The following is a 57671-nucleotide window of genomic DNA, read 5'->3' as shown; positions in this document are numbered from 1 at the left end:
TCTAAAAATATAATTAAATTCAAATGTTAGATAAAAAATACTACGTAAACGGACAAATTGCCCATGAGTTAGTTGGGGACCAATTGACTTATTTTTTCAAAAATGGAAAAGTAAAAGCAAAAGGCACTTTTATCAATGGACTGATGGAAGGAGAGTGGCTGTTTTATCGGGAGACCGGGCAACTTTGGCAAATTGGAAATTTCAAAAATAGCAAGAAAAACGGTTCTTTTATTCGGTATGACAGAAACGACGAAGTAGAATATCAAGAGACTTTTGAAAACGATAAAATCATTAAAAACAAAAAATGAACACCATAATCCTCAAAACGGAACGATTAATTCTAAGGCCAATTACACTATTGGATTTAGATTATATTCACGAATTGCATTCTTTGAAAGAAACGGATGAATTCAATACGTTAGGAATTCCGGCAACTATCGAAGAAACAAAACTACTTTTAGAAAAGTGGATTTTTGAAAATAACAAAACACTTACGACCCATTTTACTTTTGCGGTCGAATTGAATACTGGAAATCAAATTATTGGATTAATTGGAATCAATTTGGGGAAAGTAAAATATAAAAATGCCGAAGTTTGGTTTAAACTCCATAAAGACCATTGGAACAAAGGCTACGCAACGGAATCTTTGAAAGAAATACTTCGTTTTGGTTTCAATGAACTTAATCTTCATCGGATTGAAGCGGGTTGTGCGTTGGGAAACATTGGTTCTATCAATGTTTTGGAAAAAACGGGAATGACAAGAGAAGCCCACTCCCGAAAATTATTGCCCTTATCATCCGGCTGGTCCGATAATTACGGTTACGCTATTTTAGCAACCGATTAATCATTCGCTCATGCTAAAAAAAGTAACTTTTATATGATTCCAAGAATTGAAACGCTACCTGAGAAAAAGTTTGTTGGTAGACGAATAACACTTTCGTTATCCAATAATAGAACAGCGGAACTTTGGAAAAGCTTTATGCCAAGGCGAAAGGAAATCCAAAATAGTATTGGTACAGATTTGTATTCCATGCAAAAATACGATGCTTCGTATTTTAATACTTTTAATCCAAATGCTGAATTCGAAAAATGTGCAGCCGTTGTTGTTACTGATTTCAATGAAATTCCAGAGGCAATGGAACCGATTACTTTGACTGGAGGATTGTATGCCGTTTTTATTCATAAAGGAGATGCATCGACAGCTTCAAAAACATTTCAGTATATTTTTGAAACTTGGTTACCCAACTCTGAATATATTTTGGATGATAGAATGCATTTTGAATTATTGGGAGAAAAATACAAGAATAACGATCCCAGTTCTGAAGAGGAAATTTGGATTCCAATCCAACTCAAAAAATAAAACATCTATTTTCGCCACGTCCCGAGGATTCGGTATCACTAATTAGCATGAATTTTTTTAATTTCTAAATAAAATTCGTGTGAATTGATTTTGTTAGTTCTGTTATTTGTGTGGATTCATGGTTAATTTTTATTATGATGTGTTTGTGCTGCAGTTTTGGTCACAAAATCAAGGATGAACCCAATACATTTTGAACCATTGCCCTTACTTTATAAAAAAAAACATTATTAAATAATTGGTTTTCAGACAGTAACAATACTATTTCCAGCAAAATTCATAAATTTATTTACTAACTTTATATCTTGTTTCATTAATTAAATTTAAAAAAATGGAAAAAGACATCAAAGGTTATGCCTACGGGCAAGTAGGGCAATCACCTGTAAGCATTGCCGATTTAGAGCTCCTTAAAAAAACGGTATTATTTACAGAAGAAGATGAAAAAAATCTACGTCTTGCAGGCGAAGTATTAAAAGACCAAACAAATGAGATACTTGACCTTTGGTATGGTTTTGTTGGCGGTAACGAACACCTGGTTCATTATTTTTCTAAAAACGGACAGCCCAATATGGACTATCTCACAGCTGTTAGAGCTAGGTTTGAACAATGGATTATGGACTTATGCAACAAACCATATGACCAAACTTGGCTGAACTATCAACACGAAATTGCTTTGAGGCATCACAGTAGTAAGAAAAACAAAACGGACAATGTGGACACCGTTCCTATTATCCACTACCGTTATATGGTAGCATTTATTTTTCCAATTACTGCAACTATCAAAGGATTTTTAACTAAAAAGGGACACAATGTCGAAACTGTGGAAGCAATGTATTCCGCTTGGTTTAAAGCCGTAACGCTTACTGTAATTCTTTGGACGTATCCTTACATCAACAAAAATGAATTCTGATTGAAATCCTATCTCAAAAAAATGGAATAGCCGGATTTTATTTTTTCTCATCAAAAGATTAATCGGGTTATTCTTTTTCACCTAATACAAAATAAAGACAAAATCTCCCGATTTTAAGCTCCTAATAAGTTAGATTAAATAATCTTTTAGAAGTGAAAAGCAAAAAACATTTATATGAATCCCAGAATTGAAACGCTACTGGAGAAAAAATTGATTGGCAAACGAATAACACTTTCGTTATCCAATAATAAAACAGTAGAACTTTGGAAAAGTTTTATGCCAAGGCGAAAGGAAATCCAAAATAGTATTGGTACAGATTTGTACTCCATGCAAAAATATGAAGCTTCGTATTTTAATACTTTTAATCCCAATACTGAATTCGAAAAATGGGCAGCCGTTGCTGTAACTGATTTTAATGAAATTCCAGAAGCAATGGAACCGATTATTTTGGATGGAGGATTGTATGCAGTTTTTGTTCACAAAGGCGATGTATCGACAGCTTCAAAAACATTTCAGCATATTTTTGAAACTTGGTTGCCCAACTCGGAATACGTTTTGGATGATAGAATGCATTTTGAATTATTGGGAGAAAAATACAAGAATAACGATCCCAGTTCCGAAGAGGAAATTTGGATTCCAATCCAACTGAAATAAGATTCCTGATTATTTATCAAAAACACAATAGTAATAAATGACAAAACCACTGCCGGTACAATAAGCAGTGGTTTTGAACAAACAGGAATCAATAATAATTAGTCAAGCAATCTCACTATTGCCAGCCACCGCCAAGGGCTCTGTACAATTGAATAATGGCTTTATATTGTTGGAATTTATTGTCTATAAAGCTTAGTTCTGCATTCAAAGCATTGTCTTTTACAGTCAGAACTTCTAAATAATTGGCCAAACCGTACGTCAACAATTCATCCGAATAATCAGTGGCTTTATTCAACGCATCCACTTGTTTTTCTCTAACGGTGAGTTTATACGTTTCATTATTGTACTGAGCCAAAGCATCCGAAACTTCTTTTCCGGCGGTCAATAACGACTGCTCAAACTGAAGATAAGCTTTTTCCTGATTGGCTTTTGCAATTTCAAACTTCGTTTTAATTTGTCTTTGATTAAAAATAGGCTGAGTCAATCCCGTAATCACGTTTGCAAAAATCGAATTGACACTAAACCATTCTTTCAAATCAATACTTTGAAGTCCACCGGTAGCAGTAAGTTTTAATGTTGGATAAAAATTACTTTTGGCCACATTAGTCTGTTCAAAATTTGAAATCAAGTTGTATTCCGCTGCGATTACGTCAGGTCTGTTTCGTAACAAAGTTGCAGGAACACCAAGCGTAATTGTAGGTTGCATGGATTGTGACTCAAAAGTGTTTCTTTCAATTTTTGCAGAACCTTCACCCATGAGAATACTCATGGTATTTTCAAGAATGATGATGCTATTTTTTAAATCGGCAATGATAATTTCGGTACCATATTTTTGAGCTTCGGTTTGCTTCACGCCAACTTCGGTTACATTACCGGCATCTTTTAATGCAATAATAGTTTCGATACTTTGGTTTCTGTTAACCAACGTTTTCTCTGCTAGTTTTATTTGCGCATCAACCGAAAGCAATTGATAATACGTTGCTGCAATGTTAGCAATCAATTGCGTTTTTACCGCTTGCTTTGCAGCTGTTGTTTGCAGATAAGCGGCATTTGCAGCACGCTTGTTGCTTCTTATTTTTCCCCAAATATCAGCTTCCCACGAAAGACTTCCAGTCAACTGATATTGATTGGTGCTTCTGTCTTGCAACAGAGCACCAAACTGACTGTTTTTAGAAAGCTGTTGATGTGTCCAATCGGCACCTGCAGAAAGAGTGGGGAAGTACCCCGCTTTTCCTTGTTTCATAGTTGCTTCTGCCGCTGCAATATTTTGCATGGCAATTTTGATATCAAGGTTATTTTCTAACCCTTTTTTGATATAACCCTGTAAAAGCGGATCCGTGAAAACGTTTTCCCAAGCTACATTGGCAAGTGAAATGGTATCAGTTGAAATGATTTCATTTCGGTATGAATTTTCCGTTTTTAATTCCGGTCGTTTATAATCTTTGGCTACAAAACAGGATTGCATTACCATTGCTGTTACAACAAGTACTGCTATTTTATTTAACTTATTCTTCATTTTCTTCGTTTAAAAGTATAACATCAGATTCTTTTTCTCCGAATGGTTTTCCAGTAATTCTTTCCTGTAATCCTTGGAAGATGATGAACAAAATAGGGATTACAAATACCCCTAAAATTGTTCCAACTAACATTCCGCCAACTGCTCCCATACCGATAGAACGATTACCAACAGCTCCAACACCAGTAGCCAAAGCCAAAGGTAATAGACCAAATATGAAGGCCAATGAGGTCATTAAAATAGGACGTAAACGTGCTTTTGCTCCTTCAATAGCGGCTTGTGTAATATCCATTCCTTGTCGTCGTCGCTGGATAGCAAACTCAACTATCAGAATGGCATTTTTCGCTAGTAGTCCTATAAGCATTATCAGTGCAACCTGGAAATAAATATTGTTTTCCAATCCTGCCAATTTCACAAAACCAATCGCTCCGGCAATACCCACAGGTAGTGAAAGCAATACTGATAATGGAACTAAATAACTTTCATACTGGGCACTTAATAAGAAATAAACAAATATTAAACTTAGTAAAAACACCCAAATTGCTTGAGTTCCAGCCAAAATTTCTTCACGGGTCATCCCCGAGAATTCATAACTATACGTCTTTGGTAAATGCTTTTCGGCAACTTCCTGAATGGCTTTAATGGCATCTCCAGTACTGTAACCCGGATTTGCTTTTCCGTTCACGTTTACCGCTTTCAACATATTAAATCGGGCAACAGCTTCAGGTCCGTAGATTCTTTTTAAATCTATAAATTGGCTAATTGCAACTTGTTGTCCGGCAGCATTTTTTACATAAATATTATTGATTGAAGCTTCGGTCGCTCTATCAGACGGTTTTGCCTGAATCATGACACGGTATTGTTTCCCAAATTTGTTGAAATCCGTGGTATACAATCCTCCATAATAGCCTTGCATCGTATTGAAAATATCCGAAATAGATACTCCAGCATCTTTGGCTCTTTCCACATTAATATCCATTTGGAATTGTGGGAACGTTGGATTAAAATTGGTCTGCGCATATTGAATTTCGGGTCTTTTCATTAATTCTCCCAAAAATTCATTACTCACTTTACTCACCGTAGCCCAATCATCATCTCCTTTATCTTGAATCTTCAATTCGAAACCATCAGCTGAACCAAAACCCTGAACACTTGGAGGTGTAAAAAACAAGGCTCTTGCATCTTTAAAGTGAGCTGTTTTTCCAAACAGTTCTTTCACCACTGCATCTACTGATTGATTGGCTTCCTTACGGTATTTCCAGTCTTTCAATTTGATTACTGTAAAGGCATAAGAACCTCCATTTACACTATTCAATAAACTGAAACCTACAACACTCATTCTGGCTTCAACGATATCCATTGAACCTAAAATAGTATCCAATTCTTTTACTGCTTTTTGAGTTTTCTCCAATGTCGTTCCTGGAGGAAGTGTTAAATCGGCCATAATAATTCCACGGTCTTCATTTGGAATAAATCCAGATGGCGTAGTTTGGAATAATATAAAAGTGATTCCAGAAAATACGATTAAAGCAACCACTGTAATCCATTTTTTTCTGGCCAAAAATCCCAGAGACTTAACATATCTATTATTCATTCGATCAAAACTAGTATTGAAAGCCAAGAAAAATCGATCTTTCAAATTTGCATTATGATGATCAGAATCGGCATGTGGTTTTAAGAATAAGGCACACAATGCAGGGCTCAGCGTCAAAGCATTAATTGCAGAAATTAAAATCGCAATTGCCAATGTAATAGCAAACTGCTGGTAAAATACTCCCGAAGGTCCACTCAAGAACGACACCGGGATAAATACTGCGGCCATTACCATTGTGATGGAAATAATCGCACCTGTGATTTCACTCATTGCTGAGATGGTTGCTTCTTTTCCTGATTTTGCTCCTTCATCCAGTTTGGCGTGCACCGCCTCGACGACGACAATCGCATCATCGACGACAATCCCAATGGCGAGAATCATAGCGAACAAAGTCAACATATTGATAGAGAATCCAAATAATTGCAGGAAGAAAAATGTACCTACAATAGCCACCGGAACTGCAATCGCAGGAATTAAAGTAGAACGAAAATCTTGCAAGAAGATGTATACTACAATAAATACCAGAATAAAAGCTTCAATTAATGTTGTGATTACTTTATCGATAGAAGCATCCAGAAATGTTTTGGTATTAAATGGAATTACATAGTCAACTCCTTTTGGGAAGTCTGGTTTTGTATCTTCCAAGATGGTCATTACTTCTTCAATAATATCTTGTGCGTTTGAACCTGAAGTTTGAAATACTCCAACAGCAACACCTTGTTTACCCATTGCGATATTCTTGGTTCCATAATTGAAACCTCCCAATTCTACAGTGGCAACATCTTTCAGGTGAAGGAAATTTCCATTTCCGGTAGATTTTATAACAATGTTTTCGTAATCTTTTATTTCAGAAAGTCGTCCTTTATATTTGATTACATATTCATAAACACCTTCGGCATTTTCACCAAATTTCCCTGGAGCAGCTTCTACATTTTGTTCTTGTAAAGCAGCTTGAATTTCTTTTGGAGAAACATTATACGTAGCCATTTTTGCAGGATCTATCCAAATTCGCATCGAGTAATCTTTGGCACCAAAAACATTAACTTGTCCAACACCTTTTACACGTTGTAATTTTGGTACTAGATTTATTTTGGCGTAATTCTGGATATAAGTCTCGTCAAAGTCTTTGTTATTGGAATATAAAGCAAAGAACATCAAGGCACTAGTCTGGCTTTTCAGGGTTGTAACTCCTGTCTGTACCACTGCTTGAGGCAATTTACTGATAGCACGGGCAACTTTGTTTTGAACGTTTACCGCAGCAATATCCGGGTCAACACCAAGTTCAAAATAAACGGAGATTTTAGCAGAACCATCATTTGCTGCAGAGGAAGTCATGTATGTTATTCCTTCCACACCATTGATTTCTTCTTCCAATGGAATCACGACACTATTCAATACAGTTTCTGCATTTGCTCCGGTATACGTAGCACTGACTTGAACTGTTGGAGGTGCGATTTCGGGGTATTGTTCAATAGGTAATGACATCAATCCCAAAACCCCCAAAATGGTTATTAGAATCGAAATTACAGTCGAAAGAACAGGTCTTTCAATAAAAGTTTTTAGCATCTTGTGAATTATTATTTAGCTGGAGTTGATGTTGCTGTTAGTTGAATTTCATTTTTTGTTTGTTGAGGAACAATTACGATATCATCTTTTAATTTTGATGCGCCTTCAATTACCACAACATCGCCTTCCACAAGACCTTCTGTTACAATGAAATTCAAATCAGATGTTCCGTTTGTAGTAACAATTCTGGATTTTACCTTATTTTCTTGACCTACAACATAAATCAGTTGTTTTCCTTGTACTTCAAAAACGGCATTTTGGGGAACCAGAATTACTTCTTTTTGAATAATTGGTAAACGGATAATCCCGCTGCTACCGCTTCTTAGTACTCCTTCAGGATTTTTAAATTCTGCTCTGAACTGCGTAGTTCCTGTTGTTGGATTTACCAGACCGTTGATTGTTGCGATTTTTCCTTTTTGATCGTATTCGGAATTGTCAACTAAAAGCATGGAAACTTCTGGAGCCGCCTTTAATTTTTGTGCAGTTGTTGCCCCTTTGAAAGTCTTATTAAAAAGCAGCAATTGTTTTTCATTCATCGAAAAATAAGCACGAACAATTTTTGTGTCAGAAACCGTGGTCAGCGGCATTTCGCTGGTTGAACTCACTAAACTTCCTTCGCGGAAAGGCAAACTTCCGATAACTCCATTTACGGGAGAAACGATAGTTCCAAAACCAATGTTTGCAGCAATACTACCATATGCACTTCTGGCCTGAGCTAATTTTGCTTTAGCAGTTTCTAGCTGAACATTACTGATTATTTTTCTGTCTACTAAAGGTTTTAATCGGTCAACTTCAACCTGAGCTGCTTTCACCATTGCTTTTGCAGCTGAGGCATCTTGGTTTAAAGTTTGTGTTTCTAATTTGAAAAGCAATTGTCCTTTTCTCACAAGCTGACCTTCATCAACATAGATTTTTTGGATAAATCCATTTACTTTTGGACGGATTTCTACATTTTGCTGCCCTTCAAGGTTGGCGGTATATTCTTGATAAACAATTGCATCTTGTAAGGTAACAGTTTGAACTGGAAAAGGAGCAGCCACTATAGAAGGCATTTGCTGTTCTTCTTTTTTGCCACATGATGCTAAAATTAGCAAAACAAATATTGAAAATATTGAAAGTTTTCTCATTTTTATAATTGGGTTTTTGGATTTATATTTAGGTGTTATTTCTTTCTATTTCTTTGAATTTTTCGATCGTTTTCATCAAAAGTTCTTCCACTTCGCAAACATGGGATTTATAGGCTTTGACATTTTCCATATTGCATTGTTCTTCAGCACACGAGACTGTTTTCTCTCTGTAAATGATTAATTTGTCTATTATTTTTTTTTCAAAATCAAGTATTTTGATATAATTTGTCAATCTTTCACTGAATGGAGAAGGCTTGAAATATTTTTTTCGGTCACCGGATAAAGTGTAGTAATTTATTTTATCCATTTTTAGAAGCAGATTCAAGTTGGTTGAAATAGAGCTTTTACTGGCACCCAGTTTTTCGACTATTTGTTCAAAAGTTAATCCGGTCTTGCAGCCATCAATTATAAGTAATGCAAGAATTCTGGAACATAATGGCGGTATATTGTATAGTAACTCAAAATGAATTCCGAACATTTCGATAAGTTCTTCTCTCTCTTTTTGTATTGCAGCCATGATTTTTTTTGCAAAATTACAGTTAGTTCGCAATTTACCGAACTAAACGAACTTAAATTTGTGTTAATTTTTTCAACAAACTGTTTCTCTAGGTTTTACTATTTGGTTTTTGTTTAAAATCTAAAGTTTAGCCATCAATTAGTTCTATTTAAATTAAAAGTTAGTTCGTGATAAAAAAATGCTTAATATTGAAAAGTCAATAATTACCATCTGTTTATATCTTATCAAACCAAATTAATTTAATTATGAAATCTAAAAACTTGAAGAATTCTTTTTTAATAATTGCCTTATTTTCTGCTACGGTAGCTATGGCGCAACACAAATATGTGAACACTCCACCGGAGGTTTCTCCAATGCCAATGAAACCCGAAATGACGGAAATTTGGGAACCGGAAGTAAAAGCAATCACGCCTGCTAAAACCCTTGGAAACGCACCTTCAGATGCCATTATTTTATTTGACGGTAAAAACTTAGAGCAATGGGTAAGTCAAAAAGATGTAAATAAGCCTGCAGGATGGAAAATTGTTGATAAAGACTATATGGAAGTTGTTCCAGGTTCTGGAGCCATTCAAACCAAAATGACCTTTGGTGATTGTCAGTTACATCTGGAATGGAGTGCACCGGATGTCGTTTTAGATGGTGGACAGGCAAGAGGAAACAGTGGTGTATTTTTCCAAAACAGATACGAATTGCAAATATTGGATTCCTACAATAACAGAACGTATAACAATGGTCAGGCAGGAAGTATTTATAAAGATCATCCGCCATTGGTAAACGCTGTAAAGACTCCATTAGAATGGAATACTTATGATGCGATTTATACTGCTCCTCGATTCAAAGCTGATGGCAGAATTGATGCTCCGGCCAGAATCACTGTGTTTTTGAATGGTGTTTTAGTGCAAAATAATACTACCATAAATGGGTTGACACTTTACATTGGTTTGCATAATTACCCTACGTCTCATGGCGATGATGTTATTTCGCTTCAAGATCATGATTCAAAAAACCAATTCAGGAATATTTGGATAAGAAAACTTTAACAAAGCATAGAAACGGAGCGCTAAAAACGCTCCGTTTTTTTTTGGCTCCAAATCACAATCAGGAACGTTTCTGTTTTGGAATCTAATTTACTTATATTTGTTGACCTAAAAAAAAAACTTAATAGTGAGTCAAATCAATAAGCTAAAAATATTCAATGATCCCATTTATGGGTTTATTACGATTCCAAATGCCTTAATTTACGATTTAGTTCAGCATCCTTATTTTCAACGTTTGCGTCGAATTTCCCAAATGGGATTGTCGTATTTAGTATATCCTGGCGCAAATCACACCCGTTTTCATCATGCCTTAGGTTGTATGCATTTGATGCAAAAAGCAGTCGATGTATTGCGTTTCAAAGGGGTTTTAATATCTCCTGAGGAAGAAAATGCCTTGTACATTGCTATTTTATTGCATGATATAGGTCATGGGCCTTTTTCACATGCTATGGAAAAAAGTATTGTTGAAGATGTGCATCATGAAGAAATATCTCTATTATTTATGAACCAATTGAATTTAGAATTTAACGGTCAGTTAAGTTTAGCAATTCAGGTTTTTAAAGGAGAATACAATAGAAAATTCATGCTGCAATTGATTTCCAGTCAATTGGATATGGATCGAATGGATTATTTGAAACGTGACAGTTTTTACTCGGGAGTGGCAGAAGGGAATGTCAACTCAGAACGACTGATTCAAATGATGAATGTGGTAGACGATTATTTAGTAATTGAAGAAAAAGGGATTTATTCCGTAGAAAAGTTTTTGATGTCCAGACGATTGATGTATTGGCAGGCATATTTACACAAAACGAGTTTAGTGGCAGAGTTAATTTTGATGAAAATCTTAAAACGCGCCAAAGAATTAACGCTAAAAGGAGTGCAGTTGCCTTGTAGTGAACCATTATTGTTTTTCATGCAAAACAAAGTCACCATAGATACATTTGACGCAGAAACGTTGGATTTATTTGCTCAATTAGATGATTTTGATATTATTGGAGCATTAAAATCGTGGCAAAAACATGATGATTTTATATTGTCCTCATTGAGTAAAATGATTGTAAACCGAGATTTATTAAAAATTAAATTAACCAGTGAAAAAGTAGCGATTGAGGAATTACAGCCACTAAAAGAACGTTTTGCATTGGAAAATAATATTTCATTATTAGAAACCAATTATTTTATTTTTAAAGGCAAAATAAAAAATCAAGCTTACAGTAAAGAGGCAGAACCCATACGGATTTTGAAAAAAGACTGTACCATTGAGGACGTAATTGAATCTTCTGATCAGCTGAATTTAAAATCATTATCTAAATTGGTTACCAAGTATTACATCTGTTTCCCAAAACAACTACTATAAAAACACCATTTAAAATCTATTTTTTTATATTTTTGTCGCGATGAAATTTACAGCAGAACAAATAGCAGGGATTTTAGAAGGAGAAGTTGTTGGGAATCCCATGACAGAAGTTTTTAGATTGTCAAAAATCGAAGAAGGCACTGAGGGATCGCTTACTTTTTTATCAAATCCTAAATATCTTAATTATATATATTCCACAAAAGCTTCAGTAACAATTGTTAATGAGACTTTTGTACCGGAATCACCTTTAACTACCACATTAATAAAAGTGCAAGATGCGTATGCGGCATTTTCTAAATTATTAGAGTTTTATAATCAGGTGAAATTGAATAAAAGTGGAATAGAGCAACCTTCTTTCCTGTCACAAAGTGTAAAATACGGAGATAATTTATATCTTGGTAGCTTTAGTTATGTCGGACAGAATGTAGTTTTGGGTGAAAATGTAAAAATATATCCTAATTGTTTTGTTGGAGATAATGTCATAATAGGGGATAATGTAATATTATTCGCTGGCGCAAAAATCTATTCGGAGACCGTAATCGGGAATAATTGCACCATTCATTCTGGAGCTATAATAGGTGCGGATGGCTTTGGTTTTGCACCAAATCCTGACGGGACGTATACTAAAATTCCACAAATAGGGAATGTAATTATTGAAGATAATGTAGATATAGGCTCTTGTACAACTATTGATAGGGCTACAATGGGTTCTACCATTATCAGAAAAGGAGTGAAGCTTGACAATCAAATTCAGATTGGGCATAATGTTGAAATTGGTGAGAACACCGTAATTGCCGCTCAAACGGGTGTTGCAGGTTCTACAAAAATTGGAAAAAGTGGCATGATTGGCGGACAAGTTGGAATCTCAGGACATTTAACTATTGGTAATAATGTTCGAATCCAAGCGCAATCAGGTGTGGGACGAAATATAAAAGATAATGAAATCTTGCAAGGAAGCCCTACATTTGGATACAATGATTTCAGTAAATCGTATGTTCATTTCAAGAATTTGCCTAAAATTGTTGCAGAAATAGAAGAATTAAAAAAACAAATATTAAACCAAAAAAATGGAAACAATGGTTAAACAGAAGACCATCAAAACAGAAATTTCGCTAACTGGAGTTGGATTACACACAGGAAAAGAAGTAAAAATGACTTTTAAACCTGCTCCAGTCAATAATGGTTTTACTTTTGTTCGAGTAGATCTGGAAGGACAACCTATTATTGAAGCAGATGCGAATTATGTTGTAAACACGCAAAGAGGAACCAATTTAGAAAAATTAGGCGTAAAAATTCAAACGCCTGAACATGTTTTAGCAGCACTAATTGGTTGTGATTTAGATAATGTAATCATTGAATTGAATGCTTCTGAACTTCCTATTATGGATGGTTCTTCAAAATATTTTGTTGAAGCGCTTGAAAAAGCAGAAATAGAAGAACAGAACGCTAAAAGAAATGTATATGTAGTAAAAGAAGTTATTTCTTTTACAGATGAAGCTTCTGGCAGTGAAATATTGGTAATGCCAAACGATTATTATTCAGTTACTGCAATGGTGGATTTTGGTACTAAAATACTAGGTACTCAAAATGCTACAATGAAAAGTATTGCTGACTTTAAAACTGAAATATCTGAGTCAAGAACCTTCAGTTTTTTACATGAACTAGAATCGTTGTTAGAAAACGGTTTGATAAAAGGAGGCGATTTAAATAATGCCATTGTTTATGTAGACAAAGAAATTTCTGCATCAACCATGGAGAGTTTAAAAGTAGCTTTTGGAAAAGACGAAATAACCGTTAAACCAAATGGTATTTTAGATAACCTTACGTTGCATTACCCAAATGAAGCGGCAAGACACAAACTGCTTGATGTGGTGGGTGATTTAGCTTTAATTGGAACAAGAATTCAAGGGAAGGTAATTGCCAATAAACCAGGTCATTTTGTGAATACACAGTTTGCCAAAAAAATGGCTAAAATCATAAAAATAGAACAAAGAAATCATGTTCCTGCTTATGATTTGCATCAAGAGCCTTTAATGGATATTCATAAAATTATGGCGGTTCTTCCTCATAGACCACCGTTTTTATTGATTGACAGAATCATCGAAATGTCAGAAACTCATGTTGTGGGGATGAAAAATGTAACAATGAATGAAAATTTCTTTGTTGGTCATTTTCCTGAAGCTCCGGTTATGCCAGGTGTTTTAATTGTAGAAGCCATGGCACAAACAGGAGGGATTCTGGTATTAAGTACCGTTCCTGATCCAGAAAATTATTTGACTTATTTTATGAAAATAGACAATGTCAAATTCAAACATAAAGTATTACCTGGTGATACTTTAATTTTTAAGTGTGATTTAATTACTCCTATCAGAAGAGGAATTTGTCACATGCAAGCAAATGCTTACGCAAATGGAAAACTAGTTGCTGAAGCAGAATTAATGGCTCAAATTGCCAAAAAACAATAGATTTAGATTAAAACTAAAATCCTCCATTTGAAAAAATGAGATTGACGTTTGTATTCTGATAAATAAAAAAATAAAAAATAGCTGATGAATCAACCACTAGCCTATGTTCATCCAGGCGCCAAAATCGCCAAAAATGTTGTCATAGAACCATTTACAACCATTCACAATAATGTAGTTATTGGGGACGGAACTTGGATAGGTTCGAATGTTACCATTATGGAAGGCGCGAGAATTGGAAAAAATTGTAATATATTCCCTGGTGCAGTTATTTCGGCGGTTCCACAGGATTTAAAATTTGGAGGAGAAGATTCTTTGGCAATAATTGGAGACAATTGTACGATTAGAGAATGTGTAACGATCAATAGAGGGACAATTGCATCCGGACAAACTACTTTAGGTAATAATTGTTTGGTAATGGCAACAGCACATATAGCTCACGATTGTCACATTGGCGATAATGCTATTATTGTAAACGGAGTAGCTTTGGCTGGTCACGTTACCGTAGGTAAATTTGCGGTTATTGGCGGATTGGCAGCAATTCATCAATTTATCCACATTGGAGATCACGCCATGATATCAGGCGGATCTTTGGTAAGAAAAGATGTTCCGCCTTTCACAAAAGCAGCAAAAGAGCCTTTGTCGTATGTTGGTATTAACTCTGTTGGATTAAGAAGACGCGGTTTTACAACTGAAAAGATCAAAGAAATTCAAGATATTTATAGAATTTTGTATCAAAAAAATTACAATACAACCCAAGCTTTGGGTATTATTGAAGCAGAGATGGAAGCGACACCGGAAAGAGATGAAATCATTGATTTTATTCGAAATTCATCAAGAGGAGTAATGAAAGGATATTCTGGAAATTATTAAGAATAAGTCGTTAATCAAATTAGCAAATAAACGAATCAACAAATAAACAAAAAAATGGCATCTACATCAGATATTAAAAACGGATTGTGTATTAAATACAACAACGATATTTACAAAATTATTGAATTTCTTCACGTAAAACCAGGAAAAGGTCCTGCTTTTGTTAGAACTAAATTGAGAAGTTTGACTAACGGAAAAGTATTGGACAACACTTTTTCAGCTGGTCATAAAATTGAAGAAGTTAGAGTGGAAAACCATAAATTTCAGTTTTTATATCCAGAAGGAGATGATTTTCATTTTATGAATACAGAAACTTTCGAACAAATTACTTTAAATAAAAATATTTTAGATTCACCAGATTTATTGAAAGAAGGAGAAAATGTAATGGTAAGTATCAATACAGAGACTGATTTACCTCTTTCTGTAGATATGCCAGCATCTGTTATTCTTGAAGTGACTTACGCAGAACCAGGAATTAAAGGAAATACTGCTACAAATGCAACAAAATCAGCAACTGTTGAAACGGGTGCAACTGTAAATGTCCCTTTGTTTATTAATGAAGGTGATAAAATTAAAATTGATACTGCATCAGGTTCTTATATGGAACGAGTTAAGGAATAGCTGACAGTAATCAGTGCTCAGTAATGAGATATACTGGACATTGATTGCTAAACACTGAACACAAAATAAATGAAATTCCAAAAAACACATAGCTTAGAAGAAATTGCAAGTATCATCGACTGTGAATATGTTGGTGATAAAAAATTTCCAGTGACTGGAATGAATGAAATTCATGTTGTTGAATCAGGCGATATTGTTTTTGTAGATCATCCTAAGTATTATGACAAAGCATTAAATTCAGCAGCAACTATTGTTTTAATTAACAAAAATGTAGCTTGTCCGGATGGAAAAGCGTTGTTGATTTCAGATGATCCTTTTAGAGATTTTAATAAATTAACAAACTATTTCAAGCCATTTCAATTTTCGAATGTTTCAATAGCTACTTCAGCTTCTATAGGTGAAGGAACTGTAATACAGCCAAATACATTTATCGGTAATCATGTTGTTATTGGAAAGAATTGTTTGATTCATTCTAATGTTTCGATTTATGACTACACCGTAATTGGCGATAATGTAATGATTCACGCGGGAACCATTCTTGGTGCCGATGCTTTTTATTATAAAAAACGTCCCGAAGGTTACGATCAGTTACTTTCAGGTGGAAGAGTGGTTATTAAAGACAATGTTGGAATTGGAGCTCTTTGTACGATTGATAAAGGAGTTACTGGCGATACAACTATTGGCGAAGGCACAAAAATTGATAATCAAGTGCATGTAGGCCATGACACTGTTATTGGAAAAAAATGTTTAATTGCTTCACAAACCGGAATTGCAGGCTGTGTCATTATTGAAGACGAAGTTACTATTTGGGGACAAGTAGGGACCACCAGCGGAATCACGATAGGAGCAAAGGCAGTTATTCTTGGTCAAACCGGAGTTACAAAATCAGTAGAAGGAGGAAAGTCTTATTTTGGTACTCCAATTGAAGAATCAAGAGAAAAATTGAAACAACTGGCTAATATCAAGAAGATACCAGAAATTCTAAATAAACTAAAATAATATGTCTGCTAAAGAAATCGTTCAGAAATTTTACAAATCAGATGCTCTTATAGATAGCGAAATCATAAAAGATTTTTTACATCCTGAAGTAATCGTTGAATGGAAAAGCAGTAAGGGATTGATTCAATTGAATTACGATTCTTTATTAAATCTATCTAATGATTTAAGTAAAGCATACGTTCGATCTAAAGTTAGAATTAGTCATATTGTAAGTGAAAATGATACCATTTCGGTACGATACTCTCATTTTGTGAAAACGATTGAGAATCCAAGAGAAGAAATGTTATTGGCGCATTTTATGGTTATTTGGCAAATAAAAGACAATAAACTATTTCGAGGGTATCAAATGAGTCAATTATCATAATTTAGTATCAAAAAACTGAATACTGATTACTGATTACTGATTACTATTTTATACTTTTGCATAACAATTTTAAAAACTACATAAAAAATATATCATGAGTGTTTTAGTCAATAAAGATTCCAAAATAATTGTTCAAGGTTTTACAGGAAGCGAAGGAACTTTCCATGCTTCTCAAATGATTGAGTACGGTACTAACGTTGTTGGTGGTGTAACTCCAGGAAAAGGGGGAACAACTCACTTAGACAGACCAGTTTTTAACACTGTAAAAGATGCTGTAGAACAAGCAGGAGCTGATACGACTATCATATTTGTTCCACCAGCTTTTGCTGCTGATGCGATTATGGAAGCTGCAGATGCTGGAATTAAAGTAATTATTGCAATTACTGAAGGAATTCCTGTTGCTGACATGATAAAAGCAAATAGTTATGTTAAAGAAAGAAATGCTAGATTGATAGGACCTAACTGCCCAGGAATAATTACTCCGGGTGAAGCTAAAGTTGGTATTATGCCAGGTTTTGTTTTCAAAAAAGGAACTGTTGGTATTGTTTCTAAATCTGGAACATTAACGTACGAAGCAGCTGACCAAGTGGTAAAACAAGGATTAGGAATCACTACTGCAATTGGTATTGGTGGAGACCCAATCATCGGAACTACTACAAAAGAAGCAGTTGAATTATTGATGAATGACCCAGAAACAGAATGTATCGTAATGATAGGTGAAATTGGTGGACAATTAGAAGCGGATGCTGCTCATTGGATCAAAGCGGATGGTAACCGTAAACCAGTTGTAGGATTCATTGCAGGAGTTACCGCTCCAGTAGGACGTACAATGGGACATGCAGGTGCTATCGTTGGTGGATCAGATGATACTGCTGAAGCTAAAAAACAAATCATGAGAGAATGTGGTATTCACGTAGTAGATTCTCCAGCTGAAATTGGTAAAAAAGTAAAAGAAGTTTTAGGTTAATCTAAGCTTTGATTAAATATTTTAAAAGCCTCACAATTTGTGGGGCTTTTTTATTATAAATTGAATTAAAGAAATATCTTTGCACTTTATTAAATGCAGCTGTTTTTCAGATGTAATCCTAATAAGAGTAAACATAAACGAATGGTTTCTAATGGGCCTCACGAATTTGTGGGGTATTTTTTTGTCGAAGCCAGTTCAAATAAAAATAAAATAACATGTACAAAGAGTTAAAAAAATTCAAAGTTACCAATCAGTTTTCATTTACCACAGAGGATAGTCTAGCAGAAGTTTGTAATGCTTCAGAAGGATCTGGAGTATTTTTAGTGTATTCAGTAGGGGAGGAAAAAGAGTTGATTATGGTTGGTTCTACTGGAACCGTTCAAAATGACGGAACTTTGAAAATTAAAAATGGTGGCTTGAAAGATAAAATTGTTGAAGGACATCAATTTGCTAAAACTGGAAGAAAATATTCTTGGCCTGCACAAATGAAAATCGAAGATATCAGCACGCTTGAAGTGGTTTGGTATGAAACATTTAATGATAAAACAAAAATAATCCCAACATTTGTAGAAGGACAAGTTTTACAAAACTTCCTTGACGAAAATGGAAGATTGCCAAAATGGAATGTAGCTTTTTAATTATTTAAAGTCTGTTTTTCAGTATCTTAATTATAATTGCGTTACATTTTTATGTGGCGCTTTTTTTTGAATTATTATTATTTTGAATAAAATTCAAATTATTTCATAAATAATTAATTACTTTTGCACCCGTTATCACGAATCCTTTAATAGGATAGCAACCTGCAACAACAAGCAAGGTGCTAAAACGATAAGCCAAATCCTTTGGAAAAAATGTTGTTTTAATCATTTTTATATTTTGGTTTTTTGTTTGTCGTGGTAATGGATTCATCTTATACCATTATTTATGACAAAGAAAACACAACAAAAAGGAAATGCACTGGCATTACTTCCGTTATTTATTTTTATTTTAACTTTTTTAGGAGCTGGAATTTGGCTTAATGATTTTTATGCATTCCCTTCTCCAGTAGCGGTTTTATTAGGGATTATTGCTGCTTTTTTGCTTTTCAAACAAGCTACACAAGACAAGGTAAATACTTTGATTTCCGGTTGTGGCGAAAGCAAAATAATAACCATGTGTTTAATTTATTTGCTTGCAGGCGCTTTTGCCACTCTCACTAAAGCAATGGGAGGAGTTGATTCGGTGGTGAATTTAGGAATCAACAATATTGATGTGGCTTATTTCCCATTAGGAATTTTCCTGATTGCTTCTTTTCTTTCGACTGCTACAGGAACTTCGGTTGGGGCTATTGTGGCATTAGGACCAATTGCAGTGAGTCTTGCGGAAAAAAGCGGTTCTCCACTCGCATTAATTGCAGGTTCTTTATTGGGAGGCGCCATGTTAGGCGATAATCTATCGATGATTTCAGATACAACCATTGCGGCTACTCAGTCTTTGGGATGCGAAATGAAAGATAAATTTAAAACAAACCTGTTTATCGCTTTTCCGGCTTCGGTAATTACCATTTTTTTACTTTTCTATTTAGGATTAAATTCGGAAGTTACGGCTGTCGCTATTCCAAAATCGAGCTACGAACTAATCACTATTTTGCCCTATTTGTTAGTGATTGTCCTTGCCATAATTGGAATTAATGTTTTCACTACTTTAATAATCGGAATTGTGGTAGCAGGGATTATTGGAATTGTTGGTGCTGATTTTACCATTTTAGTATTTGCACAAAAAATATACGAAGGGTTTACGAGCATGACCGATATATTCTTGTTATCCATGCTTACTGGTGGTTTAGCGGCATTGGTAGAAAAAGCAGGCGGAATTGATTTTGTCATTCACAAAATTAAATCCAGAATAAAAAACAAGAAATCGGCTCAAATGGGAATTGGAACCTTAGTGAGTTTTACTAATATGGCTATCGCCAATAATACCGTTTCCATTGTTATCACAGGAGCCATTGCCAAAGAAATTAATGATGAATATAATTTAAGCTCCAAAAAAACGGCAACTTTACTGGATATTTTTGCTTGTATTGTTCAGGGGATTTTGCCTTATGGCGCGCAAGTTTTGTTGATTTTAAGTTTTGCCAATGGTAAACTGAATTTCTTAGATTTAATCAGTAATGCTTGGTATCTCTTATTTTTATTTTTAGTTACTTTAATTGCCATTTACAGTAATTTTTGGGATAAATTGATAAATAGATTTTTGAAAGTTTAAGCTTTTGGCATAAAATTTTTGAATTGAATTGTTATATTTGTCTTATAAAAAAAAATACAAACGAACGATAGAATATGAAATTACTAGAAGGAAAAGTAGCCATAATTACAGGTGCGAGTCGCGGAATTGGAAAAGGAATTGCTGAAGTTTTTGCAAAACATGGTGCAAATGTTGCATTCACCTACAGTTCATCTGTAGAATCAGCTTTGGCATTAGAAAATGAATTGAACGCTCTTGGAATTAAAGCCAAAGGATATCAATCAAATGCTGCCGATTTTAATGAAGCGCAAACTTTTGTTGATGCTGTTTTGGCTGAATTCGGAACGGTTGATATTCTAATAAACAACGCCGGAATTACTAAAGACAACCTTTTGATGCGTATGTCCGAAGAAGATTTTGACAAAGTGATTGATGTCAATTTGAAATCCGTTTTTAATATGACCAAAGCGATTCAACGTACTTTCCTGAAACAACGTTCTGGTTCTATAATCAATATGAGTTCAGTAGTAGGAGTGAAAGGAAATGCAGGACAGACTAATTATGCTGCTTCTAAAGCGGGAGTCATAGGGTTTTCAAAATCAGTAGCATTGGAATTAGGATCTCGTAATATTCGTTGTAATGTAATTGCTCCAGGATTTATAGAAACAGAAATGACCGCTAAATTAAACGAAGATGTTGTTAAAGGATGGAGAGACGGAATTCCGTTGAAACGTGGTGGAACGACTGAAGATGTTGCCAATGCATGTCTTTTCTTTGCTTCAGACATGAGTGCTTATGTAACGGGACAAGTTATGAATGTTTGTGGAGGAATGCTTACTTAATATTTAATTAAAAGATTGAAGAATTCAAAGATTTAAAGATTTTTGAACTACTTATTAATTTTTTAATCTTTCAATTTTTAAATATTTTAATCAAAAATAAATGACAATAAACACGCTACTATTATTACTTCTTTCTTTACTAATAGCTGGCGGTTTGTCATTTTTTCAATATATCTATAAAGCCAAAAACAAATCGAATATCGGTTGGTTTTTGGCTTTTTTGCGTTTTTCATCCATTTTTGGAATTTTGTTATTGTTGATTAATCCAATACTAACCAAAAATACGCTTGAAACCGTAAAAACACCTTTGCCGATTGTTGTTGATAATTCGAGTTCCATTTCTTTTTTGAATGCGAATGAAAAAGCATTGGAATTGTATAATAAAATAAAATCAAACTCGAATTTACAAGAGAAATTCGATGTACAATCGTATCAGTTTTCAGATGATTTTGAACCTATAGAAACATTTGATTTTAAAGGAACCCAAACTAATATTGATGTTGTTGCCAAAAATCTAAAAAGCATTTATAAAAACGCAATCTATCCAACAGTTTTAATTACAGATGGAAATCAAACTTCCGGGAATGATTATGTCTACAGTTTTGATGCTGTAAATAAAGTATATCCAGTAATTGTAGGCGATACAACGACTTTTTTAGATTTCAAAATCAATCAACTGAACGTTAATAAATACGCTTTTCACAAGAATAAATTTCCTGTAGAAGCTTTCTTTCAGTATTCAGGAACTAAAAGCATAACGGCCGATTTTATTATTTCACAAGGAAATTTAGTATTCAGTAAACAATCTATTACCTTTTCTCCATCCAAGAAAACGGCAACTGTAAGCGTACTTTTACCGGCTGATAAAATTGGATTACAGATTTTTAAAGCTACTATTTCATCGAAAGAAAAAGAAAAAAATACGTATAATAATACCAAGAATTTTGCGGTTGAAGTTATTGACCAAAAAACAAATATTGCTATTGTATCTGCTATAAATCATCCTGATTTAGGGGCGCTAAAAAGAGCCATTGAGTCCAATATACAACGTAAAGTAACTATTATTAAGCCGAATGATATTAAGGCATTACAAGATTTTAACGTTTTGATTTTGTACCAACCGACAACCGAATTTAAAACCATCTTTGAGAATAATAAAGGTGCCGGAATCAATACGTTTATTATTACTGGAAATAACACTGATTTCAATTTTCTGAATCAACAGCAGGATAATTTGAACTTTAAAATGAGCGGACAAAAAGAAGATTATTTGTCGGTTTTCAATGCGCAGTTTAATTTGTTTGCAGCTGACAATATCGGGTTTGAAAATTTACCACCTTTACAAAATACTTTTGGAACAGTAACAACAAAAGGAGCTGTTTCTGTTTTGCTTTCATCCAAAATTAGAACTATAGACACGAATGCACCTTTGCTGGCTTTTACAGAAAATCAAGGCAGACGGACTGCTTATCTTTTGGGAGAAAACAGTTGGAAATGGCGCTTGCAAACACATGTTAATACTCAATCATTTGAAAAATATGATATTTTCATGGATAAGATCATTCAGTTTTTGGCTTCCAATAATTCTAAAAAATCATTAGTGGTTGAACATGAAAGTTTCTATAATTCAGGTGAACCCATTGAAATAACCGCGCAATTTTTCAATAAAAATTATGAGTTTGATGAAAAAGCGCGTTTGACTATTGCGGTAACAAATACCAAAACCAAGCAAACGAAAAATTACGATTTATTAAAAGGAAATAATTCCTATAAAGTCAATCTTGACGGACTTAAAGCCGGTCCTTATGCGTTTACCGTAAAAGAATTAAATTCTAAAACGACATATTCCAGTAGTTTTGAAATTCTTGATTTTGATATCGAAAAGCAATTTGTCAATCCCGATGTGGAGAAATTGACTCAATTAGCCACACAAACACAAGGAAAAGCGTATTTTTCGGATCAAGTAGATGTGTTGATTAAAACGCTTTTAGAAAATGAGGAATATAAAGCGATACAGAAGAACATTATTACTAAAACTCCTTTGATTGATTGGATTTGGTTATTGGTTTTAATTTCAATTTTACTGGCAACTGAATGGTTTGTTCGAAAATACAACGGATTACTGTAATAAAATACAATTAAACAACATGGATTTTAGACTAAAAGTGTTTTACACCGTTGCCAACCGTTTGAGTTTCACTAAAGCTGCAACGGAATTGTTTATTACGCAACCTGCGATTTCCAAACATATTCAGGAATTAGAAGAACAATATAAAATCAAATTGTTTGACAGAAATGGTTCTAAAATCTCACTGACAACTGCCGGTGAAGTATTATTAAAACACACTAAAAACATTTTTGAAGTATACCGCGAGATTGATTTTGATATGAGCACGCTGATTAATCAACGTTCCGGATTGTTACGATTAGGAGCCAGTACAACGATTTCTCAGTATATAATTCCGCCACTTTTAGCCCGTTTCCATCAAAAATTACAAGATGTAAAAGTGAATTTATTGAATGGAAATACGGAACAAATAGAAAACGCTTTATTAAAACAGGAGATTGAAATAGGAATAGTTGAAGGACAATCAAAAAATAAATCCATTAAATATACGGAGTTTTTAAAAGATGAATTGGTTTTAGTCTGTAAGAGTTCCAATCCATTAGTCAGTCTTGATGAAGTGACTCAGGAAGATCTTAAAAGGATGCATTTTTTAATGCGAGAACAAGGCTCAGGAACACTTGAAGTTATTGAACATGCGTTGAAACCATTTGAAATTAAACTATCAGAATTAATAATTGAAATGCAATTGGGAAGTACGGAAAGCATAAAGTCCTATTTGATGAACTCTGATTGTGTGGCTTTTATATCCATTCATGCGATAAAAAAAGAACTTAAAAACAATGAATTGGCGATATTAGACATTAAAGATTTAATCATAGAACGTTTCTTTTATGTCATTACGTTACAAGGAAAAACCGATTCGCTTTCGGATTTGTTTATCCAAAACATTTCGAATCATTATAATTTAAAGTTATAGCAGATTATAATTTTCGATTGGCATAAATAGATTTATCTCTCCACCTTTGTATTGTAATAATTCAACAACTTTACATTGGAAACGCATCAAAAAGTAATTCAGAAAGAATCCTTTATTTTTTTTAAAATAAATGCCAAATTACAGCAACTCATTTTTGTTGCATTGCTATTGTTCTGCACATCAACTTTTGTTTCTCCGCCAATTGCTTTAGTGTTAGGATTGATTGTAGCCAACCTTTTTGGACATCCTTTTTTAGAATTGAATCATAAGGCAACTCATTTTTTATTGCAGTTCTCGGTAATAGGACTGGGTTTTGGAATGAATGTCCACAGTGCTGTTTCTGCTGGTAAAGAAGGCTTTTTGTTTACTGTCATTTCTATTTTCAGTACTTTGGTTTTAGGAACTTTTCTGGGGAAATGGTTTAAAACGGAAAAGAAAACATCTCATTTAATTTCTTGCGGAACGGCAATTTGTGGCGGAAGTGCAATTGCTGCTATTGCGCCCGTAATCAAATCAAATGAAAAACAAACTTCAGTTGCTTTGGGAGTGATATTCATTCTGAATTCGGTGGCTTTATTTTTGTTTCCTGCCGTGGGGCATTGGTTGGATTTATCTCAAAAAGAGTTTGGATTATGGTGCGCCATTGCCATTCATGATACGAGTTCTGTGGTAGGAGTAGCCAGTAAATATGGTCCGGAAGCCTTGCAAATTGCCACAACAGTAAAATTAGCCCGTGCGTTATGGATTATTCCTGTAGCATTGATTACTGCTTTTATTTTTAAAAATAAATCGGGGAAAATAAAAATTCCTTATTTTATCGGATTATTTATTTTGGCGATGATTGCCAATACATATCTGCCACAAATTAAGATTATGGCACCGCACTTGGTTTCAGTTGCAAAAATAGGTTTGACGGTAACTTTGTTTTTAATTGGAGCCGGATTAAATAGAACTGTTTTAAAATCGGTGGGATTGAAACCGCTTGCGCAGGGAATTTTGCTTTGGATATTCATAGCAATCGCTACTTTGGTCTCTATTATTTATCTAAAATAGTTTTATGATGAAAGGTTTTTCGTTTGATAATATGAAATTGCATTCGGATGTAATCATACAAAAGTGCAATTAATAAAAAAGTTGCCGCAACAAAAAGGGTTTTCATTTCCAATAAATTATAAAGAAAACCTCCTGAAAAACAGCCGATAAAAAAGAACGTAATAATGGATAATCTCAGATAGATACTTGTTTTTAATTTTTTCTTTTCTTCTGGTTTTTTGTAGAAAAACAATTGAGACAATTCGATTCCTAAATCGGTAAAAAGCCCGGTTAAATGGGTTGTTCTGACTGTAGATTGAGAAATTTTTGTGACCAAAGAGTTTTGTATTCCCATGGCAAAAAGCATCGAAAAAGCAATCCATTTTCCTTCAATGCTAGATAATGCTGATTGTGCTCCGAACATCCCAACACCAATCAAAACAACCATTTCCAGTGAAATTGGAATGACATGGGATAAATTTGGATGTTTTTTCGAAATCAATTCCGCTAAAAAATTAGAAATAAAAGCGCCTAACAAAAAGAAAATAGTGAATATAAAAAAGGTAATTGCAGCTGCATAATCTCGTTTCATGATTTCTTCGGCGAAATAGGCAAAATGACCCGTTACATTGGTTGTTAATGTTTGTATCGATAAAACTCCCGTAACATTTACAATTCCGGCTACAAAAGATAATAAAGTGGCTAAACGAAGATTGTGAATAAAAGTTCTGTTTTTTCCTTGATGTCGAAACATATTCGTAGTTTTCTTTTTTAATTAACAGAATCTTAAACCCAATTTTTTCTAATAACGATTTAAAGAAATACATTTGTACTTCAAAAAAATAAATTTAATGAAAAATTTTAAAATTAGACCTACACTTATCGCGTTATCTACTCTTGGAGTTGCTTTTTTTCTTTTGTCATGGGGAGTTATTGGACATGAACGAATCAATAGAGCGGCGGTAATGGCATTACCTAAACCATTGCAGACTTTCTTTTACAGTCATATTGATTTTATTACACAAGAATCTACGGTTCCTGATTTGAGAAGAAATGTTTTGAATGACAAAGCAGAGCCACCTCGCCATTATTTTGACATTGAGAATTTTGGTGCTGTGGAGACTTTTCCTAAAAACATGGAAGAAGCGAAACTAAAATACGATGAGAAATTTTTGACTAAAAACGGAATATTGCCTTGGTACATTCAAGATATGATGGTCAAATTGACTAAGGCTTTCAAGGACAAAAGAAAGAACGAAATATTATTTATTGCAGCTGATTTAGGGCATTACATTGCGGATGCGCACATGCCGTTGCATACATCAGACAATCACGATGGACAAAATACCAATCAAAAAGGAATTCATTCGTTGTGGGAAAGCCGCTTGCCTGAATTATTTGTTAAAGATTATAAATTAAACGTAGCGCAAGGAAAATATTTAGAGAATGTGGATAAAGCAACTTGGGATATCATTTTTGACACTCACAGTTTAGTGGAGCCTTTATTAGCTGCTGATAAAAAACTTAGAACTGCAACTGCTGAAAACAAAATGTATGTAACAGATGCAACTGGGAATATTGTGAAAAACAAATACGGTGGAATGTTATATTCTGATGAATATGCCGGTAAATTCCATACGGAGTTGAATGGAATGGTTGAAAAACAAATGAAAAAAGCCATTACAGCTACAGCAAGTTTTTGGTACACGGCTTGGGTAAATGCAGGAAAACCGGATTTAAGCAATCTTGATGCTACCGAACTTACAAAACGGAACAGTAAAACTTTAAAAAAGGATTTGAAAACTTTTGAAAAAGGGAATCTTTTTGGTTTAATAAATGAAAAAGAATAGACATTAGATTCAAAAGTAAAAAACGGGTGAGACTAGAATTTCACCCGTTTTTTTATGCTAATTAATTTTTTGATATTTATTTTTCTTCAACATATACGAGGCAGTTTGATAGTATGAAATCGTTTCATTTACTAAATCCGTTCTTTCTTGTGTCAACGGTATTTGATCGTAAAAAATTTGGAAATCACGAGCTACTTTCTGGTTGGGTTTCAAAGTCAGTTGAAATTGTTTTACTTTTTGTTTTGGTGAAATAATCGTCAAAACATTGTCTTTAATCAGTCCTAAATCCTGGTAGGTTGCAATCAAAGCTCGAGGTTTATAATCTGGTTTTAAAACATCCTGACCGTAAAATTTACTTTGGTAATCAAAATTCAATAGTCCAAATACCGTTGGCATAATATCGATTTGAGACATCAGATTAGTATATTTCTTTGGCTCAACAAAATCTGGACTATAAATTAGGGCAGGAATCCTATATTTATCTGCCGGAAGTTCTGTTTTTCCTGCGCTGGAAGCACAATGGTCGGCAATAATGACAAAAACAGTATTAGTAAACCAAGGCTGTTTTTTAGCCATTTCAAAGAATTTTTTTAGGGCATAATCCGTATACTTTACACCGCCATCACGAGATTTTACATCTCCGGGAATATCAATTTTCCCATTTGGATAGGTAAATGGTCTGTGATTGCTCACGGTCATAATGTGATTGAAGAACGGCTTATTTGCCGCCGCTTCTTTGTTCATTTCCTTGATTGCTTTGTTGTACATATCTTCATCGCAAACGCCCCAAATATTAGCAAAAGTGATTTCGTCTGGTGCAAATGTTTTTTTGTCTACAATTTCATATTCATTTCCTGAAAAGAAATCTCCCATATTATCAAAAAAGGAATCGCCACCGTACATGAATTTTACTGCATAGCCTTTTTGTTTAAAGAGCGTTCCGGTTGAGAATTTATTTTTATTGTCTTTGCGTTTTACCACACTTTCGCCGGCAGTAGGAGGAAAACATAAAGTAACGGCTTCAAGCCCTCGGACCGTTCTGTTTCCCACGGCATAGAGGTTTGTGAAAACTAAACTTTTGGTTGCCAAACTGTCTAAAAACGGAGTAATATTCTTCTCGTTACCATACATTTTCATAAATTCCGCACTGTAACTTTCAATAGTTATCAAAACCACGTTTTTATGATTTTCGGCAGCTTCATTTTTTATTTGTCTCAAAGTTGTTTCTCCTGAAATTGAAGGAATTTGTTGCTTTAATTGAGCAAAGGCTTCACTACTGGGAACTGTTTTGTAAAATTTGAAATAATCCAATTCACTATTCATAAATGCCAGGTAGAATTTGTAAATACCGTTGGCCTGAAGTTCATTTGTAAAAATATTATGCGAGTTTTCTTTAGTGGATAAAAATGGTATTGCCAATAAAGAAAGGCCAAACAACACTAAATAAATTCCGGACAATTTTATTTTTTCTACAAATGCGGGAATACTTTCTATATAGTTTTTTGATTTTTTTACAATTAGGTAGGTTACAATTCCAGCAATGATAAACAGTCCGGAAAATAGAGGAATGACAGGATAAGATTCCATGATATTTCCAATGACTTCATTGGTGTAAATCAAATAATTTACCGCTATAAAATTGTATTTAACGCCAAATTCATTCCAGAAAAAGTATTCACTGATTCCATTTTGTAAAAATAAAACCACGTAGAGAAAAATCACAAAGGAGAACAACCAAAATCTGATTTGGTTTCGGTATTTTGGAAGGAAAAGTAATAATCCAAATAAAACTGTTTTGATTGCTATAAAAGCAATGCCAATTTTAGGTAAGGCACTACCATATTCATTAAGAATGGTGTTGCCAAATGAAACATAGATTAACAAGGCTGTCAATAAACCAAAAATGATGTAACCGTATGGTTTTAAGTATTTTGAATTAAATATAAAAATGAGATATAACCATAAAAAACCACTAATTAATACAAAAATAAAAAAGTCAGATATAAACCCAAAAACAAATAAAGACAGCGAATCAGTCCAAGTAAATGAGATTTGTGTTATTGGATGAAAAAAAAGAACAACTCTTAAAACGAAACTTACGGCAATGTAGAAGAACAATAAATAATAAAAAGGAGATGACTTTTTGAGAAAATTCATAGGGGTATTTTTATATGTAAAAGTATAAATAATTTTTAGTGTTATTTTTCAAGAATAGCTTAATATTTTGTCAAAAATATTAATAACTTATAATTTATCACATATTGTGGAGTTTAATTATAAATGAATAATTTTATACTATAGATTCTGATTTAACCACTTTTAATGCGAATCAATATAATTTTGGTGTAAATTACACAAAACTTCCAGAAATTAAACCTAAAGAGATTAAACTTTAAATATAAATATATGAATGATGCTCATTTGCACATAATAGTAAACCATTTTCCAATTATCGGAACCATTTTTGGAATTGGGATTTTAATTACAGGGGTATTTTTAAATAATAACTCCGTAAAAAACACTTCTTATGTTTTATTTATTGTTGCAGCAATTTTTGGAGCACTCAGTATGGGTACTGGTGAAGGAGCAGAGGAAATGGTTGAAGATTTCCCAAATATTGGTAAAGCAATTATCCATGAACATGAAGAATTAGCAGAGAAATTTGCTTTAGTACTTTATGTAACGGGAGTTTTTGCATTGATTTCATTCGTAGCCTCTATGAAAAAATTTCGACTGGCTAAAATATTTTCATTTATTACGCTTGTTCTGGCTTTACTAGCTGGAATTATCTCAATAAACGTAGGAACTTCTGGCGGTGAAATTCGTCATACTGAAATTAGAGAAGATGGCAGCTCCAAAATTGTAAATGATACAGATTCTGCTGAAACAGAATTGAATAAAAAGTAAATCATAACAATTTTACGTTATTAAGTTAAAATAAAAATAGTTTTTTAAATAATTTATCTCTTATATTTGCAAAAGAATTTAATTCTAAAACACACAAAAATGTTTACAAATCAGTTGCATCATCATCATTTTCATTATTGCTCTCAAGCGATGTGTTAATGGTATGTGTGTAAATCATCATATTCTAAAAACCCGTTTGAGTACATCAAACGGGTTTTTTATTACCCACTATTTGTACTCAATCAAAATATTTTAAACAAAAAATAAAAAAGACAAAATGAGTACATTAAAAATTGCAATTCAAAAATCAGGACGTTTAAACGAAGACAGCATTCAAATTCTTAAAGATGCAGGTATTTCAATCGATAACGGTATCGACCAATTAAAAGCCGAAGCATCAAATTTTCCATTAGAGGTTTTATATTTAAGAAATTCGGATATTCCCCAATATCTAATAGATGGAGTTGTAGATATTGCTATTGTTGGGGATAATTTATTAGTTGAAAAAGGAAACAATATTGAAGTAATTCAAAAATTAGGTTTTTCAAAATGTAAAGTATCTGTGGCTGTCCCGAAAGCATTTAATTATAAATCAGTTCAAGACTTAGAAGGTATGCGTATTGCAACTTCTTATCCTAAAACAGTACTTGATTTTTTTAATTCTAAAGGGGTTACAGTTGATATTCACCAGATATCAGGTTCGGTAGAAATAGCTCCAAACATTGGTTTAGCCGATGCTATTGTTGATATTGTATCTAGCGGGAGTACTTTGTTTAAAAATAATCTAAAAGAGGTCGAAGTTATTTTTAAAAGTGAAGCGGTTTTGGCCGTTTCTCCAAAAGTAAGTCCTGAATCTCAAAAAATAATCGACACATTAAAATTCAGAATCGAATCCGTTTTAAGGGCAAGAAAATCGAAGTATATCTTGATGAATATTCCAAATGACAAAATTGATGCAGTTGGAAAAATTCTTCCTGTATTAAGAAGTTTAACCGTTTTGCCACTGGCACAGGAAGGGTGGAGTAGCGTACACTCCGTAATTGACAAAGATACTTTCTGGGATGTGATTGATCAGTTGAAAGAAGTTGGAGCCGAAGGAATTTTGGTTTGTCCAATTGAAAAAATGGTATTATAGAACAGTTAAGTGTTCTGGGTTAAGAGTTATGCGTCCAAACTCATAATTTTTAACGATTAACTAAAACTAAAAACAATGAATAAAATATACAATCCAAAACCGGAAACTTGGTCTGCCATTTTAGAAAGACCTACAAAAACGGTAGATGATATCGAAGCTACTGTAAAAGAAATTTTTAAGGAAGTTCAGAAAAAAGGGGATAGCGCTGTAGCAAAATATACGTCGCTTTTTGATGGTGCGTCAATCGATACAATTGTAGTTTCTAAAGCTGAAATTGACCAAGCAATTGCATCAATTTCTACCGAGTTAAAAGAAGCGATTTCGCTTGCAAAATCAAACATCAAGAAATTCCATACAGCTCAAAAAACAAATAGAGTTTCTGTAGAAACAATCGAAGGAGTAAAGTGCTGGCAGGAAAAAAGACCCATTCAAAAAATTGGTTTATACATTCCAGGAGGAACCGCACCTTTATTTTCTACCGTTTTGATGCTGGCTGTACCAGCACAAATAGCAGGTTGCAACGAAATTGTTTTATGCTCTCCTCCGGATAAAAATGGAGCTATAAATCCAGCTATTTTATATGCTGCAAATCTATGTGGTGTAACCAAAATTTTAAAAGTAGGTGGAATTCAAGCTATTGCAGGAATGACTTTTGGAACGGAAACAATTCCGAAAGTATATAAAATTTTAGGTCCCGGCAATCAATTTGTGACTGTGGCTAAACAATTGGCAACACAATTTGGTGTGGCAATCGATATGCCAGCCGGTCCATCAGAATTATTGATTGTTGCTGATGACACTGCAGTTCCTGCTTTTGTAGCTTCTGACTTACTGTCACAAGCAGAACACGGAGCGGACAGTCAGGTAATTTTAGTTTCTACTTCCAGAAAATTAATTGATGCTGTAGAAACAGAAATCCAAATACAGATGAAAATTTTACCAAGAAAAGCCATTGCCGAAAAAGCCATTACCAATTCTAAATTGATTTTTGTTGAAAACGATAAAATTGCCTTGGAATTAATCAATGAATACGGACCGGAACACTTTATTATTTGTTCTGAATTTGATGATTTTTACAGCAATGGCGTACAAAATGCGGGTTCTGTATTCATAGGAAATTATACTCCAGAAAGCGCCGGTGATTATGCGTCAGGAACCAATCATACCTTGCCAACCAACGGTTATGCAAAAAATTATAGCGGTGTAAATCTGGATAGTTTTACTAAAGCAATGACTTTTCAAAAAATATCACCAAAAGGATTGCAAAATATAGGTAAAGCCATTGAAATCATGGCTGAAGCGGAAGGATTGCAAGCACACAAAAACGCAGTTACATTACGATTAAAAGCGATTGAAAATGAAAAATAATTTCGATATAAATAATTTAGTTAGAGAAAACGTAAAGCAATTGAAGCCATATTCCTCAGCTCGTGATGAATTTGAAGATTTTGATACTGCGAATATGATTTTTTTGGATGCCAATGAAAATCCGTTTGAAAATGGTGTAAACAGGTATCCGGATCCACAACAAATGAGTGTAAAAGGAATTTTGGCAAAACAAAAAAATGTCAAAACCAATCAAATTTTATTGGGAAACGGAAGTGATGAAGTATTGGATTTATTATTCAGAGCTTTTTGTGAACCAAAAACAGACAATGTAATCACTTTGCCGCCAACCTACGGAATGTATGGTGTTTTGGCCAATATCAATGCGGTTGAAAATAAAGAAGTCTTGCTTTCCGAGGATTTTCAACCACAAATTGAGAAAATAATGGAAGCTGTGGATGAAAACACAAAAATCATCTTTTTATGTTCTCCAAATAACCCCTCCGGTAATTCATTTTCGGATGAAAACGTGGCCTATTTGTTGAAAAGCTTCAGTGGTTTGGTTGTGATTGACGAAGCGTATATTGACTTCTCAAAAAAGGAAAGTTGGATCAATGAATTAGACGAATATCCAAATCTAGTCATTACGCAAACGCTATCTAAAGCGTATGGTTTGGCCGGAATACGATTAGGGATTTGTTATGCAGCTGCGGAAGTAATTTCGGTTTTAAACAAAATAAAACCACCGTATAATGTCAATGAACTGACTCAAAAAAGAGCTTTGGACAGATTAGATAATTCAGATAAAATAAAACTTGAAATTGAATCTATAATAGCGCAAAGAGAAGAGTTACTTAAAGCATTACTTGATATTAATTTTGCAAAAAAAATATATCCGACTGAAGCCAATTTTATTTTGATAAAAGTGGACGATGCCAATAAAAGATACGATGAATTGATTGCAAAAGGAATCGTAATTAGAAACAGAACAACCCAGCCGTTATGCGATAATTGTTTGCGTTTGACCGTTGGAACCGAAATTGAAAATAAAAAATTAATAGCAGCATTACAAAGCCTCAACGCTTAGTTTAAATAATTATATAATGAAAAAAATACTTTTTATAGATCGTGATGGAACAATGGTTTTGGAACCAAATGATTATCAATTAGACAGTTTCGAAAAATTAGAATTTTACCCAAAAGCGTTTCAATACCTTGGGAAAATAGCCTTAGAACTAGATTTTGAACTTGTAATGGTTACGAATCAGGATGGTTTGGGAACTGATTCTCATCCGGAAATTAACTTTTGGCCAGTACATAATTTAATCATGAAAGCTTTTGAAAATGAAGGCGTTGTTTTCAAAGAAGTATTAATTGACAAAACATTTCCGCACGAAAATGCGCCAACTCGCAAACCTGCGTTAGGTTTATTGACAAAATATATTGATAATCCGGAGTATGATTTAGAAAATTCATTCGTAATTGGAGACAGAATAACCGACGTTGAATTGGCCAAAAACCTAGGCTCAAAAGCGATTTTCATCAATACGAATGAAGCCTTGGGTAGTGATGAAATTGCTTCCAAAAGAGAAGAGCTTGACTCGGTTATTGCTTTACAAACTACGGATTGGAAAACAATTTATGAATTTTTGAAATTAGAAGAACGTTCCGCTTCGATAGAAAGAAAAACAAACGAAACGGATATTTTAATCAATTTAAACCTTGACGGAACCGGGAAAAGTAAAATCGATACCGGAATTGCTTTTTTTGACCACATGTTGGACCAAATCGCGCGTCACGGACAAATGGACTTGGAAGTTCTTGTAAAAGGAGATTTGGAAGTTGATGAACACCACACCATTGAAGATACGGCAATTGCACTTGGAGAAGTTTTTGCAAAAGCATTAGGCAATAAATTAGGTATAGAACGCTACGGTTTTTGTTTGCCAATGGACGATTGTTTAGCACAGGTTGCTATTGATTTTGGAGGTAGAAATTGGTTGGTTTGGGAAACCGAATTCAAACGGGAGATGGTAGGAAAAATGCCTACGGAGATGTTTTATCATTTCTTCAAATCATTCTCAGATGGTGCTAAAGCAAACATTAATATCAAAGCGGAAGGAACAAACGAACATCACAAGATTGAAGCCATCTTTAAAGCTTTTGCGAAAGCAATAAAAGTAGCGGTAAAACGGGATACGGAGAAAATGATTTTACCTTCAACAAAAGGAATGCTTTAATTAAGTCGAAAGACGAAAGTCTTAAAGTCTTAAAGTACTTTAGTATTGACTTTATGACTATTGACTTTACAACTTTAAGACTAATATAAATGAAAATAGTAATCATAAATTACGGAGCAGGAAATATTCAAAGCATTATGTTTGCCATAGAAAGATTGGGATTCAAAGCAGTTTTGAGCAATAATCCTGACGAAATTAAAGCCGCCGATAAAGTAATCTTTCCCGGCGTTGGTGAGGCAAGTTCAGCAATGAAAATGCTTTTAGAAAGTGGTTTGGATGCACTAATTCCAACCTTGAAACAACCCGTTTTAGGAATCTGTTTGGGCATGCAATTAATGTGCAGCAAATCGGAAGAGGGGAATACAAAAGGATTGGGGATTTTTGATGTTGATGTGATTAAATTCACGCCAAAAGTGAAAGTGCCACAAATGGGCTGGAACCAAATATACAATCTGAAATCTCCGTTGTTTGAAGGGATCAGTGAAAATGAATACATGTATTTAGTACATAGTTTTTATGCTCCCAGTTGTCCCGAAGCCATTGCTACAACGGATTATGAAGTAGAGTATGCCTCAGCTTTACAGAAGGATAATTTCTACGGAACGCAATTTCATCCTGAGAAAAGTGGGGATATTGGAGAACAAATTTTAGGAAATTTCTTAAAATTAAATGATTGAAAAATTTAAAGATTAAAAAATTAAGGAATCAAATACTTCTTAATCAATATTACCAATCTTTAAATAATTCAATTTTTAAATCTTTAAATTAAAAACAAATGAGAATAATACCCGCAATAGATATCATAGACGGAAAATGTGTTCGCTTGTCAAAAGGCGATTACAATACCAAAATTATATACAATGAAAATCCGCTTGAAGTGGCTAAATCATTTGAAGCACACGGAATTGAATACTTGCATTTGGTTGATTTAGACGGTGCAAAGTCAAGCCAAATTGTTAATTATAAAATATTGGAACAAATAGCGACACAAACCAAGTTGAAAATTGATTTTGGTGGTGGATTAAAATCGGATTCCGATTTAAAAATTGCTTTCGAAAGTGGTGCAAACCAAATTACCGGCGGAAGTATTGCCGTTAAAAACAGAGAATTATTCGAAAAATGGATTGCAGAATATGGTTCTGATAAAATTATTTTGGGAGCAGATGCCAACAATGAAAAAGTAGCAGTTTCAGGTTGGTTAGAAGACTCTAATGAAGATTTGATTCCATTTATCCAAAAGTATCAAGGTAAAGGAATCCAGTATGTAATTTGTACCGATATTGCCAAAGACGGTATGCTTGAAGGTCCTTCTTTTGATTTATACGCTAAAATTTTGGCGGAAGCCAATGGCATAAAATTGATTGCTTCGGGAGGAGTTTCTACTTTTGACGAATTGCCAAAACTAGCTGAATTGGGTTGTGAAGGAACAATAATAGGAAAAGCAATTTATGAAGGACGAATTTCGTTGAAACAATTGGAGAATTATATAATTAGCAAATAGTTAAATTCAAAATATAAAAATATGATAACTTGTTATTTAAAATATACAATCGATCCTTTTCAATTAGATGTTTTTGAAGATTATGGTAAAAGATGGATTAAATTAGTTAATCGTTTTGGAGGACAGCATCACGGTTATTTTATGCCTTCTGAAGGAGCCAACAACATAGCATTTGCAATGTTTTCATTTCCTAGTTTATCCGAATATGAAAATTACAGAAAACTAATTTTGGAAGATCAAGAATGTATAGAAGCTTTTAAAATTGCAGAAAATGCAAGATGCATATTGAGCTATGAAAGAACCTTTTTGCGCCCTGTATTTGAATAAAAAGACTTTTAAAAATAAATAAAATGCTTACAAAAAGAATTATTCCCTGTCTCGATATAAAAAACGGAAGAACCGTAAAAGGTGTTAATTTTGTAGACTTACGTGATGCAGGTGACCCCGTAGAATTAGCTAAAATATACTCGGATGAAGGTGCTGATGAACTGGTTTTCTTGGACATTTCGGCAACGGAAGAAAGAAGAAAAACGTTGGTTGATTTGGTGCGAAAAGTCGCCTCGACTATTAATATTCCGTTTACCGTTGGTGGTGGAATTTCATCCGTTTCTGATGTAGAAATATTGTTGCAAAATGGAGCAGATAAGGTTTCCATTAATTCATCGGCTGTGAAAAACCCCCAGTTGATTAATGATTTGGCGCAGAAATTTGGGAGTCAATGTGTCGTTGTAGCCATTGATGCTAAACAAATTGACGGACAATGGATTGTTCATTTAGTGGGTGGAAAAGTGCCTACAGAATTAAATTTATTTGATTGGGCTAAAGAAGTGGAGCAAAGAGGCGCTGGTGAAATTCTGTTTACCTCCATGGATAATGACGGAACTAAAAACGGTTTTGCCAATGAAGCTTTGGCTAAACTTTCGGATTTAGTAAATATTCCTATAATCGCTTCTGGTGGCGCGGGAAACATACAACATTTTGTAGATACCTTTGTAGTTGGGAAAGCGGATGCAGCATTAGCGGCAAGTGTATTTCATTTTAAGGAAATTGAAATCAAAACATTGAAAAAAGAACTGAAAAACAATAACATAGAAGTACGAATTTAGATTTCTTTATGACATTCGACTTTAAAACTTTAGACAAAATATGAATATAGATTTCTCAAAAAATACAGACGGATTAATTCCTGCCATAATTCAAGATAGCGAAACCAAAACGGTTTTGATGTTGGGTTTCATGAATGCTGAAGCGTATCAAAAAACGGTTGACACTAAAAAAGTGACTTTTTATAGTCGAACGAAACAAAGACTTTGGACCAAAGGAGAGGAAAGCGGCAATTTTCTGAATCTGATTGACATCAAAAATGACTGTGACAATGACACTTTATTGATACAGGTAAAACCGCAAGGACCAACGTGTCACAAAGGAACTGATACGTGTTGGGCCGGCGAAAACAAACCCGATTATGGCTTTATTTCAAATTTGGAAGATACAATCCAACTTCGAAGAGAAAATGCGGATTCTGAAAAAAGTTATGTGGCATCCTTATTTAAATTAGGGATGAACAAAATTGCACAGAAAGTAGGCGAGGAAGCAATAGAAGTGGTTATTGAAGCGAAAGATGACAATGACGATTTATTTTTGAGCGAAAGTGCTGATTTGCTTTTTCATTATCTTATTCTGTTACAAGCCAAAGGATTTAAGCTAAATGATGTTGTTGAAGTCCTAAAAAGTCGTCAGAAATAGAAATTCCTTTTAAACATTTTCCAGCAAGAAAACCCAATAGTAAATAATATACTATTGGGTTTTCTTTTTTCTTTTATTTCAAATAGCAATCCACTATATTTACTATTATTTTAAAATTAAAGTACTACAATGCAAGTGATGAATTTAGATAATACCACATTGACACAAGAATTAAACGATCCAATACTAAATACGGGATTATATATAATCCTTACAACTGACGAAGACGATGCAAGACCTGTTTATATCTCAGGGAATTTCAATAATTGGCGTACTCAGGACAAAGAGTTTATGATGGAAAAAATTGGAAATAACGTATACCATTATAAATTTTTACATGATTTTGATTATCCTGTCGAGCTTTTGTATAAATTTACGAAAGGAGATTGGAGTGAAGTAGAGATTGACAGCGACGGCACTCGTACGGAGAACCGTTCAACGCTTAATCATACGGGTATTCAAAAAGAACATGTTGCCAGATGGAGAAAAAATTGGTTGCCTTTTAAACAATCTTTTTTGCCACAAGTTCAGTTAATTTCAGATGAATTTATAATCCCGCAACTCAAAAAAACCAGAAAGATTTGGGCTTTGTTGCCTCATGATTATGACAATTCAAGTGAAAGTTATCCTGTTATGTATTTGCAGGATGCTCAGAATTTATTCAATGAATCGGCCGAATTTGGCAATTGGGAAATTGACAAAAAACTGGCTGTTATGTCAGAGTATAAAATTGGAAAAATTATAATTATTGCCATAGAACACGCCGAAGAAGATCGTATAAAAGAATATAATGTTGGGAAAACAGTATTAGGGAAAGGACAAGGCAAGAAATACATCCGATTTGTAACTGATACGCTAAAACCATTTGTTGACAGTAATTTTCGAACTAAAAAAGAACGGGAATTTACTGGAATAGGAGGAAGCTCGATGGGCGGGTTAGTCAGTATTTTCAGTGGATTGAGAAATCCTGAAGTGTATGGAAAATTGATGATTTTTTCACCATCACTTTGGGTAGTTCCAGAACTAAAAATAAATGCTGCAAAAGCCAATACGGCCGATACCAAAATCTATTTGTATGCTGGTGGAGATGAAAGCGAAACGATGATTGAACACATAAAAAGTTTCAAAGATAATTTGGTTTCAAGCGAATTTGTAAAAGACAAATCAAAGATTAATCTAAGCATCAACAGGCAAGGGAAACATAGCGAAACCTATTGGAGTGATGAATTTCCTAAAGCAATAGAATGGTTATTTTTTAATACAAAAGAAACGTAGCTACAAGATTTATAGTGTATTCAATTAATAAGGGGAAAAGAAAAGAACAAATGAAAACAAATACATTACAGAACTTAACTAATTTTTCAGGAACAATTTTGATTCCGGTTTTTGAAACGTATTCAAAAAGTATTGTTCCTATAACTTTTAATGGATTAGAAGTAACATCAAAAGTTTTTTCCGGAAAAAAAGACACTCATTATTTAGCCGAAAAAAATAACAGTACATACGTTTTTATTGGCTTGGGAAAAGAGATAGACTATAAATCATTGAAAACTATTTTTCGTCGTATTTCATCAAAACAAAAAGAAAATTTTAGTTCAAATGTTGCTTTAGTTATACCAGAACAATTTATTGAGGATCAGGTTGAAGCTATCGTTTCTGGGTTGCTTTTAGGAACGTATGATTTAGGTCATTTCAAATCAGAGAAAAATGCACATCCTTTTTTAGACCCTGATTTTACTTTGAATTTGCTTTCTGAAAAAGATTATTTGGCTACAGCCAAAAAAGGAATTAAAATTGCCAAAGCGCAACTGGCCATCCATAATTTAGTTGATTTACCACCTAATACTGTTAATCCAAAATATCTCGCAAATTGGGCTAAAGAAACGGGTGAAAAATATGGATTTGAAGTAGAAGTTTTAGGCCATGATGCTTCAAAAATAGTAGGCCTGGGAGCTTTTTTGGCAGTTGGGAAAGGAAGTGAAAATGAGCCACAATTTATCATTATGAATTACACTCCTGCAGCCCAGGTGAAGCATATAAAACACGTTGGATTGGTAGGAAAAGGAATTACCTTTGATACAGGAGGATTAAATATTAAAACAGCCGGAATGCTTCATATGAAGTGTGATATGGCTGGTGGAGGTGCTGTTTTTGGGGCGATGCAATTGATTGCTGATTTACAATTACCTGTAAAAGTAACCGCAATTGTTCCTTGTGCCGAAAATTCTGTGGATGCCAAATCATTTTTACCTAGCGACGTAATACACAGTTACAGCGGACATTCGATAGAAATTATCGATACAGATGCTGAGGGCAGACTCGTTTTAGCGGATGGATTGTCGTATTTAATTAAAAATTTCAAACCGGAATATATTGTTGACATCGCTACACTTACCGGAAGTAGCGTTGGTACTTTTGGGTATGAATGTGGTGCATTGTTTACCAATAATACAGAAATGGCTAAGAAATTACAAGAAAATGGAGATGCAATAGGAGAGCGTTTGTGGCCTTTACCGCTTTGGGATGTTTATAAATCAGATATTGAAAGTGATATTGCAGATGTAAAAAATTATAGTGGAAAACCAGTTGCGGGAGCAATAAGCGCAGCTAAATTTTTAGAATATTTTACCCAAGAACATAAAGCTTGGGCGCATCTTGATGTTGCAGGTGTAGCATTTGGCGATGATGAATTTGCTAAAAGTAAACATGCAACCGGGTATGGAGTTCATTTATTAACCAAATTTATTGAAAATTTATAACCTATGGAAAACTCTAAAACCTTCCTTTGTATTTCAAATTATTTCAAGGGTGCCGATTTTTTAATTAATTTAAAAAAGTTAGGCAACAAAGTCTATTTAGTGACGAGCGAAAAACTGAGAGACAAACCATGGCCGCATCAACATATTGATGAGATTTTTTATATGGAAGGTCAAGATGTCGATTGGAATTTAGAACATCTGTTGTTAGGCGTTGGTAATTTTATGAAGTCAACTAAAGTTGATGCTATCGTTGCTTTGGATGATTATGATGTTGAAAAAGCCACGTATCTCAGGGAAAACCTCCGTATTGACGGTATGGGACAAACTACAGGACGTTACTTTAGAGACAAACTTGCCATGCGCATGAGAGCAAAAAGTTGTGGGATTCCTATTCCGCCTTTTTGTTCGTTATTTAATGATCATGACATCAATACCTTTGCAGATACGATTCAAGCTCCATGGGTTTTGAAACCACGATCAGAAGCTTCGGCAGCAGGAATTATAAAAATAGATGACAAAGAGAGTTTGTGGATCCATATCAATGAAATGGGAAATAACAGATTCAAATATTTATTAGAACAATTTAAGCCCGGTGATGTGTATCATTGTGATAGTTTAATTTCGGATAGCAAAGTAATCTTTAGTTTGACTTCAAAATATTTAGCCACACCAATGGAAATTTCCAAAAGTGGCGGTGTTTTTCGTTCGGCTACTATTAAATACAATTCAGAAGATGATAAAGCTATAAAAAAGTTAAATGAGCAAGTAATGAAAGGCTTTGGATTGAAACATGGTGCCGCGCATACGGAATTCATCAAGAGCAATGAAGATGGTCAAATTTATTTTCTGGAGACTTCTTCAAGAGTAGGAGGAGCGCATCTGGCTGAAATGGTTGCCGAAGCTTCCAATATTAATCTATGGAAGGAATGGGCGGCTATTGAAGATGCATTGGTAAAAGGAACAAAATACGTTTTACCAAAAGTAAAAAAAGGATATGCCGGAATTGTTTTGACCTTATCAAAATTTCAGCATCCTAATTTATCTTCGTTTTCAGATCCGGAAGTTTGTTTCAGAGTTTCTTTAGAATATCATGCAGGACTTATTGTCAAATCAGATAATCAAGAAAGAGTTTTAGAACTATTAGAAGATTATGGGAATCGTTTTGTTAATGATTTTACTGCTGTAGTAGAACAAATTAAGGTAACCAACCTGCATTAATTTTTAATGGATTAAATAAAAAAGCGACTATTTCAATAGAGATAGTCGCTTTTTTATTTAAAGTTTACTTAAACTTTAAATTGGCATATTTTTATATCTTCGTTGAAATTTTCTATAAAAAAACAACGGTTTCCACTTCTTTCTCACATGAAAAAAACAGTTCTTATTTTTAGCTTTTTAGGATTAATCAGTTGTAAAACATACGATACAACTAGTTTAATTGAATCTCAAAAACCGGTTCAAAATGAATATTATACCATTGCTTTTGGTTCCTGCGATAATCAGAAGATTAAAAATGAACTGTGGTCAGCGATAGATAACAATCATCCTTCAGTTTGGATTTGGGGAGGTGACAATGTATATTCGGATACTAATACTATGGGTTTTCTTAAAAGTAATTATGAAATTCAGAAACAAGACCCTGATTATCTCAGGTTTATTGAAGACAAAATCATATTAGGAACATGGGACGATCACGATTATGGAGCAAATGACGGAGGTGAAGAATATCCTTTTAAAAGAGAAAGCCAACAGTTATTATTGGATTTTTTAGGCACTTCAACGAATGCTCCTGAGCGAAAAAGAGATGGCGTTTATACTGCTAAAATTATTGTTGTAAATGGGAATAAAATAAAAATTTTTGTATTGGATTCGCGATTTTTTAGAACATCCTTGACTAAAGCCATACATTCAAAAAAACGTTTTCAACCTAATAAATATGGAGAAGGTACAGTATTAGGCACCGCGCAATGGAAATGGCTAGAAAAAGAACTTACATCATCCGATGCACAATTTAATGTGATTGTCAGCAGTATTCAATTTTTATCAGATAAGCATGGTTTTGAAGCCTGGGGAAATTTTCCTCATGAAATAGAAAAATTAGAGAAATTGATCGTTTCCACCAAAGCGAAAGGCACTTTTATAATCTCTGGAGATCGTCATATTGCTACTTTCTCTTCAAAAAATGTTACTGGATTATCCTATCCCTTAGTAGATTTTACTTCAAGTGGACTGACTCATATTTACACCTCTTTTACAAGTGAAGAAAATCCTTATGTGAAAGGAAAAGTAGTTAAAGAGTTGAACTTTGGTCTATTAAAATTTGATTTTAAAAATAATAAAGTGATTATGGAAATTCGTGGAAAAGAAAATAAATTTATTCAAGAATATGTTCAGGTATATTCTGAAAAATAATTTTTTAGAGTCCTATTTATTTATAAAATTATAAAGTTTATTTTTGTTCAAAATGATTAATTATGAAAAACCAGTTTAGTATTATTTTTATCACATTTCTATTTTTTAATGGTGTAAATGCACAAGGTTTACTAGGAAAATCGGAGCAAAAATTTACCAGACAAGATACTTTGCGAGGTAGCATCACTAAAGAAAGAGCGTGGTGGGACGCAAAATACTATCATCTCGACATTAAAGTAAATCCTGCAGACAGCACTATTACGGGTTCAAATACAATAAAATATCAAGTAATTCAGGAATACAACAGTATGCAAATTGACTTGCAAAATCCGATGGAAATTAATAAAGTCATTCAGGATGGAAAAGTTTTAAAATATAGAAGAGAAGGAAATGCATTTTTTATTGAATTAATTGCTCCTCAAACAAAAGGTGCAATAAAAGAACTTACCGTATTTTATGGTGGAAAACCAAAAGTTGCAGTAAATCCACCTTGGGACGGAGGAATCACTTGGAAAAAAGACCGTAATGGCAATCATTTTATTGCTTCTTCTTGTCAAGGATTGGGTGCCAGTGTTTGGTGGCCTAATAAAGATCATATGTATGACGAAGTGGATACTATGCTTATCAGCGTTAATATTCCTAAAAATTTGACGAATGTTTCTAATGGTCGTCTGCAAAGTGTTAAACAATTAAAAGATGGAACTAAAACTTACAATTGGTATGTATCAAATCCAATCAATAATTATGGTGTAAATATCAATATTGGTGATTATGTTTCCTTTTCAGAAAAATATAAAGGCGAGAAAGGCGATTTAGATTGTACTTATTATGTTTTAAGAGACAATTTGGCGAAAGCCAAAAAACAGTTCCAAGATGTTCCAAGAATGCTGAAAGCTTTTGAACATTGGTTTGGACCGTATCCATTTTATGAAGACAGCTACAAGTTAATCGAAGCTCCGTATTTAGGAATGGAACATCAAAGCAGTGTGACGTATGGTAATGGGTATCAAAATGGGTATCGTGGTAGAGATTTAAGCGGAACGGGTTGGGGATTAAAATTTGATTTTATCATTATACACGAATCAGGTCATGAGTGGTTTGCCAATAATATCACGTATAAAGATATTGCTGATATGTGGATTCACGAGAGTTTTACAAATTATTCAGAAAGTCTTTTTGTAGAATATTACTATGGAAAAGAAGCCGGATTTGAATATGTGAGAGGGACAAGAAAAGGAATAAACAATGACAAACCAATTATAGGAAACTATGATGTTAATAACGAAGGTTCTGGTGATATGTATCCAAAAGGAGGGAACATGTTGCATACTTTACGCCAAATTGTAAATAATGATGAGAAATGGAGAGGAATATTAAGAGGTTTAAATAGCACTTTTTATCACCAAACGGTAACTACGAAACAAATTGAAGATTATTTAAGTCAGGAAGTTGGAATAAATTTATCAACTGTTTTCAATCAATATTTAAGAGACACCAGAATCCCAACATTAGAATATTTTTTCAAAGATAATCAAGTTGGTTATCGCTGGACGAATTGTGTTTCTGGTTTTAATATGCCTGTTAAAGTAACTCTGAATGGAAAAGAAGAAGTACTGCAACCAGAAACAGAATGGAAAAGTGTTCCAACAAATACTGAAAATTCAAAACTGGAAATAGACAAAAACTTTTATGTTGCCAGTTTTAATATAACACTGTAAAGAATTAAACTAATAAAAAAGGCTGTATTTCTTAAATAAAGTAAGAGATACAGCCTTTTTGCTTTTTCTTGAATGGTATCGATCAAGAACGAACTAGAAAAAAGTTATTAGGATAGAAAAATAATTAAATTAAGTTTTTCTTAATGTAATTAAAACTTTTTACAACAGATTCTATTGGATTTGGTTTATAGTTTGATTCGTGTTCCAAAAAGAAACGTTTCATTCCAGAAAGTTCAGCTTGAGCAAAAATCGATTTGAAATCTATTGTTCCAGTTCCTATTTCTGCATTCCAATCCGGATTAACTTTATCCTTATCTTTTACATGCCACATTGGGAAACGTCCCGGATATTTTTTGAATAATTGCAATGGATCATTTCCTGAACGAACTACCCAGTACAAATCCATTTCAAAATTAACCAAGTTTTTATCGGTCTCATTCAATAAAATCTCATATCCATTCGTTGGTCCAAATTTTGTGAATTCAAAATCATGATTGTGATAGGCTAATTTTAAACCTTCTGCTTTACAAATTTCTCCAATTTTATTTAACTGTAAAGCTAGTTTTTTATAATTATCCCCACTTGTTCCACGCAATTCTGAAACTATGTATGGAACTGTTATATATTCACTTCCAAGGTGATTTGCTGTTTCAATATATGATTTTACAAGATCAGTAGAACCATCTTTAATCATAGAATTAAAATCGAAATGATTACTCGTAGCTTTCAAACCATTATCATCAAGCATCGATTTAAAATCATGAACTGAAGTTTCAAAAAAGCCCTTGTCTATCGAATAACCAAAAGTTTCTACTTCTGTAAATCCAGCTTTTCCAACTTGAGCTAATACTCCTTTTACATCTTTTGGTAAAGTATCACGGAGCGTCCATAATTGAATTCCGATGGCTCTCTTTTTTGAATCAAAAGCAAATGTAGGAGCAATGGCTAATGCGCCTAATGCTAAACCAGCATTAATTAAAAATTCTCTTCTTTTTATCATGGGTTATTTTTTGAATTAGTTAAATATCGCAAATTGCGATAGCCTGTTTCAATGAGGCCAGTTTATCTGGGTTCTTGGGAAGAAATTCTTGTCCAACAAATCCCTTAAAACTAGTTTTCGCAATCGCTTTCATAATTGCAGAATAATTTAGTTCCTGAGTTCCGTCAATTTCATTTCGTCCAGGAACACCTGCAGTATGGTAATGTGCAATATATTGATGGTTATCTCTTATGTTTCTAATCACATCACCTTCATCAATTTGCATGTGATAAATATCATAAAGTAACTTAAAGTTTTCAGAATTTAATCGTTTCGCTAATTCTACTCCCCATGAGGTTCTGTCACATTGATAATCTTTATGGTCAATTTTGCTGTTTAGCAATTCCATGACAAGGATTACATTGTGCTTTTCGGCCAAAGGAATTAGTTTTTGCAAACCAATAACACAATTATTCCAACCTTCTTCATCCGTTTTACCTCTTCGGCTTCCACTAAAGCAAATTAGATTTTTATAACCGGCTTTTGCGACAAGCGGAATCATTTCAGTGTAATTTTTCAGGAGCGTTTCATGAAATTTAATATCATTGAAACCATCTACTAAATTAATCTCTGCGCCATTACACATTGTGGAAACCAAATCATATTTTTTTAGAGTAGGCCAATCTTTTGGTCCAACTAAATCAATCCCGGTAATCCCCATTTTTTTGGACTCGATGCATAACTTATCTAAATCGATGTCACTAAAACACCAACGGGAAACAGAATGGTTTATATTTCCTTTCAATATACCCAATTGTGTTTCTGTTTCATTTTTTGGCATAGCCAAAGCAGAAAATCCAGAAGGAATTCCAAAAGCAGCTGTTGTCGCAAGTAATCCTTTTATTGCGGATCTTCTATTTAAATTAGTACTCATTTGTTTATATTTTATGCTGCAGAAGAAGTTTCTTCTACTTTGTTTTTTTCATTGAATAAAACTGCAAAAAGCAAGAATACTGCTAAAGCAATTCCGGCGGGAATAATCCAAACCATTTCCCAATTTATAGCACCATCTAACATTTTATAATTGTCTGTTATCCAACCTGCAACTGCAAAACCAATCAACATACCAACTCCGTAAGTAGCTAATGTGATTAGACCTTGAGCAGCACTTTTATATTTTTCTCCCGCTTTTGAATTAGTATAAATTTGACCCGAAACAAAAAAGAAATCATAGCAAATACCGTGTAAAGCAATACCTATAATAAGCATGAAGCTTAAATCGCCTCCATTACCATAGGCAAATAAAACATAACGAATTGCCCATGCTAACATTCCAACCAAGATCGTTTTCTTGAAACCGAAACGTGTAAAAAATACAGGAATCAATAATAAAAATAAGGCTTCCGATATTTGACCGATTGCCATTTTTCCTGTAGGATTTTCAACTCCAGCTTCTGTTAAAAATGGATGTGCATTTTGATAATAAAAGGCAAGAGGAATACAAATAAGAATAGATGAGATAAAAAAGATGGCGAAGTTTTTATCTTTCAGCAACTTTAAAGCATCAAGTCCTATAATATCACCTATTTTTATTTTTTCATCACTTACTTTTGGTGGCGTTTTTGGTAATGAAAAACTGAATATCCCTAAAATCAAAGCTGCAATTCCTGCCAAAAGAAATGTGTTTTTAAGCAATCCTTCTGAAACAGCTTTTGCAGTATCCCAATGAAAAATAAAACTGATAGACAATCCTGCTAAAATCCAGCCAATGGTTCCCCAAACTCTAATATTCGAGAACTCTTTTTCCGGATCTTTCATTTGATTAAATGACACTGAATTTACTAATGCTAATGTTGGCATATATAAAATCATGTAACTTAGAACGTAGGTATAGAACATTCCAACCTCTTCTGACTGATACATTTGATACATTAAAAATGCTCCGATAAGATGAAGTATTCCTAAGATTTTCTCAGCATTAAAATATCGGTCGGCAATTAAACCTATAATAAAAGGTGCAATAATAGCGCCCCATGATTGTGTAGAAAAAATGGCGGCAGTTTCTGATCCAGATGCTTTTAGATTATTCCCCAGAAACGTACCAAGGGTTACAAACCATGCTCCCCAGATAAAAAATTCTAGGAACATCATTATGGATAATTTAATTCGAATGGTGCTATTCATTGGTCTTTTTATTTTTTGGTTTTGGTTATTTTTTAATATTCAGCTCGCTATTACATACCGTTTTCACATCCAGTAGTTATTTCCATTGAATTCCATTCTTTAATCATAATGTTTCTAAACCAAACATTATCTCCATGGTCTTGTAATGCAATTTTACCTTTTTTGAATGCAGCAAAACCTGGCCAAGTAGCAAATTTACTTCCTGCAACTAAAGTTTTAAAATTGGCATCCCAAAGTGTCGTTTCAACAACTTTCACTCCATTAAGTAACATGGTCAGTTTTCCATACTTACATACTAAATCAACGGAATTCCATTCTCCGACTGGTTTTACAGGCTCTGAAGAACTTTTAATTAAATCATACAAATTACCTGCTCGGTGCTTTTCAATTTTTCCGTCAGAGTGACCATCATTGTCCAATATTTGCATCTCTAATCCTGTTTCATACGTATTTTTGAATTTTGCTAAATCTTCGTTTACATAGAAAATAATACCACTGTTTGCATTTGCTGCCACTTTCCATTCTAATTTTAAATGAAAATTCTGGTATTCTTTATCTGTTACAAGATCGCCTCCTTCACCATTTTGGGCAGCAGTAGGATCAAAATGCAATACACCATCTGCTACTTTCCAAGCTGAACCAGCAGTCTTTTTTCCATAAGAATGCCATCCGGTTGTGGTTTGTCCATCAAATATTGATTTAAATCCTTTTGGTAATGTTTGTGCATTTGCTGTTTGAATCATTATCATTAAAAGTAATGGTGTAAAAATATTTTTAATCATTTTTAGTGTTTTTAGTTTTTGAATTTATAACGTCAACGCTTTCCAGCCTTGGCGATAGTCTCGTTTTACAAATTGGTTCACTTCATCAAAATTGGTGATTTTCATGTTGTCATTATCCCACAATAATTTTGCAGAACGTCCCGGATAGATTTCTTCTCCAAGCTCTTCTCTCTTCAAATCGTAGCCTCTGATAGCTAAATTAGCCATTAATAAAGCTTCGGTTAAAGGACCTGCAATTTCGAAAGGAGAACTCAGCTCTTTTTTTCCGTAACCTTCAATTGCCGCATCAACCCATTGTTTATAATGTCCATTCGAACCCTCATTAACTCTGGTATATTTTTGAGCTATTTTAAGGTTTTCATTTTTGCTAAGAGGAAGCAAACGAGGATTTAAACCATAGGTATCACACAACATTTTTCCTTTCGTACCAGTAAATAATGTTCCATTTCCACCGTCTCCAAAAATTTCATTTGGACCTAATTCAGAAGGTCTTTCAGGTTGAATTCCTCCATCCATCCAGTGTACTTTTACGTCACCATTTGTTTTTTCTGTTTTTGGAAAAGTTAACGTTACGTGACTTGAAGGGGGACAACTTTCTGGGAAATACCCTCTTTTGAATTCATCTACATAAACTGAACCAACACTACATTGAACATCTTTTGCATATTTTAAGTTTAATACACTAAAAGGAGCTTCAAGTAAGTGACAACCCATATCTCCTAAAGCACCTGTTCCGTAATCCCACCATCCACGCCAGTTGAAAGGTACTAATTTATTTACGTATTCTTTTTTTGGAGCTGTACCCAACCATAAATCCCAATCTAATTCCATAGGAACTTCAGCTCTATTAGTTGACCAAGGAATACCTTGTGGCCATACCGGACGGTCTGTCCAGGCATGAATAGTGTGTACATCACCAATTAAACCGGCTTCATACCATTCTTTCATGATTCGGGTGCCATCATTTGAGGCTCCTTGATTCCCCATTTGGGTGACCACTTTATATTTCTTGGCAGCTTGAGTCAAAATACGCGCTTCGTAAATGTCATGCGCTATTGGTTTTTGCACATATACATGTTTTCCTAACTGCATGGCTGCGAGAGCTTGAATCGCGTGATTATGATCTGGGGTAGATACTGAAACTGCATCAAAATTTTTATGTTCTTTGTCTAGCATTTCACGCCAATCCTTGTAAAACTTTGCCTTTGGATATGCTTTTACACTATTGGCCGCTCTACGCGTATCAACATCACATAAAAAAGCAATATCAGATTTTCCACTTTCGTAAATCTTTCTAACATCATGAGCTCCTTGGCCACCAACTCCAATACTGGCAATTTGCAAACGATCGCTTGGGGCAACAAATCCTCTTCCTAATACATGACGGGGAACAATCATAAATGCAGCTGCAGCTATAGCTGTTGTTTTTATGAAATCACGACGGTTATTTGTGATTTTATTCTCTTCTTCTTTTTGTTTCATTTATTTTTATACGGTTAGTTAATAGTAATAAAATAGTTTAATAAATGACGTGCTTTTGAATATTCTAAAGTTAAATAGAATAAACAGACACCTTTGATCTTATTTTTTAAGGGCTAAAATATATTTCGCCATTGATTTTGCATCCTCTTTTTTTAGAGATGCATGAGCAGCCATAGGTATTGTTCCCCAAACTCCGGAACCTCCTTTTATTATTTTACCGGATAAATAAGCGGCATTTTTTTCATTAGAAGGATATTTCTTTGCAATATCTAAATAGGAGGGACCTATAAGTTTCTTGTCTAATTTATGACATCCAATACAATCTGATTTAGCAATTAATTTTTCACCATCTGATATTTGAAAAATTGTGTTCGGTTTTTTAGTAACTTTACTATATTTTGTGTCTAAATTGTCATTAGTAAATGAGGTTAAGCTAATTAAAGCAACCCCAAAAAGCAAATATTTTAATTTCATTTTCATTTCTATTTAAGTTTTATAATCCTAAGTTTTTTCTATTAAAAGCTTTATTTGTTTCCACGGCAGCAAAGTCATCAAATGCTTTATCAGTAACTTTTATAATATGATTTTTTATAAATTCAGCACCTTCACGAGCTCCATCTTCTTGATTTTTAATGCAACATTCCCATTCCATAACTGCCCAACCTTTGAAATCATATTGTGCCAGTTTGCTGAAAATAGTTTTAAAATCAATTTGACCATCTCCTGGAGAACGATAACGCCCCGCACGATTTACCCAACTTTGATATCCTCCAAAAGTTCCTTGTTTCCCTGTTGGATTAAACTCAGCATCCTTTACGTGAAAAGCTTTGATCCTTTCATGGTAAAAATCGATGTATTGTATATAATCTAACTGCTGCAATACAAAATGTGAGGGGTCATAAAGCAAACAAGCTCTAGAATGATTATTTACAGCCTTCAAAAACATTTCATAGGTTTCCCCATCAAACAAATCTTCTCCAGGGTGAATTTCATAACAAAGATCGACTCCATTTTGATCAAACTCATTTAAGATAGGCAACCAGCGTTTTGCCAATTCAGCGAAACCATCTTCAACTAAACCCGGAGGTCTTTGTGGCCATGGGTGAAAATATTGCCAAAGCAAAGAACCGCTAAAAGTTGCATGTGCATTTAAACCTAAATTTTGGGATGCTTTTGCAGCATATTTCAATTGTTGAACGGCCCATTCTTGTCTCGCTTTTGAATTTCCATGCACATTTACCGGAGCAAAAGCATCAAAAAAATCATCATAAGCAGGATGAACAGCTACTAACTGACCTTGTAAGTGAGTTGATAGTTCTGTGATCTCTAAACCGTAAGAAGCAATTTTTCCTTTAAGTTCATCGGCATAGGTTTTACTTTCTGCAGCCTTTTGCAAATCAATGAATCGAGTATCTAATGTTGGCATTTGAATACCTTTAAAACCTAAATCAGCGGCCCATTTACAAATTCCATCTAAGGAATTAAAAGGAGCTTCATCACTAATAAATTGGGCTAAAAATACCGCAGGGCCTTGTATTGTTGTCATATTATATTTTGTCTAAAACTTTTATGAATACCTATTTTGTTACAAAACGTAAGGAGTCCATTTTTTATCAGATTGTGATGATGCTACTACATTATCAATAAATGCCATTCCTCGTAATCCATCTTCTACAGAAGGGAAGTCTAACATTTCAGGAGTAGGTTCTGTACCATCTAATTTACAACCAAGTGTTAAGGCAAAGTTGCGATAAATATTTGCAAATGCTTCTAAATAACCTTCTGGATGTCCGCCAGGAGTACGGCAATTATGGGTTGCAAATGAAGATAAATGAGCGCCATAATTAGATCCCGCTCTTAAAATTTGAGTTGGTTCATCTAACCATCTAACCGTTAAAGTATTTGGATCATGTTGGAACCATTCGATTCCGCCTTTTTCACCATAAACTCTAATTTTCAAAGCATTTTCTTCTCCTGCAGCTACTTGCGATGCAATTAAAACTCCTTTTGCACCATTATCAAATTTCAACAATACAGCTCCATCATCATCCATTATGCGGCCCTCGACTAATGTATTTAGTTCTGCACAAACATCTGTAATTTTAGCTCCGGTAATATATTCGGCTAAATGTGATGCATGAGTTCCAATGTCTCCCATTACAGAACTTTTTCCTGATTTAGTCGGATCAGTTCTCCAAGCGGCTTGTGCATTACCTTCTCTTTCGGATAGTTTACTCAACCATCCTTGAGGATATTCTACCAAGATTTTTCTAATCTTACCCAGTTTTCCTTCTCTAACCATGGCTTTCGCCTGTTTGACCATTGGATAACCGGAGTAGGTATGAGTTAAACAAAGAATTAATCCCGTTTCTTCTACTTTTTGTTTTAATAGTTTTGCTTCTTCCAATGAAAAAGTCATTGGTTTTTCAATTACTACATTAAAACCATGTTCCAAAGCCATCATTGCAGGTGCAAAATGGGCAAAATTTGGTGTGACAATAGTAACAAAATCGATTCTTTCTTCAGCTGGTAAAGCCGCTTCAGCTTTAATCATTTCGTCATACGTTAAATACGTTCTTGATTCCGGAAGAAACAAGGCTTTACCAGATGCAATTGCGGTTTCTGGTTTTATACTTAAGGCACCACAACTTAATTCAATTAGTCCATCCATATTGGCGGCTAAGCGGTGAATAGCACCTATAAAGGCATCTTGACCACCACCGACCATACCCATTCTTAATTTTCTCATAATAATGAACCTAGATATTTCCTTTTTTTAATTCTTTTACTGCGTAATCACAGGCACGTGCCGTTAAAGCCATAAATGTTAATGAAGGGTTTTGACAAGCGATAGATGGCATACAAGAACCATCGGTAACAAATACATTACTAACTTCATGCATTTGATTCCATTTATTTAAAACGGAAGTTTTAGGATCATTACCCATTCTGGCAGTACCCATTTCGTGTATAGCCATTCCAGGATAACAATCATTATCATAGGTTTTTACATTTTTGATTCCAGATGCTTCGAGCATTTCAGCTGCATCATTCATCATGTCCTCACGCATTTTAGCTTCATTCTCTTTGTATTCACAATCAATGGCCAATACAGGTTGTCCCCATTTATCTTTTTTGTTGTGATCGATGTAGACTTTATTTTCATAATAAGGCAACATTTCTCCAAATCCACCTAATCCCATACTCCAAGAATCCGCAGGAAGAGACATACTGTCTTTAAAATCTCCTCCAAAGGCTAATTCAGCAACTTCCTTATGCCATAATCCTCTACTTGCACCTCCTTGGTAACCAAAACCTCTTAAATAATCTCTTTTATCAGCACCTACATTTTGGTATCGTGGAATATAAATACCATTAGCTCTTCTTCCATATGTATATTTATCTTCAAAACCTTCGGCAGTTCCTTCGGCTCCACAACGGAAGTGATGGTCCATTAAATTATGTCCTAATTGTCCACTGGCATTACCCATTCCTTCCGGATGTGCCTCTGAAGTTGAATTCAACAAAATAAATGTCGAACCTAAAGTAGAACCATTTACAAAAACAATTTTAGCATAAAACTCCATAGTTTCATTTGTTTCCGCATCAATTACCATGACCCCTTTTGCTTTTTTGGTGTCTTTATCATAAATGATGTGATTCACAATAGAGTAGGGTCTTACTGTAAGTCTATTGGTTGCCATTGCAGCTGGTAATGTGGAAGATTGCGTGCTGAAATAAGCACCAAACGGACAACCACGACTGCATAAATTTCTATATTGACAGCTCCCACGACCTTTGTGGGGCACTGTTAAGTTTGCTGTACGACCAATAGTAAGAATACGGGTTCTGTTGTAATGTTTCTCCATTCTTTCTTTTACCGATTTTTCTACACAGTTCAAATCCATTGGCGGTAAAAATTTTCCGTCTGGCAAAAGAGGCCAGTTTTCGGCTTGACCACTAATTCCTGCAAATTTTTCTACATAATCATACCATTTAGTAAGATCTTTATACCGGATGGGCCAGTCATTTCCATAACCATCTTTGGCATTATCTTCAAAATTATGGTCACTAAAACGGTAACTTTGACGACCCCACATTAAAGATTTTCCACCTACATGAAATCCTCTGTACCAGTCAAAACGTTTGTCTTCTGTATACGGGCATTCCAAATCATCAACCCACCATTTTTCGGTAGCTTCATTGTATGGATAATCACGAGTTTGCACTGGATGTGTTCTTTTTTGTTCTTCGGTAAGTCTACCGGCATGTTCAAATTCCCAAGGAGCTTTCATGGCAGATTCGTAATCTTTAATGTGCTCAATATTCATACCTCGCTCTAACATCAAAACGTTTAAACCTTTCTCGGTAAGTTCTTTTGCTGCCCAACCACCACTAATTCCTGATCCTATTACAATAGCATCATATGTATTTTGTTCTTTTAAATTGGTATTTATATTCACGTGTAGTATTTTTATATTTTAAGGATATTTTTAAAGTCAAAAAGGTTTAATACTATTATGTTGCCCAAGCTTTTTGACCTGGGATATAATCTACGTTTCCATCATATCTGCCAGGGACAGGAAGGTATTCGCGTGCTTGTGTACAGCCTATTTCTGAAGAATAATACCCCAGAAGAGTCAAATCTCTGGCAATCAGAAAGAAAGAAGGTGCTTTATTACTAGCTATTGCTTCATCTTTTAAAGCTTCCATTAATTTTTGACGTTCTTCAATTGACATTGCCAAGAAATCCTTATTGAAATCTTTCAAACATTTTGCTTGCATATCTTTCATTCCAGAAGCAAAAATTTCTTGCATTTTTGCCGGATAACAATCTCTAATCATCATAGGAATAAAAGGGCCAAGTCCTGCGGCTTTAGCTCCTGGTGAAGATGCTGTAGTCGGTATAATGATATCGGCAAATTCACCTAAAATTTCCTCATCAGAAGCAGAAAAAAACACTCGATTTTTCTCTTTTTCAGGCAAAGTAAAACTTTCAAATAAAACGCCCATTGTAGTAGCTGAGATTGCGCTTCCCATCAAAAACGCAACGCTTTTAAGTGCTTCTCTTCTATTCATTTGTTAATTATTAAAATTGTGGATTGTTCTTAAATTATTATAACCTTACAATAATAAAGAAAAAAAAAACAGCTAAATTTTTTTTATGTTAATTTATTGAATAATTCCGTTTTTTTCAAATTATTAAGGGAATAACTTTGAAAAATTCATTAAACACTATCTCTAACCTTTTAAAACAAGAAAAAAAATATATTTTAAAAAACAAAGTAGGTCTGAAAATTCTTTTTTTTGCTATTTTTAGTTTAATTTAATCGGTTTTAACCTACTAAAATTTAATAAACTTTCATTTTCAGGAATCTCAATGCGTTAAAATGACATTAAAGCCGAAAATTAAACTTTAAATTGAATTTTAGTTAGTGTAAATAAATGCACAGTACTGCAACAATTATAAGTAGTGTTAGCTTGCAATAGAATAAATATCAAAAAGAAATAAAATAAAGTTTTTAAAAAGTACAAGTTAGATAGTTTTAAACTTGATTTAATAAAATAATTTACCTTTCAAATAATCCAAGTGTCCCACCAACCCAATCTTTGTCTTTATTGAATTTTACGCCAATCATTTCGCCGCGACTCAATCGTACCAAGTTGCATAGTAGAGTAGGAGCAGCATCTTCTTTTTTCCAAACACAAAGCACACGGACTTCGGCTTTTACTTTTCCGTCAGGAGATTGTACAATAGGAATGTAGTTTACCTTTTTTTGAAGAATATAAAGTTCTTTTTCGACCACAGATTCAATATCCTCTTTTGTTACATGAAAAATAACGCCTGTTCCTGAGAAAGAAAATAAAGGTTTTAAAACGTAATTTTCTAAATCTTTAGGAATTTCTTTGAGCTCACTTAATAAAGTAGTTTCTATAAAATATTTCCCTTTTAGAAAAGGTAAAATAAATTTACTGATTCGAAAAAACCAATTGGGATGTCCAGCCCATTCTACATCAAGTTCATCAGAGAAATGGAAATTTAACTTTAAATCAGTTCGCAAATCCAATTCATCAAAAATAACGCGATTATAGATTCTTTTTACCAGAATTTCATCGCCTTTTTCGTTTTTATAGAACAGTCGTTTGCCTTTTTTTATGAGCTCGGTAACACAAACTACCGGTATACCAATATCTCTATTGCAATAATAAAAATCAATTTTGGTATTTTGTTTTTCGGGTTCAATTTCCAGGAGAATAACATTTTCTTTTGGCTGATTATTGCAAATCGCTTCTTCAAGAATATCTTGATATCCTTGTGGTTCAATACCATTGATAAACGGTGTCAACTCACTAAGAAAAGGGTAGTGATTTTTGAATTTTTCATACAAATTAACCTGATAGTTGTACAAAGAAGGAAATCCTTGCACTTCAATTAGTTTAGGGATAATTACTCCATCTTCTTCACAAATTCCAAAATCAATTGCTAAAAAAGTGGTATGCTCATCCTCATTTGGAACTTTATGATTTAATTCTAATGATTTATCAGTAAGTAATTTAAAGCCTTCTTTTTGAACAAAATCTACAACTTCATTACAGCCTTCGATCAATTGTGCTTTTAACTCATTCGAAATAAAAAAAGGTGTTTCACCTAATCGAAAAGTAGGTGCATAATTAAAATCGGAAGCAATATCATCTTTAAATTCCTGATATTTCGTTTTTGTAAACTGAGCATTAAATAACTCCCGATATTTTGAAATCATCTCGAAATGAATTTATTAATTAGAAAGCATTTTTTTGGTTTTCATCAAATCATTAATAGCAGTTCTCAGAAAGTTTGGAATCAAGGTTTCATTAGTTCTGTAGATTTTATCATCATCTAATAAATCTTCCAGCATGTTTCTAAACTTCCTTTTCCCTTTCATAGCCCTGATTTTTTCTTTTGCCTGTTTATTTCTTAAATGGGAAACAAAGCTTATTGGATCTGCTTCGGGATGAAATTGAGTACCTACAAAATAGTCCGTGAAACGAACCGCCATAATAGCACGTTCGTATTGTACATGGTCTCTAATTTTCTCCAATGAAATAATTTTAGCCCCTTTTTTTGCAAAAACACTTAGTTTTGGTTGTACAACTTGATAATCTCTGGAATCAATTGCATAAAAAGGATCTGCGAGTCCTTCAAATAAAGAATCAGTAAGTCCTTCTTTGGTTTTATGAATTGTCATTACACCAAAAGAAGTATCATTCCTTCGGGTCACCGTGGCCAGCCCAAAATGCAAACAGGCCATTTGAAAAGAATGGCAAATGAACAGTACATGCTTTTTAATTGCATTTTCAGTATTCCATTTATGCAATGAATCAATAAACGCATAATATTTCACATCCCAATTTCCATCGCCAATTAGCGGGTTTCCTGGACCTCCAGTTGAAATATAAATATCAAAGGTATTAATATCCGGCAATTCACATTTTACCCGAACATCAAATATTTCAAAATTAACTACTGGACTAAACCTACTGACAACATCAATAATACAACGCATTCCCTGATTAGGCTCACCGTTGTACATATCTAAAATCGCGA

54 protein-coding genes and 1 riboswitch (1 of these 55 only partly in view) are annotated in these 57671 nt (G+C 33.9%); of the genes, 36 read left to right on the top strand and 18 right to left on the bottom strand.

Annotated features, from left to right (window positions below):
- The first annotated feature begins 23 nt into the window (after positions 1–23).
- From E0H99_RS17270 to E0H99_RS15835, 5 genes are all read left to right on the top strand, one after another.
- Positions 24–308, top strand: coding sequence for a toxin-antitoxin system YwqK family antitoxin (locus E0H99_RS17270; RefSeq protein ID WP_165930234.1), 285 nt, complete (start codon positions 24–26; stop codon positions 306–308).
- Positions 305–844 (top strand): GNAT family N-acetyltransferase, encoded by a 540-nt coding sequence (locus E0H99_RS15850; RefSeq protein ID WP_131997836.1) that lies wholly within the window; start codon positions 305–307, stop codon positions 842–844. Before E0H99_RS17270 ends, E0H99_RS15850 begins: the two co-directional genes overlap by 4 nt.
- A gap of 33 nt (positions 845–877) precedes the next feature.
- A complete protein-coding gene (locus E0H99_RS15845) occupies positions 878–1360 on the top strand; it encodes a GyrI-like domain-containing protein (RefSeq protein ID WP_131997833.1) in 483 nt (160 codons plus the stop codon).
- Positions 1361–1688: 328 nt separating this feature from the next.
- A complete protein-coding gene (locus tag E0H99_RS15840) occupies positions 1689–2267 on the top strand; it encodes a protoglobin domain-containing protein (RefSeq protein WP_131997830.1) in 579 nt (192 codons plus the stop codon).
- 174 nt (positions 2268–2441) lie between these two features.
- The gene (locus E0H99_RS15835; protein ID WP_131997827.1) at positions 2442–2921 is read left to right on the top strand and encodes a GyrI-like domain-containing protein; all 480 of its coding nucleotides are present in this window, start codon (positions 2442–2444) and stop codon (positions 2919–2921) included.
- A 115-nt stretch (positions 2922–3036) separates the two neighbouring features.
- On the opposite strand, the gene E0H99_RS15830 is transcribed toward E0H99_RS15835, so the two are convergent.
- From E0H99_RS15830 to E0H99_RS15815, 4 genes are read right to left on the bottom strand one after another with little or no spacing between them, the layout of a single operon-like run.
- The gene (locus E0H99_RS15830) at positions 3037–4437 is read right to left on the bottom strand and encodes an efflux transporter outer membrane subunit (RefSeq protein WP_131997824.1); all 1401 of its coding nucleotides are present in this window, start codon (positions 4435–4437) and stop codon (positions 3037–3039) included.
- Positions 4427–7597: an efflux RND transporter permease subunit gene (locus E0H99_RS15825; RefSeq protein ID WP_131997821.1), complete on the bottom strand. Its 3171-nt coding sequence runs from the start codon at positions 7595–7597 to the stop codon at positions 4427–4429. The genes E0H99_RS15830 and E0H99_RS15825 overlap by 11 nt, the downstream gene beginning before the upstream one ends.
- Positions 7598–7608: 11 nt before the next feature.
- Complete coding sequence (locus E0H99_RS15820; RefSeq protein ID WP_131997818.1) at positions 7609–8724, bottom strand: efflux RND transporter periplasmic adaptor subunit; 1116 nt, start codon at positions 8722–8724, stop codon at positions 7609–7611.
- A gap of 28 nt (positions 8725–8752) precedes the next feature.
- Positions 8753–9241: a GbsR/MarR family transcriptional regulator gene (locus E0H99_RS15815; RefSeq protein WP_131997815.1), complete on the bottom strand. Its 489-nt coding sequence runs from the start codon at positions 9239–9241 to the stop codon at positions 8753–8755.
- A gap of 245 nt (positions 9242–9486) precedes the next feature.
- On the opposite strand from E0H99_RS15815, the gene E0H99_RS15810 reads away from it, so the two are divergent.
- The 15 genes from E0H99_RS15810 to E0H99_RS15740 all read left to right on the top strand — a co-directional run bounded on the left by E0H99_RS15810 (position 9487) and on the right by E0H99_RS15740 (position 25086).
- On the top strand, positions 9487–10281 hold the full coding sequence (locus tag E0H99_RS15810; RefSeq protein WP_131997812.1) for a DUF1080 domain-containing protein: 795 nt from the start codon (positions 9487–9489) through the stop codon (positions 10279–10281).
- A gap of 124 nt (positions 10282–10405) precedes the next feature.
- Positions 10406–11635 (top strand): HD domain-containing protein, encoded by a 1230-nt coding sequence (locus E0H99_RS15805; RefSeq protein WP_131997810.1) that lies wholly within the window; start codon positions 10406–10408, stop codon positions 11633–11635.
- Between the two features lie 40 nt (positions 11636–11675).
- The gene (gene lpxD / locus E0H99_RS15800) at positions 11676–12719 is read left to right on the top strand and encodes a UDP-3-O-(3-hydroxymyristoyl)glucosamine N-acyltransferase (RefSeq protein WP_131997807.1); all 1044 of its coding nucleotides are present in this window, start codon (positions 11676–11678) and stop codon (positions 12717–12719) included.
- Positions 12712–14100, top strand: a complete 1389-nt coding sequence (locus tag E0H99_RS15795) for a bifunctional UDP-3-O-[3-hydroxymyristoyl] N-acetylglucosamine deacetylase/3-hydroxyacyl-ACP dehydratase (RefSeq protein ID WP_131997857.1) — start codon at positions 12712–12714, stop codon at positions 14098–14100. Before lpxD ends, E0H99_RS15795 begins: the two co-directional genes overlap by 8 nt.
- 84 nt (positions 14101–14184) lie before the next feature.
- Positions 14185–14970, top strand: coding sequence for an acyl-ACP--UDP-N-acetylglucosamine O-acyltransferase (gene lpxA / locus E0H99_RS15790; RefSeq protein ID WP_131997804.1), 786 nt, complete (start codon positions 14185–14187; stop codon positions 14968–14970).
- 54 nt (positions 14971–15024) lie between these two features.
- The gene (gene efp, locus E0H99_RS15785) at positions 15025–15591 is read left to right on the top strand and encodes an elongation factor P (protein ID WP_113665730.1); all 567 of its coding nucleotides are present in this window, start codon (positions 15025–15027) and stop codon (positions 15589–15591) included.
- 69 nt (positions 15592–15660) lie between these two features.
- The gene (locus tag E0H99_RS15780) at positions 15661–16590 is read left to right on the top strand and encodes a UDP-3-O-(3-hydroxymyristoyl)glucosamine N-acyltransferase (protein ID WP_131997802.1); all 930 of its coding nucleotides are present in this window, start codon (positions 15661–15663) and stop codon (positions 16588–16590) included.
- Between the two features lies 1 nt (position 16591).
- Entirely contained in the window at positions 16592–16954 is a 363-nt protein-coding gene (locus tag E0H99_RS15775; RefSeq protein ID WP_131997799.1) for a nuclear transport factor 2 family protein, read from the top strand.
- A 94-nt stretch (positions 16955–17048) separates the two neighbouring features.
- The gene (gene sucD / locus E0H99_RS15770) at positions 17049–17921 is read left to right on the top strand and encodes a succinate--CoA ligase subunit alpha (protein ID WP_126451553.1); all 873 of its coding nucleotides are present in this window, start codon (positions 17049–17051) and stop codon (positions 17919–17921) included.
- A 215-nt stretch (positions 17922–18136) separates the two neighbouring features.
- On the top strand, positions 18137–18559 hold the full coding sequence (locus E0H99_RS15765; RefSeq protein WP_131997796.1) for a hypothetical protein: 423 nt from the start codon (positions 18137–18139) through the stop codon (positions 18557–18559).
- Between the two features lie 127 nt (positions 18560–18686).
- Positions 18687–18783, top strand: a riboswitch (SAM-I-IV-variant riboswitch).
- A 62-nt stretch (positions 18784–18845) separates the two neighbouring features.
- Complete coding sequence (locus E0H99_RS15760) at positions 18846–20168, top strand: Na+/H+ antiporter NhaC family protein (RefSeq protein ID WP_131997793.1); 1323 nt, start codon at positions 18846–18848, stop codon at positions 20166–20168.
- 74 nt (positions 20169–20242) lie between these two features.
- Entirely contained in the window at positions 20243–20989 is a 747-nt protein-coding gene (fabG, locus tag E0H99_RS15755; protein ID WP_131997790.1) for a 3-oxoacyl-[acyl-carrier-protein] reductase, read from the top strand.
- Positions 20990–21089: 100 nt separating this feature from the next.
- A complete protein-coding gene (locus tag E0H99_RS15750) occupies positions 21090–23117 on the top strand; it encodes a hypothetical protein (RefSeq protein ID WP_131997787.1) in 2028 nt (675 codons plus the stop codon).
- A 19-nt stretch (positions 23118–23136) separates the two neighbouring features.
- The gene (locus E0H99_RS15745) at positions 23137–24033 is read left to right on the top strand and encodes a LysR family transcriptional regulator (RefSeq protein ID WP_131997784.1); all 897 of its coding nucleotides are present in this window, start codon (positions 23137–23139) and stop codon (positions 24031–24033) included.
- A 96-nt stretch (positions 24034–24129) separates the two neighbouring features.
- Positions 24130–25086: a YeiH family protein gene (locus E0H99_RS15740; protein ID WP_131997854.1), complete on the top strand. Its 957-nt coding sequence runs from the start codon at positions 24130–24132 to the stop codon at positions 25084–25086.
- On the opposite strand, the gene E0H99_RS15735 is transcribed toward E0H99_RS15740, so the two are convergent.
- Positions 25070–25819, bottom strand: a complete 750-nt coding sequence (locus E0H99_RS15735) for a YoaK family protein (RefSeq protein ID WP_131997781.1) — start codon at positions 25817–25819, stop codon at positions 25070–25072. The genes E0H99_RS15740 and E0H99_RS15735 overlap by 17 nt on opposite strands.
- Before the next feature lie 97 nt (positions 25820–25916).
- Here E0H99_RS15735 and E0H99_RS15730 point away from each other — a divergent pair, with 97 nt between their 5' ends.
- On the top strand, positions 25917–26915 hold the full coding sequence (locus E0H99_RS15730; protein WP_131997778.1) for a zinc dependent phospholipase C family protein: 999 nt from the start codon (positions 25917–25919) through the stop codon (positions 26913–26915).
- Positions 26916–26972: 57 nt separating this feature from the next.
- Here the strand turns inward: E0H99_RS15730 and E0H99_RS15725 are convergent, their stop codons facing one another.
- Positions 26973–29072: an LTA synthase family protein gene (locus tag E0H99_RS15725; RefSeq protein WP_131997775.1), complete on the bottom strand. Its 2100-nt coding sequence runs from the start codon at positions 29070–29072 to the stop codon at positions 26973–26975.
- A gap of 249 nt (positions 29073–29321) precedes the next feature.
- Here E0H99_RS15725 and E0H99_RS15720 point away from each other — a divergent pair, with 249 nt between their 5' ends.
- From E0H99_RS15720 to E0H99_RS15650, 15 genes are all read left to right on the top strand, one after another.
- On the top strand, positions 29322–29822 hold the full coding sequence (locus tag E0H99_RS15720) for a hypothetical protein (RefSeq protein ID WP_131997772.1): 501 nt from the start codon (positions 29322–29324) through the stop codon (positions 29820–29822).
- A 277-nt stretch (positions 29823–30099) separates the two neighbouring features.
- Entirely contained in the window at positions 30100–30957 is an 858-nt protein-coding gene (gene hisG / locus E0H99_RS15715; protein ID WP_131997769.1) for an ATP phosphoribosyltransferase, read from the top strand.
- Positions 30958–31032: 75 nt separating this feature from the next.
- Complete coding sequence (hisD, locus tag E0H99_RS15710; RefSeq protein WP_131997766.1) at positions 31033–32325, top strand: histidinol dehydrogenase; 1293 nt, start codon at positions 31033–31035, stop codon at positions 32323–32325.
- Positions 32315–33370, top strand: a complete 1056-nt coding sequence (gene hisC / locus E0H99_RS15705; protein WP_131997763.1) for a histidinol-phosphate transaminase — start codon at positions 32315–32317, stop codon at positions 33368–33370. Before hisD ends, hisC begins: the two co-directional genes overlap by 11 nt.
- A 16-nt stretch (positions 33371–33386) precedes the next feature.
- Positions 33387–34523 (top strand): bifunctional histidinol-phosphatase/imidazoleglycerol-phosphate dehydratase HisB, encoded by a 1137-nt coding sequence (hisB, locus tag E0H99_RS15700; protein WP_131997760.1) that lies wholly within the window; start codon positions 33387–33389, stop codon positions 34521–34523.
- Between the two features lie 89 nt (positions 34524–34612).
- Positions 34613–35200: an imidazole glycerol phosphate synthase subunit HisH gene (gene hisH / locus E0H99_RS15695; protein WP_131997757.1), complete on the top strand. Its 588-nt coding sequence runs from the start codon at positions 34613–34615 to the stop codon at positions 35198–35200.
- A gap of 98 nt (positions 35201–35298) precedes the next feature.
- A complete protein-coding gene (gene hisA / locus E0H99_RS15690) occupies positions 35299–36024 on the top strand; it encodes a 1-(5-phosphoribosyl)-5-[(5-phosphoribosylamino)methylideneamino]imidazole-4-carboxamide isomerase (protein WP_131997754.1) in 726 nt (241 codons plus the stop codon).
- Between the two features lie 21 nt (positions 36025–36045).
- Positions 36046–36351 (top strand): NIPSNAP family protein, encoded by a 306-nt coding sequence (locus tag E0H99_RS15685; RefSeq protein ID WP_131997752.1) that lies wholly within the window; start codon positions 36046–36048, stop codon positions 36349–36351.
- A gap of 23 nt (positions 36352–36374) precedes the next feature.
- A complete protein-coding gene (hisF, locus tag E0H99_RS15680) occupies positions 36375–37130 on the top strand; it encodes an imidazole glycerol phosphate synthase subunit HisF (RefSeq protein ID WP_131997749.1) in 756 nt (251 codons plus the stop codon).
- 40 nt (positions 37131–37170) lie between these two features.
- The gene (hisIE, locus tag E0H99_RS15675) at positions 37171–37770 is read left to right on the top strand and encodes a bifunctional phosphoribosyl-AMP cyclohydrolase/phosphoribosyl-ATP diphosphatase HisIE (protein ID WP_131997746.1); all 600 of its coding nucleotides are present in this window, start codon (positions 37171–37173) and stop codon (positions 37768–37770) included.
- A gap of 138 nt (positions 37771–37908) precedes the next feature.
- Positions 37909–39045, top strand: a complete 1137-nt coding sequence (locus E0H99_RS15670; protein WP_131997743.1) for an alpha/beta hydrolase — start codon at positions 37909–37911, stop codon at positions 39043–39045.
- Positions 39046–39095: 50 nt separating this feature from the next.
- Positions 39096–40529 (top strand): leucyl aminopeptidase family protein, encoded by a 1434-nt coding sequence (locus E0H99_RS15665; protein ID WP_131997740.1) that lies wholly within the window; start codon positions 39096–39098, stop codon positions 40527–40529.
- 3 nt (positions 40530–40532) lie between these two features.
- Positions 40533–41747 (top strand): acetyl-CoA carboxylase biotin carboxylase subunit family protein, encoded by a 1215-nt coding sequence (locus E0H99_RS15660; RefSeq protein WP_131997737.1) that lies wholly within the window; start codon positions 40533–40535, stop codon positions 41745–41747.
- Between the two features lie 147 nt (positions 41748–41894).
- Entirely contained in the window at positions 41895–42941 is a 1047-nt protein-coding gene (locus E0H99_RS15655) for an alkaline phosphatase D family protein (RefSeq protein ID WP_131997734.1), read from the top strand.
- Positions 42942–43003: 62 nt separating this feature from the next.
- Positions 43004–44659 (top strand): M1 family metallopeptidase, encoded by a 1656-nt coding sequence (locus tag E0H99_RS15650; protein ID WP_131997731.1) that lies wholly within the window; start codon positions 43004–43006, stop codon positions 44657–44659.
- A 124-nt stretch (positions 44660–44783) separates the two neighbouring features.
- On the opposite strand, the gene E0H99_RS15645 is transcribed toward E0H99_RS15650, so the two are convergent.
- The 12 genes from E0H99_RS15645 to E0H99_RS15590 all read right to left on the bottom strand — a co-directional run.
- Positions 44784–45659, bottom strand: a complete 876-nt coding sequence (locus E0H99_RS15645; RefSeq protein WP_131997728.1) for a sugar phosphate isomerase/epimerase family protein — start codon at positions 45657–45659, stop codon at positions 44784–44786.
- A gap of 19 nt (positions 45660–45678) precedes the next feature.
- Positions 45679–46572 (bottom strand): hydroxypyruvate isomerase family protein, encoded by an 894-nt coding sequence (locus E0H99_RS15640; protein ID WP_131997725.1) that lies wholly within the window; start codon positions 46570–46572, stop codon positions 45679–45681.
- Positions 46573–46583: 11 nt separating this feature from the next.
- Positions 46584–47822 (bottom strand): nucleoside permease, encoded by a 1239-nt coding sequence (locus E0H99_RS15635; RefSeq protein ID WP_131997722.1) that lies wholly within the window; start codon positions 47820–47822, stop codon positions 46584–46586.
- Positions 47823–47872: 50 nt separating this feature from the next.
- Positions 47873–48604 carry a DUF1080 domain-containing protein gene (locus E0H99_RS15630; RefSeq protein WP_131997719.1) on the bottom strand — a complete coding sequence of 244 codons (732 nt, stop codon included), beginning with the start codon at positions 48602–48604 and terminating at the stop codon, positions 47873–47875.
- A gap of 24 nt (positions 48605–48628) precedes the next feature.
- Positions 48629–50086 (bottom strand): Gfo/Idh/MocA family protein, encoded by a 1458-nt coding sequence (locus E0H99_RS15625; RefSeq protein WP_131997716.1) that lies wholly within the window; start codon positions 50084–50086, stop codon positions 48629–48631.
- Positions 50087–50185: 99 nt separating this feature from the next.
- The gene (locus E0H99_RS15620; protein WP_235832134.1) at positions 50186–50566 is read right to left on the bottom strand and encodes a c-type cytochrome; all 381 of its coding nucleotides are present in this window, start codon (positions 50564–50566) and stop codon (positions 50186–50188) included.
- A gap of 13 nt (positions 50567–50579) precedes the next feature.
- On the bottom strand, positions 50580–51632 hold the full coding sequence (locus tag E0H99_RS15615) for a sugar phosphate isomerase/epimerase family protein (protein ID WP_131997710.1): 1053 nt from the start codon (positions 51630–51632) through the stop codon (positions 50580–50582).
- A 39-nt stretch (positions 51633–51671) separates the two neighbouring features.
- Positions 51672–52835 (bottom strand): Gfo/Idh/MocA family protein, encoded by a 1164-nt coding sequence (locus E0H99_RS15610; RefSeq protein WP_235832135.1) that lies wholly within the window; start codon positions 52833–52835, stop codon positions 51672–51674.
- A gap of 10 nt (positions 52836–52845) precedes the next feature.
- The gene (locus E0H99_RS15605; protein WP_131997707.1) at positions 52846–54549 is read right to left on the bottom strand and encodes a GMC oxidoreductase; all 1704 of its coding nucleotides are present in this window, start codon (positions 54547–54549) and stop codon (positions 52846–52848) included.
- Between the two features lie 55 nt (positions 54550–54604).
- The gene (locus E0H99_RS15600) at positions 54605–55165 is read right to left on the bottom strand and encodes a gluconate 2-dehydrogenase subunit 3 family protein (RefSeq protein ID WP_131997704.1); all 561 of its coding nucleotides are present in this window, start codon (positions 55163–55165) and stop codon (positions 54605–54607) included.
- 491 nt (positions 55166–55656) lie between these two features.
- On the bottom strand, positions 55657–56847 hold the full coding sequence (locus E0H99_RS15595; protein ID WP_131997701.1) for a hypothetical protein: 1191 nt from the start codon (positions 56845–56847) through the stop codon (positions 55657–55659).
- Positions 56848–56862: 15 nt separating this feature from the next.
- A protein-coding gene (locus tag E0H99_RS15590) for a type 1 glutamine amidotransferase (protein WP_131997698.1) crosses the window boundary here: on the bottom strand, positions 56863–57671 show its 3' portion. Its footprint extends 22 nt past the window's final position; only the last 809 of its 831 coding nucleotides appear in the window; its start codon lies off the right edge, out of view — the gene reads right to left on this strand; its stop codon occupies positions 56863–56865.

It is taken from the genome of Flavobacterium sp. GT3P67, from assembly GCF_004349155.1.
Lineage (GTDB): Bacteria > Bacteroidota > Bacteroidia > Flavobacteriales > Flavobacteriaceae > Flavobacterium > Flavobacterium ranwuense.
This window is presented reverse-complemented; position numbering and strand designations above follow the sequence as displayed.

Bases quoted from the DNA above. Each gene is read 5' to 3' on its own strand.
- E0H99_RS15685 (WP_131997752.1), top strand. From the start codon at position 36,046: ATGATAACTTGTTATTTAAAATATACAATCGATCCTTTTCAATTAGAT.
- hisD (WP_131997766.1), top strand. From the start codon at position 31,033: ATGAATAAAATATACAATCCAAAACCGGAAACTTGGTCTGCCATTTTA.
- E0H99_RS15720 (WP_131997772.1), top strand. From the start codon at position 29,322: ATGAATGATGCTCATTTGCACATAATAGTAAACCATTTTCCAATTATC.
- lpxA (WP_131997804.1), top strand. From the start codon at position 14,185: ATGAATCAACCACTAGCCTATGTTCATCCAGGCGCCAAAATCGCCAAA.
- E0H99_RS15655 (WP_131997734.1), top strand. From the start codon at position 41,895: ATGAAAAAAACAGTTCTTATTTTTAGCTTTTTAGGATTAATCAGTTGT.
- E0H99_RS15625 (WP_131997716.1), bottom strand. From the start codon at position 50,086: ATGAAACAAAAAGAAGAAGAGAATAAAATCACAAATAACCGTCGTGAT.
- E0H99_RS15630 (WP_131997719.1), bottom strand. From the start codon at position 48,604: ATGATTAAAAATATTTTTACACCATTACTTTTAATGATAATGATTCAA.
- E0H99_RS15850 (WP_131997836.1), top strand. From the start codon at position 305: ATGAACACCATAATCCTCAAAACGGAACGATTAATTCTAAGGCCAATT.
- E0H99_RS15765 (WP_131997796.1), top strand. From the start codon at position 18,137: ATGTACAAAGAGTTAAAAAAATTCAAAGTTACCAATCAGTTTTCATTT.
- sucD (WP_126451553.1), top strand. From the start codon at position 17,049: ATGAGTGTTTTAGTCAATAAAGATTCCAAAATAATTGTTCAAGGTTTT.
- E0H99_RS15660 (WP_131997737.1), top strand. From the start codon at position 40,533: ATGGAAAACTCTAAAACCTTCCTTTGTATTTCAAATTATTTCAAGGGT.
- E0H99_RS15830 (WP_131997824.1), bottom strand. From the start codon at position 4,437: ATGAAGAATAAGTTAAATAAAATAGCAGTACTTGTTGTAACAGCAATG.
- E0H99_RS15730 (WP_131997778.1), top strand. From the start codon at position 25,917: ATGAAAAATTTTAAAATTAGACCTACACTTATCGCGTTATCTACTCTT.
- E0H99_RS15645 (WP_131997728.1), bottom strand. From the start codon at position 45,659: ATGATAAAAAGAAGAGAATTTTTAATTAATGCTGGTTTAGCATTAGGC.
- E0H99_RS15615 (WP_131997710.1), bottom strand. From the start codon at position 51,632: ATGACAACAATACAAGGCCCTGCGGTATTTTTAGCCCAATTTATTAGT.
- E0H99_RS15665 (WP_131997740.1), top strand. From the start codon at position 39,096: ATGAAAACAAATACATTACAGAACTTAACTAATTTTTCAGGAACAATT.
- E0H99_RS15610 (WP_235832135.1), bottom strand. From the start codon at position 52,835: ATGAGAAAATTAAGAATGGGTATGGTCGGTGGTGGTCAAGATGCCTTT.
- E0H99_RS15725 (WP_131997775.1), bottom strand. From the start codon at position 29,072: ATGAATTTTCTCAAAAAGTCATCTCCTTTTTATTATTTATTGTTCTTC.
- hisIE (WP_131997746.1), top strand. From the start codon at position 37,171: ATGAATATAGATTTCTCAAAAAATACAGACGGATTAATTCCTGCCATA.
- E0H99_RS15775 (WP_131997799.1), top strand. From the start codon at position 16,592: ATGTCTGCTAAAGAAATCGTTCAGAAATTTTACAAATCAGATGCTCTT.
- E0H99_RS15780 (WP_131997802.1), top strand. From the start codon at position 15,661: ATGAAATTCCAAAAAACACATAGCTTAGAAGAAATTGCAAGTATCATC.
- E0H99_RS15815 (WP_131997815.1), bottom strand. From the start codon at position 9,241: ATGGCTGCAATACAAAAAGAGAGAGAAGAACTTATCGAAATGTTCGGA.
- E0H99_RS15760 (WP_131997793.1), top strand. From the start codon at position 18,846: ATGACAAAGAAAACACAACAAAAAGGAAATGCACTGGCATTACTTCCG.
- E0H99_RS15745 (WP_131997784.1), top strand. From the start codon at position 23,137: ATGGATTTTAGACTAAAAGTGTTTTACACCGTTGCCAACCGTTTGAGT.
- E0H99_RS15795 (WP_131997857.1), top strand. From the start codon at position 12,712: ATGGTTAAACAGAAGACCATCAAAACAGAAATTTCGCTAACTGGAGTT.
- E0H99_RS15845 (WP_131997833.1), top strand. From the start codon at position 878: ATGATTCCAAGAATTGAAACGCTACCTGAGAAAAAGTTTGTTGGTAGA.
- hisA (WP_131997754.1), top strand. From the start codon at position 35,299: ATGAGAATAATACCCGCAATAGATATCATAGACGGAAAATGTGTTCGC.
- E0H99_RS15620 (WP_235832134.1), bottom strand. From the start codon at position 50,566: ATGAAAATGAAATTAAAATATTTGCTTTTTGGGGTTGCTTTAATTAGC.
- efp (WP_113665730.1), top strand. From the start codon at position 15,025: ATGGCATCTACATCAGATATTAAAAACGGATTGTGTATTAAATACAAC.
- hisC (WP_131997763.1), top strand. From the start codon at position 32,315: ATGAAAAATAATTTCGATATAAATAATTTAGTTAGAGAAAACGTAAAG.
- E0H99_RS15600 (WP_131997704.1), bottom strand. From the start codon at position 55,165: ATGAATAGAAGAGAAGCACTTAAAAGCGTTGCGTTTTTGATGGGAAGC.
- E0H99_RS17270 (WP_165930234.1), top strand. From the start codon at position 24: ATGTTAGATAAAAAATACTACGTAAACGGACAAATTGCCCATGAGTTA.
- E0H99_RS15820 (WP_131997818.1), bottom strand. From the start codon at position 8,724: ATGAGAAAACTTTCAATATTTTCAATATTTGTTTTGCTAATTTTAGCA.
- E0H99_RS15735 (WP_131997781.1), bottom strand. From the start codon at position 25,819: ATGTTTCGACATCAAGGAAAAAACAGAACTTTTATTCACAATCTTCGT.
- hisH (WP_131997757.1), top strand. From the start codon at position 34,613: ATGAAAATAGTAATCATAAATTACGGAGCAGGAAATATTCAAAGCATT.
- hisF (WP_131997749.1), top strand. From the start codon at position 36,375: ATGCTTACAAAAAGAATTATTCCCTGTCTCGATATAAAAAACGGAAGA.
- E0H99_RS15650 (WP_131997731.1), top strand. From the start codon at position 43,004: ATGAAAAACCAGTTTAGTATTATTTTTATCACATTTCTATTTTTTAAT.
- E0H99_RS15635 (WP_131997722.1), bottom strand. From the start codon at position 47,822: ATGAATAGCACCATTCGAATTAAATTATCCATAATGATGTTCCTAGAA.
- E0H99_RS15750 (WP_131997787.1), top strand. From the start codon at position 21,090: ATGACAATAAACACGCTACTATTATTACTTCTTTCTTTACTAATAGCT.
- E0H99_RS15825 (WP_131997821.1), bottom strand. From the start codon at position 7,597: ATGCTAAAAACTTTTATTGAAAGACCTGTTCTTTCGACTGTAATTTCG.
- E0H99_RS15835 (WP_131997827.1), top strand. From the start codon at position 2,442: ATGAATCCCAGAATTGAAACGCTACTGGAGAAAAAATTGATTGGCAAA.
- fabG (WP_131997790.1), top strand. From the start codon at position 20,243: ATGAAATTACTAGAAGGAAAAGTAGCCATAATTACAGGTGCGAGTCGC.
- hisB (WP_131997760.1), top strand. From the start codon at position 33,387: ATGAAAAAAATACTTTTTATAGATCGTGATGGAACAATGGTTTTGGAA.
- E0H99_RS15840 (WP_131997830.1), top strand. From the start codon at position 1,689: ATGGAAAAAGACATCAAAGGTTATGCCTACGGGCAAGTAGGGCAATCA.
- E0H99_RS15670 (WP_131997743.1), top strand. From the start codon at position 37,909: ATGAATTTAGATAATACCACATTGACACAAGAATTAAACGATCCAATA.
- E0H99_RS15810 (WP_131997812.1), top strand. From the start codon at position 9,487: ATGAAATCTAAAAACTTGAAGAATTCTTTTTTAATAATTGCCTTATTT.
- E0H99_RS15595 (WP_131997701.1), bottom strand. From the start codon at position 56,847: ATGATTTCAAAATATCGGGAGTTATTTAATGCTCAGTTTACAAAAACG.
- lpxD (WP_131997807.1), top strand. From the start codon at position 11,676: ATGAAATTTACAGCAGAACAAATAGCAGGGATTTTAGAAGGAGAAGTT.
- E0H99_RS15640 (WP_131997725.1), bottom strand. From the start codon at position 46,572: ATGAGTACTAATTTAAATAGAAGATCCGCAATAAAAGGATTACTTGCG.
- hisG (WP_131997769.1), top strand. From the start codon at position 30,100: ATGAGTACATTAAAAATTGCAATTCAAAAATCAGGACGTTTAAACGAA.